A 55,083-nucleotide genomic window follows, 5' to 3' on the forward strand; every position below is an offset into this window, starting at 1 on the left:
CCCGCCGACGACAGCCCGTTCGCCAACCGCATCTTCGACCCGGGCGCGGTCGACGACTTCTACACCGCGCCGCCGCAGACCAAGCAGCTGCTGCTGGACTACCACCGCAGCACCAACTACTCGGTCGTCGACCTCGACCTCATCAACGACCTCTACCGGCGCGTCTACCAGGAGAAGGTGCTCGGCCAGGAGCGGCTGCGCATCCTCAACGCGAGCCGGCTGACCGGTGTGCGCGCCGACGGCGACCGGGTCCACGTCGAGGTGTCCTCGCTGCTCACGGGAGAGCTGACGGCGCTGGACGCGGACATCCTGGTGTGCGCCACCGGCTACCGCCAGGCCGATCCGTCGGGCCTGCTCGGCGACCTCGCCGGGCACCTGCGCCGCGACGGCGACGGCCGGCTGGTGGCCGGGCGCGACTACCGGCTGTCCGCCGGGTCCGATCTGGCCTGCGGCGTATACCTGCAGGGCGGCACGGAGCACTCGCACGGCATCACGTCGTCGCTGCTGTCGGCGACCGCCGTGCGGGCGGGGGAGATCCTGCAGTCCGTTCTCGACCACCGCGACGGTCCCGCGGCGACGCTCACCGCCGAGGTGCCGGCGCTGATCACCCGCCCGCGGGCGGCCGTGGCGCAACCGGCCGTCCTGGGCGGGGCACTGTGATGATCTGTGCGTAGCACTTCCGTGGCGCTGGGTGTGGCCTGACCGGACAGTGCGGGTCTATGCTTCCGCTGCATCACCACGACGGTCAATGGAGGCGTCAGTGTCGCAGGGCGGCGGTCCGGGTGCGGGTGGCGAGGAGGTCGCGCCTCCGGGCGTCGACACGAGCACACCGCACTCGGCACGGATGTACGACTGGTGGCTGGGCGGCAAGGACAACTTCGCCGCGGACCGGGCCATGGGTGACGCGTTCATCCAGGCGATCCCCACCATCAAGACGATGGCCAAGGAGAACCGGAAGTTCCTCGGCCGCGCGGTGAAGCACCTGGTCGCCGATGCGGGCATCCGGCAGTTCCTGGACATCGGCACCGGCATCCCGACCCGGCCCAACCTGCACGAGGACGCGCAGGCCATCGCGGCGGAGACCCGCGTGGTCTACGTGGACAACGACCCGATCGTGCTGGCCCACGCGCGGGCGCTGCTGGTCAGCTCGGAAGAGGGCCGCAGCGAGTACATCCACGCCGACCTGCGCAAGCCGCAGGAGATCCTGGCCGACCCGGCGCTGCTGAGCACGCTCGACCTGAGCAAGCCGGTGGCGCTGATGATGGTCGCGGTGCTGATGCTGCTCAAGGACGACGAGGACCCGTGGGGCCACACCCGCGAGCTGATGGACGCGCTGCCCTCGGGCAGCTACCTCACCATCACCCACCCCGGCCGGGAGTTCGACGAGGAGGCGATGGAGGTCATCCGCTCCTCGGCCGAGCGCGGCGGCATGACGGTCATCCCGCGGACGAAGGTGGACGTGGCCCGGTTCTTCGAGGGCTGGGACCTGGTCGAGCCGGGTGTCGTGCCGGTGATGGCCTGGCAACCCGAGACCGAGCCCGCCGACCCGAACGCCGCGTTCTACTGGGCGGGCATGGCCCGCAAACGCTGAGGTAAGACCCGCCGCGGGGCGGGAGCGGACAACTCGCACCGTTGTCCGCTCCCGCCCCGCGGTGACCTGAGGAGGGTCAGACGTAGCTCAGCGCGTCGATCGACAGGTCGATGAGGTCGCGCCGGGCCACGTAGCGTGCGGTCCTGATCTCGACCTCCGTGCCGCGGGCGGTCGAGGAGCGGCAGATGACGGTCGCGGCGTGGCTGCTGGCGTCGTAGACGATGGCGGCGCGCCACTGGCCGTCGCGGTACACCCAGACCCGGTCGTGGGGCTCGTACGCGTCGGTGGGTACGACGTCCGCCACGGATCGCTGCTCGGGGTGTGTCTTCGGTGGTGCCATGGATCGGGTGTCCTCCTGTGGGGCCGGAACATTCCGACGTGGCTCGTGCCGTGTGTGTCGGCGACTCCCCACGTCCGTGGACTAGGCCGCCTTCGGTCACACCGCGTAGCGCGACGCGCCCGGGAGGTAGCCGCATCCCGAGAAGGCTGAGCCTGCCGGTCCGGGAGGGGGTCCGTGCCGTCTGCCCAGGTGGAGGGGGTAGCGCCAGCCGTTCGGGTGGCAAACGGTAGCGCTTCCATTGACTGTGTTCGCTTAGCCGACCCCATGATGCACGGCTATCCTGTGCAAAAGCAAGCGCTGATGCACGTGCAGACGATCGTGTCGCTGCACGGGTGAACGGCGTTCTCTCTCTGGGGGCGGAGGATCGCGATGACGCACATCCACGGCGGGGCACCGGAGCTCGCCGCGATCGCGTGGCGCAAGAGCGTGCGCAGTGGAGCTGACGGGAACTGTGTCGAGATCGGCCGGCTGCCCGGGGGGTCGGGTTTCGCGCTACGCCATTCGCGGGACCCCATGGGGCCGGTGCTGCTCTACACGAGGGCGGAGATGAACGCGTTTCTGCTGGGTGTCTACGACGGCGACTTCGACGATCTACTTTCTTGACCGTTGATTCTCGACAGTGCGCCCGCGCTTTGCGACAGTATGCGCAGGAGATCACGCGGGCGGGCAGGCGGAGGGCGCACGTATGGCGGCAGACCCGGAGAGTGGGTCGGGCGGCGGTCCTACCGTGCTGCGCATGCTGCTCGGAGCACAGCTGCGGCGGTTGCGGGAGTCCCGCGGCATCAGCCGGGAGGACGCGGGCTGGCAGATCCGGGCCTCGGAGTCGAAGATCAGCCGGATGGAGCTGGGCCGGGTCGGTTTCAAGGAGCGTGACGTAGCCGACCTGCTCACCTACTACGGGGTGACCGACGAGGCCGAGCGGGAGGCGATGGCCGCCCTGGCCCGGCAGGCCAACGAGCCGGGCTGGTGGCACCAGTACGGCGACGTCTACCCGGCGTGGTTCCAGTCCTATCTGGGGCTGGAGTCCGCCGCACAGATCATCCGGACCTACGAGGTGCAGTTCGTGCCCGGCCTGCTGCAGACCGCCGAGTACGCGCGCGCCGTCATCATGCTCGGCCACGGCGGCAAGCCGGAGCCCGAGGTGAGCCGGCGGGTCGAGCTGCGGATGACCCGCCAGCAGATCCTGTACCGGCAGAACCCGCCGCGCCTGTGGGCCGTGGTCGACGAGGCGGCGCTGCGCCGGCCGGTGGGCGGGCGCTCGGTGATGCGCGGGCAGATCGAGGCGCTGCTGAAGGCGGCGAAGCTGCCGACGGTCACCCTGCAGGTGATGACGTTCGCCAAGGGCGGCCATGCCTTCAGCAGCGGCGCGTTCTCGCTGCTGCGCTTTCCCGACCACGACCTGCCCGACGTGGTCTACCTGCAGCAGCTGACCAGCGCGCTCTATCTCGACAAACGCGAGGACGTCGAGCAGTACGTCGCCGTGATGGAGCAGCTGTGCGTCGACGCCTCGCCGCCGCAGGACACCCCCGCGATCCTGGAGGGCATCCTGCGCGACCTCGACTAGCCGGGGCGGCTACTCGGCGGGCGGTTCGATGGGCAGCACCACCCGGAAGCGGGTGTCGCCGGGGGAGGACTCGACCCGGATGTCGCCGTGGTGCTTGTTGACCACGATCCGGTACGAGATGTCCAGGCCCAGGCCGGTGCCCTCGCCGACCGGCTTGGTGGTGAAGAACGGCTCGAAGATGCGCGGCCGGATCGCCGGGTCGATGCCGGTGCCGGTGTCGCCGATCTCCACGAACACGCAGTTGTTGTCTCGGCCGGTGCGGATGGTCAGCGTGCCCGAGCCGTGCATCGCGCCGAGCGCGTTGTCGATCAGGTTGGTCCACACCTGGTTCAGCTCGGCGGCGTACGCGGGGATCTTCGGCAGGGTCCGGTCCAGCTCCTTGACCACGGTGAGGTCCTTGGTGACCTTGCCGGCGAACATGGCCAGCGTCGCCTTGACCAGCTCGTTGACGTCGACCTCCTGGTACGGCGCGCGGTCCAGCTGCGAGTACTGCTTGGCGGCGGCGACCAGGCCGGAGATGCGGGTGACCGAGTCGTCGATCTCGCCCATCAGCAGCTCGGTCTCCAGGGTGTAGGTCAGCCAGCGCACCGCGGACTCGAAGTTCTCCGCGCCGACCGTGTCGGACACCTGTTCCAGCCACTCCTGGTCGACGCCGCCCGCGACCAGGGTCGGGGCGATGTCCCACGCGCCGGTGATGTCGCGCTCCTCCAGCCAGTCGGCGAGCGCGTCCTCGGCGTCGGCCGTCTGCACCGGGGTGAGCTGGGCCGCGCCGTCGATCCGCTTGACCGCCTCCTCCTGCAGGTCGACGAGCTGGCGCAGCCGGGTGCCGTCGAGCCGCCCGTCGGCGATCAGCGACAGCTTGTGCCGCATCCCGGCGACGCGCTGGCGCAGCACGGACGTGGCCCGCACCGCCGCGGCGGCCGGGTTGTTCAGCTCGTGGGTGAGCCCGGCCGACAGCGAGCCCAGGGCCAGCAGGCGTTCGCGCTCGCCGACCAGGGTCTGCATGCTGCGCATGCCGAAGAACAGGCCTTCGAGCAGGTGCATCGCCATCGGGAACCACTCGCGCATGACGGTGCCGAAGTCGTCGGCGGGCAGCACGAAGAACTCGGTGTCGGTGACCGCGAGCAGGGAGTGCACGTACTTCTGCGGGACCCGGTCGCCGAGGTAGGCCTGGGTGGCTCCGGCGTACACGCCGCGCTGGTCGGTGCGGCTGACCTCGATGCTGTCGCCGTGCACCTGGCGGCTGAGCGCGACGGTGCCCGACAGCAGCACGTAGAAGCAGCTGGCCTCGTCGCCCTCGGCGAAGACGGGACCGGCGGGGATGCATTCGATGCGGCCGTGTTCGGCCAGCCAGGCGAGCTGGTCGTCGCTGAGCGATTCGAACAGGAACAGCTCGCGTAGCAGCGCGGGGGTGAGTTCGATGGTCACTGCCCCTCCAGATAACGGTGTACGAGTGAGATGGCCATGGCGCCCTCGCCGACGGCGGAGGCGACGCGTTTGACCGAGTCGGATCGCACGTCACCGGCGGCGAACACGCCCGGCACGCTGGCTTCCAGGTGGTAGGGGTCGCGGTCCAGGCGCCACCCGGTCGGGCGCTTGCCGCCGCTGAGCAGGTCCGGCCCGGTCAGCACGAAGCCGTGCTCGTCGCGGGCCAGCACGCCGTCCAGCCAGTCGGTGCCCGGCTCCGCGCCGATGAAGATGAACAGCCAGGACGCGTCGACCCGGGTCTCTTCGCCGGTGCGGGTGTCGACCAGGGTGAGGTGCTCCAGGTGGTCGTCGCCACCACCTTCTTTGACCTGGGTGTACGGGTGCACGGTGATGTTCTCGATCGCCTCGATCTGGTCGATCAGGTACCGCGACATGGACCGGCGCAGGTCCTCGCCGCGGATCAGCATGTGCACGCGGCTGGCGTACCGGGAGAAGTAGACGGCGGCCTGGCCGGCCGAGTTGGCCCCGCCGACGATGTAGACGTCCTGGTCCTGGCAGCCGGGCGCCTCGGTGGCGGCCGAGCCGTAGTACACGCCGCGGCCGGTCAGGTCGGCGCAGCCGGGCACGTCGAGCATCCGGTACGACACGCCGGTGGCCAGGACCACGGCGTGCGCGGCGATGCGGCTGCCGTCGGCGAAGTGCACGACCCGGGCCGAGCCGCAGGTCTCCAGCAAGGTGACCTCGCGGGCCGAGAGCAGCTCGGCGCCGAACTTCAGCGCCTGGCGGCGGGCCCGCTCGGTGAGCTGCGCGCCGGACACGCCGTCGGGGAAGCCGAGGTAGTTCTCGATGCGGCTGCTCTGCCCGGCCTGCCCGCCGGTGGCCCGGCGCTCGACGAGCACGGTGCGCAGGCCCTCGGAGGCGGCGTACACCGCCGAGCCGAGTCCGGCGGGACCGGCCCCGACGACGATCACGTCGTAGAAGTCGGCGGCCGGGGTGGTGGTCAAGCCGATGTTGCCGGCCAGTTCCGCCTCGTTGGGCTGGACCAGGGTCTTGCCCTCGGCGGTCACCACGAGCGGCACGTCGTCGGCGGTCAGCCCGGCCGCGGCCAGCAGGCGCGCGCCTTCGGGGTCGTCGGCGACGTACCAGCGGAACGGGACCAGGTTGCGGGCGAGGAAATCGCGGATCTTGTAGGAGTGCGCGGACCAGCGGTGGCCCACCACGCGCAGCTCGGCGGTGGCCGCGTCCGGGGTCGCCAGCCAGGACTGCAGCAGGTCGTCCACGACGGGGTAGAGGTGCTCCTCCGGCGGGTTCCACGGCTTGAGCAGGTAGTGGTCCAGGTCGACCAGGTTGATCGCGTTGATCGCCGCGTCGGTGTCGGCGTACGCGGTCAGCAGCACCCGCCGCGCCCGCGGGTAGAGGTCCATCGCCGATTCCAGGAACTCGATGCCGTTCATCTGCGGCATCCGGTAGTCGGCCAGCAGCACGGCGACCTGCTGCCCGCGCAGCTTCAGCTCGCGCAGCGCGTCGAGGGCCTCGCTGCCCGAACTCGCCCGCACCACCCGGTAGTTCTCGCCGTAATGCCGGCGCAGGTCACGCGCCACCGCGCGGGAGACGTTGGGGTCGTCGTCCACGGTCAGGATCGCCGGAGTGCTCATGTCACCTATCAAAACACCTTCGCGGGCGCTTTCCATGGCATCGTGATCACAAGCGCATCACCGGTCACGCCTGTAACTTTCATGTCGCGGCGAGCCGGTCGAGATTCGCGGCGAGCTGTCCGCCGGACGTGGCGAGCAGTTCGGCGTTCTCCTTCTCCGGGTAGCCGCGCACGGCCGTCTCGGCGATCAGGATCAGCCACAGGTAGATCCGGTACAGGGTGAGGCGGGTCTGCTCGTCGGCGGTCAGCGGCCGGCCGAGGAAGCCGTCGATCGCGGCCGCGGCCTGGTCCTCGGGGATCCACGTCGCCAGCGAGACCAGTTCGGCGATCGGGTCGCCGTAGAAGGCCCGCTCGCCGTCGATGACGGCCTCGACCCGCCAGCCGTCGCCGTCGGCCAGCACGAACACGTTGCCGTCCCACAGGTCGAAGTGGACCAGCGCGGGCACGGTCACCGCGTCGAGCAGCGGGGCGTGGCGGGCGACCAGCCCGCGGATCTCGGCGGCGGGCCGGGGCAGCGGCCGCTCGGTGGCCGTCGCGTCGGCCAGGATGTCGTCGACGAAGCACAGGAACGACTCTCGCCAGGACGCCGAGCGGGTGCGCCCGTCGCGGCGCGGGTAGCCGAAGCGCTCACCGGTGACGGCGGTGCCGGCCGCGGCGATACGGCCCAGCTCGTGGCGCACCGCGAGCACGTGCTCGGCGGACATGGTCTGCTTGGCCTGCTCGAAGGAGACGCCGCGAAGCCGTTCCATGACCATGACGCCGCTGTCGGCGTCGGCGTGCCACATCCGCGGCAGCGGCACGCCCGCCGCGGCGGCCCGTTCGAAGAACTCGATCTCGGTGAACATCAGGTCGACCTCGTAGGTCAGCGTCGTGACGCCCTTGTCCGGCGCGACCTTCAGCACCACCTCGCGGCCGTCGGCCAGGCGCACGGCGTGGGCGGCGTTGAAGAAGCCGTCGGTGAACTCCTCGTGCTGCTCGACGAGGACATGCTCGCCCAGGGCCCGCCGGATCAGGCGGGCGATGTCGGCTTCGGACAGCACGGGCTTGGTGAGGCTGCGCATGGCCCGATCATGGTGGGAGAGCGCTTCCAGAAGCAAGGCCGTCGGGGACGGTGGCGGCAGGGATTGACGCAAACTGTTGCGTCCGGGTTACCGGAGCCTTACGCTCCAACACAAATGGGAGCGCTCCCGTTCATTGTCATCGATGTCCGGTTCCATGCTGGACGGTCGTCGGCAGGGACGGAGCCCGGTCACCCGCCGAGGCGGGCCGTCCGCGCCCCCCGGTGCCCGCCGGGGGGAAGCGGGTTTGCCCGGTCACGGCTGGGAGCGCTCCCGACCTGCGGCGGCCACCGATCATCGCCGCACCACCGCTTCCGGAAGGTACTCATGGCACTCACTCCGAAGGCGGGGATACGCAGACGACTGCGCATCCCCCTCGCACTGGCCACGATGGCCACCATGCTGGCGGCCGGCGCGGCCGTGCTCGCCCCGACGACCGCCGCCGCCGCGGTGCCGGAGAAGGACTGGCTGCACGTCCAGGGCAACAAGGTCGTCGACGAGGCCGGCAACGAGGTGTGGCTGACCGGCGTCAACTGGTTCGGCTTCAACGCCTCCGAGCGGGTCTTCCACGGCCTGTGGTCGGGCAACATCACCACCATCACCAAGGGCATGGCCGACCGCGGCATCAACCTGGTCCGCGTGCCGATCTCCACCCAGCTGCTGCTGGAGTGGAAGAACGGCCAGACGGTCGCCGCGCCCAACGTGAACACGTACGCCAACCCCGAGCTGGCCGGCAAGAACAACCTGCAGATCTGGGACTACTGGCTGCAGCTGTGCGAGCAGTACGGCATCAAGGTCATGCTCGACGTGCACAGCGCGGAGGCGGACAACTCCGGTCACATCCACCCGGTGTGGTGGAAGGGCACGATCACGGTCGAGCAGTTCTACCAGGCGTGGGAGTGGGTGACCAACCGGTACAAGAACAACGACACCATCATCGCGATGGACATCAAGAACGAGCCGCACGGCACCCCCAACTCCCCGCCGCGGGCCAAGTGGGACAACAGCACCGACCAGGACAACTTCAAGTACACCTGCGAGACCGCGGGCAAGCGCATCCTGGCGATCAACCCCAACGTGCTGATCCTGTGCGAGGGCATCGAGGTCTACCCGCGTCCCGGTGAGACCTGGAGCTCCCCGAACACCGACCCGGACCTGTCGCCGAACTACTTCTACAACTGGTGGGGCGGCAACCTGCGCGGCGTGCGCGACTACCCGATCAACCTCGGGGCCAACCAGGACCAGCTGATGTACTCCCCGCACGACTACGGACCGCTGGTCTACGAGCAGCCGTGGTTCCAGGGCACGTTCGACAAGGCGTCGCTGACCAACGACGTGTGGCGGCCGAACTGGTTCTACATCCACGAGGACGGCATCGCGCCGCTGCTGATCGGCGAGTGGGGCGGCCGGCTCGGCCAGGACGCCCGCCAGGACAAGTGGATGACCGCGCTGCGCGACCTGATCGTGCAGTACCGCCTGCACCAGACGTTCTGGGTGCTCAACCCGAACTCCGGTGACACCGGCGGCCTGCTGCTCGACGACTGGGCCACCTGGGACACCGCCAAGTACAACCTGCTCAAGCCGGCGCTGTGGCAGCACCAGGGCAAGTTCGTCAGCCTCGACCACCAGGTCCGGCTCGGCGGCGCGACCAGCACCACCGGCTACCACCTCGCCGACGTGTACGGCGGCGGGGGCACCGGCGGCGACACCATCGCCCCGTCCGCGCCGGGCAACCCGAGCGTCACCGGCGTCACCAGCAGCTCGGTGTCGCTGACCTGGGGCGCGGCCACCGACAACGTCGGCGTGACGGCGTACGAGGTCTACCGCGCCGGGACCAAGGTCGCCACGGTCTCCGGGCTGACCTACACCGACACGGGGCTGTCCGCGTCGACGGCGTACCAGTACACGGTGCGGGCCAGGGACGCCGCGGGCAACGTGTCGGCGGCCTCGGCCGCGGTCACCGGCACCACGTCCGGGGGCGGCGGAGGCGGCAGCGGCTGCACGGCCACCCTGCTGGTGACCGGCTCCTGGCAGGGCGGCATGCAGGCGGAGGTGACCGTCAAGAACACCAGCACCATGACGTCGGCCGCCTGGTCCGTCGTGCTGAACATCCCCGGCACGCTGACCATCGCCAACCTGTGGAACGGCAACCGGACCGGCAGCACCGTCACCAACGCGCCGCACAACGGCACGCTGGCCCCGTCGGCGAGCACGTCCTTCGGGTTCGTGGCCAACGGCACCGGCACGGTCACCGTGACCAGCTGCGCCCTCGCTGTTCCGTGATCACCACCGGCCGGCGGCGGGCCCCTCCCCGCCGCCGGCCGGACCGCTCGTCGAGGCGGGCCGAGACCGCTGCCCGGCGGCCCGGCCCGCACCTGCCCGATGCGGCCCGGTCGAAGGCCTCGCGCCGCGACAAGGGCCGACCGGGCCACCCGGCCTGCGGGACGCGCTGTCCTCCCCGGCGCGTCCCGCAGGCGCCGACCGTCCAGCCGATCACTGGAGTCACCCATGAAACGTCCCCTGTCCCGGCGGCTGCGCCTGGTGCTCGCCGCCGCGGCCGCCGCCGTCCTGCTTCCGCTGCCCGCCGCGCCCGCGGCGGCCGACTTCGACACCAGCCCCGTCCGGGTCAACCAGATCGGCTACCTCACCGGCGCTGACAAGATCGCCACGGTGGTCACCACCGGCAGCGCGCGTGCCTGGCAGGTGCGGCAGGCTTCCGGCGGCGCGACCGTCGCCTCCGGCACCACCACCGTGTACGGCAGCGACCGCGCCTCCGGCGACACCGTGCAGCAGGCCGACTTCAGTGCCCTGAGCACGCCCGGCGACTACGTGCTGTGGGTCGACGGCGTCGGCACCAGCGTGCCGTTCACGATCTCGGCGTCCTCGCTCTACCCGGCGCTGGGCCGCGAGGCGATGCAGTACTTCTACTTCCACCGCATGGGCGCGGCCGTCGACGGCCAGTTCCTGCAGAACAGTGGGCACGCCCACGCGGCACTGCACTCCGGCGACGAGTCGGTGCCCTGCTACAACGGCTGGTGCGGCAGCCAGCGGCTGAACGTGCGCTACTCCTGGGCCGACGCCGGCGACTTCGGCATCTACGCGGTCAACCACGCGGTGTCGGCGTGGACGCTGCTCAACCTGCTGGAGCGGGAGCCGGCCGCGTACGGCGACGGGTCGCTGCCGATCCCGGAGCGCACCAACGGCCGCCCGGACATCCTGGACGAGGTCGAGTTCGGCTCGCGCTGGATGGCGGGCCTGCTGCCGTCGACCGGGCTGGCCTCGCACAAGGTGCACAACCACGCCTGGAGCGCGTTCCCGGTGACCTCGGTCGACCAGGAGAACGGGCTGGCCCGTTCCGCGATGGGGCCGTCGACGAACGCGACGTACGCGGTGGCGCGGACCAACGCGCAGCTCGCCCGGGTGCTGGCCCCGTACGACGCGACCCGGGCGGCGACGCTGTGGGGCATCGCGAAGGACGCCTGGACCAGGGCCGAGGCGCAGCCTAACGTCGACTACAACACGACCGCCGACGCCGAGGGCGGCGGCGACTACGGCGACACGAAGAACAGCGACGACCGGTACGCGGCCGCCGCCGAGCTGTACCTCACCGCGCTCAAGCGCAGCGACTCGGCCGTGTCCGGCTACCGCACGGCGGTCACCGGTTCGCCGCACTACCGGGAGATGGGGCAGTTCGACTGGGCCGAGGTCGCCGCGACCGGGACGCTGTCGCTGGTCAGCGTGGCCAACGACCTGCCCGCCGCGGACCTGGCCACGATGCGCGGCAACGTGCGCTCCTTCGCGGACCAGATCGTCACGACGCTGCGGGGCGAGGGCTATCCGTCGCTGATCGGCGGCGCGTCGGCGTATCCGTGGGGCTCGAACTCGTTCATCGCGAACCGGATGCTGGTGCTCGGCGTGGCCTACGACGACTCGGGCAGCCTGGGCTACCTCAAGGCGATGAACCGGGCCATGGACTACCTGATGGGCAACAACGCGATGCGCCTGTCGTACGTCACCGGCTACGGCGAGTACGCCGAGACCGACCTGCACGACCGCTGGGCGTGGGGCAAGTACCCGGGGCTCGCGTACCCGAAGGGCTGGCTGGCCGGCGGGCCGAACAACGAGCTGATCAACGATCCGGCCACGCCCACCGGCCGCCCGGCGGCCAAGTCATACGCGGGCAAGAACACCGCGCCCGACGCGTGGGGCTCCAAGGAGAACACGATCAACTGGAACGCCCCGCTGGTCTGGGTCGCCACCCACCTCGACCGCAACACCGCCGACCTGACCGGCGGCACGCCCCCGGTGGACGTCACGCCGCCGACCGTGCCGGGCAACCCGAGAGTCACCGGCACCTCGGCCACATCGATCTCGCTGGCCTGGGACGCGTCCACCGACAACGTCGGCGTCGTCGGCTACGACGTCTACCGCGGCACGGTCAAGGTGGGCACGCCGACCGGCACGTCCTACACCGACACCGGCCTGACCCCGTCGACGGCGTACACGTACACGGTGCGGGCGCGCGACGCGGGCGGCTATGTCTCGGCCGCCTCGACGGCGGTGACGGGGACGACCCAGGCCGGCGACGTCGTGCCGCCCGCAACACCGGCGAACCTGCGGGTCACCGCGACCGGCAGCGACACGGTCACCATCACCTGGGACGCGGTGCCGACGGCGGTGAGCTACGCGGTGCGGCGCGGCAGCGTGCAGGTCGCCGTGGTGACCGGGACGTCGTACACCGACACCGGGCTGAGCCCGAGCACGGCGTACACGTACACCGTGCAGGCCCGCAACGCCGCCGGTGACGCCTCGACGTGGTCCGGTCCGATCACCGCGACCACGTCCGCGCCGCCTGCCGGGGGCGGGCTGACCGTGCGGTACAAGAACAACGACGGCTCGCCGACCGACAACTCGATCCGGTTCGGGCTGCAGGTCGTCAACAGCGGAACGTCCTCGCTCGGGCTGACCACGGTCACCGCCCGCTACTACCTGACCCGCGACGGGTCAGCGGGTGTGACCGTGTACTGCGACTGGGCCCAGCTCGGCTGCGCGAACGTGCGTTTCACCGTGGTGAGCCTGGCCACCCCGGTGAGCGGGGCGGACACCTACGTCGAGGTCGCGTTCACCGGCGGCACGCTCGCCGCGGGCGCGTCGACCGGGGAGATCCAGTTGCGCCTGCACAAGGCCGACTGGAGCCCGTTCAACGAGGTCGGCGACTACAGCCGGGGCACCAACACGGCGTTCGCGGACGCGTCCACCATCCCCGGATACACCGGCGGCGTGCTCTCCTGGGGCACCCCGCCGGCGTGACCGGTCCGCCCGGGGCTCCCCCCGCCAGGGGAGCCCCGGGCACCTGCGTTCGCCGGTCCGTGCGATGCGCTGACCTGCATCTTTCTGGTGAATCACCGGTGCGGCCTGTTCGTTTTCCGGTCACAAACCCGCACAATGGACACGTTGCTGCCGGCCCATCCGGGGCGGGCACGTGCCCTCGGGAGTGTTCATGCGGCTCCGAGCCCGCCGTACCGGCGCAGTCCTCACTGTCCTCGCCGCCGCGACCGCGGCCCTCGCTCCGGTCGGCGCGCCCGCGGCCGTGCTGTCCGCGGTCAACGCGGTCGTGGTGTGGAACCAGCACACCGAGGACACGATCCGCAACGCCGGCCCCTTCGTGCCGCACGTCGCCCTGATCAACCGCGCCATGGTGCACGGTGCCGTCTACGACGCGGTCAACGGCATCACCCGCACCCATCGGCCGTACCTGGTGCAGGTCGAAGCCCAGCCGGGCGACTCGGTGGACGCCGCCGCGGCCACCGCCGCGTTCCGTATGCTGACCCACCTGTTCCCGGCCCAGTCCGCCGCACTGCAGACCAAGTACGACGCCGCGCTCGCGGCCGTGCCCGACGGGCCCGCCAAGCTGGGCGGCATCACCGACGGCGAGCAGGCCGCGACCGCGATGATCACGGCGCGCACCGGCGACGGGCGCGGCGGCCCGGCCGACGTGGTCATCGGCACCGAGCCGGGGCAGTGGCGGCCCACGCCGCCCGCCTTCGCCATCGACCCCGCGCCGTGGGCGGGCAACGTGAAGCCGTTCCTGGTCCCCGACGTCGCGGCGCTGCGCTCGGATGGCCCCAACGCGCTCACCAGCGCGGACTACGCGGAGGACTTCAACGAGGTCAAGGCGGTCGGCTCGCGGACCAGCACCACGCGCACCGCCGACCAGACCGACGCCGCCCGCTGGTGGGCCGCGGTGCCGCAGGAGGCGATGCTGCGCGCGCTGGCCACCGGCCACAACCTGTCCGCCGACGACAGCGCCCGCCTGTTCGCGCAGGTCGGCATGTCCACCGCGGACGCCGTCATCGCCTGCCACAACGACAAGGCGCACTGGAAGTCCTGGCGGCCGGTCACCGCGATCCACGAGGCCGCGAACGACGGCAACCCGGCCACCGACCCTGACCCGTCCTGGGTTCCGCTGCTGGACACCCCGCCGTGGTACGAGCACTCGTCCGGGCACTCCTGCAACATCTCCGCCTGGTCCTACGCGCTGACCGACTTCTTCGGCACCGACCAGGTCGCCTTCTCCGGCTTCAACGCGGTCACCGGCACCACCCGCACCTTCGCCCGGTTCTCCGAAGCCCGCAAGGAGATCATCGACGCCCGGGTGTGGGCGGGCATCCACTTCCGCACCGCCGACCACCACGGTGCGGTCATCGGTAAGAAGGTCGCCTTCTACGGGGCGAAGCATTACTTCCAGCCGGTGTTCTGAGCAGCGGCGTCACTCACGGGGCCGGTTCTCCGCCGGCCCCATCGCCGCGGCCAGGTGGCGCGCGGTGTCGATCAGCGGCACGTGGCTGAACGCCTGCGGGAAGTTGCCCACCTGGCGGAGCGCGTCGGTGTCGTACTCCTCGGCCAGCAGCCCCACGTCGTTGCGCAGGGCGAGCAGCCGTTCGAACACCTCGCGGGCCTCGTCCACCCGCCCCATCAGGGCGTAGTTCTGGGCCAGCCAGAACGTGCAGGCCAGGAACGCGCCCTCGCCCGGGGGCAGGCCGTCCACCGCCGACCCGGGGTGCTGGGTGTAGCGCTGCACGAAGCCGTCGCGCATCAGCTCCCGCTCGATCGCGGCGACCGTGCCGCGCACCCGCTCGTCGGTCGCGGGCAGGAAGCCGACCAGCGGCATCATCAGCAGCGACGCGTCCAGCTCGGCGGAGCCGTAGAACTGGGTGAACGTCTTGCGGCGCGGGTCGTAGCCCTGGTCGAGGATGTCGGCCCGGATCCGCCGGCACAGGTCGCGCCAGTGCTCGACCGGGCCGGTCTGGCCGAACTGCTCGGCGGCCTTGACCGCCCGGTCCGCGGCGACCCAGGCCATCAGCTTGGAGTGGGTGAACTGCCGTGCGCCGCCGCGGACCTCCCAGATGCCGTCGTCGGGCCGGGTCCAGTTCTCCGACACGAAGCTCATCAGCGCGCGCTCCAGGTCCCAGGTGTGCTGGTCGTACTCCAACCCCGCCTTGCGCGCCTGGTGCAGCGCGTCCATGACCTCGCCGTATACGTCGAGCTGGAACTGCTCGGAGGCGGCGTTGCCGATGCGGACCGGGCTGCCGCAGTAGCCGGGCAGCCAGTCCGCGATGCGCTCGGTGAGCAGGCGCTCGCCCGCCACGCCGTACATGATCTGCAGCTGGGACGGGTCGCCCGCGATCGCCCGCAGCAGCCAGGCCCGCCAGGCGCGCGCCTCGTCGACGAACCCGGCGTACATCAGCGACTGCAGGGTGATGGTGGCGTCGCGCAGCCAGCAGTAGCGGTAGTCCCAGTTGCGCACCCCGCCCAGCTCCTCGGGCAGCGAGGTGGTCGCCGCGGCGACGATGCCGCCGGTCGGGCCGTAGGTGAGGCCCTTCAGGGTGAGTAGAGAGCGAATCACGGCTTCGCGCCACGGCCCGTCGTAGGTGCAGCCCGCGATCCACTCCTCCCAGTACGAGACGGTGCCTTCCAAGGCCACGATCGGGTCGACCGGGTGTGGGGTGGGCAGGTGTGACTCGCGCCAGGTCAGCACGAACGGCACGTGGAAGCCCGCGCCGACGCTGAAGTCGGCGACCGTGGCGAGATTCTCCCCGTGCAGCGCGACCGGGGTGCGCAGCCACACCGCGTCCGGCCCGGCGATGGCCACCGTGTCGGCGTCCATGCGGCGCACCCAGGGCACGACGTGCCCGTAGTCGAAGCGCAGCCGCAGGTCCATGCGCATCGGCACCCGGCCGTGCACGCCTTCGACGATGCGCACCACGTCGGCGGCCTCGCCGCGCGGCGGCATGAAGTCGACCAGCCGTACGGTGCCCTCGTCGGTGTCGAACTCGGTCTCCAGCACGAGCGTGTCCCCGCGGTAGCGCCGCCGCACCGCGCGCACCGGGGTCGCCGGGGCGATCTGCCAGCGGCCGTGTTCGGGGGTGCCGAGCAGCGCCGCGAAGATCGCGCCGGAGTCGAAGCGGGGCAGGCAGAGCCAGTCGATCGACCCGTCGTTGCCGACGAGCGCCGCCGTCTGGGTGTCGCCGATGACCGCGTAGTCCTCGATGCGCAGGGGCATGGCAACGACGGTACCCCGGTGGCGGCGGCCGAAACCGCGGCGCGCTCCGGTGGGTGATCGCGACCGGGCCGTCGGTCAGCGGCCCGGTGTCAGCAGGACCACCCGGGAGTCCACGTTGAGCACATGCCCGCCGCCCAGTGTGGACAGCGGGTCGGGCCAGTGCACGTGGCCGCAGACCGTCAGCGGCGGCGCGGCCCGGCGCACCCGCTCGCCGAGCACGGCGTTGCCGCGCTGGTCCGGCCGCGCCCCGGCCGGGCCTTCGTGCAGTACGAGCAGGTCGGGTGCTGTGGCGAGGGCGCGGTCGAGGCGGGCGAGCTGGTCGCGTTCGGCGCGCCGGCCCGGCCGGGCGGGGTCGCCGGTGATGCCGCTCACCCCGGCGAAGCGCACGCCCGCGTGCACGACCGCGTCGCCGTCGAGCGGCACCGGGGTCGGGTCGAGACCGGCCAGATCGGACGGCGTGAGCACGTCGTGGTTGCCGAGGACCCCGGTGACGAGGCGGCATCCGGCGGCGGCGAAGGCGAGCCAGACGTCGGCGACGTCACCGCTCGCGCCGCGTACGTCGGCGGTCGGCGCGGAGTAGAGGTCACCGGCGAGCACCACGGCGAGCCGGTCCGGCGGCGGCACCAGGCCCTGCTCGGCCCAGCCGGCCAGATGGTCGGCGAGCGCGACTCCGAGCAGCACGGATGCGCCTTGGAGCGGCGACGGAGCGACGCCCTGCAGGTCACCGGCGACGAGAACGGCCTCGCAGTCGTCGGGCACCCGGGTCACGGCCAGCCGCTGCACGGGCAGCCGCGCCGACTCGGTGCCGCCGCCCGACCGGGCCTGCCGGTAGGCCAGACCTGTCACGGTCGTCAGCTCGTCTTCGGTCACCCGCATCGGCTGACCGTAGCGGGTGCAGGCTCGGGGGCACATCTGCTGGAACGGTTACATCTATTTTGATGTGGCCACATCAAAATAGATGTAACCGCCGCACGCGGGTGTTGTCGTCGCAGTGAACGGTCCGTTTTTGCCGGAGTCGGCGGCGTCGGGTGGTCGCCCGCGCCGCGGGAACTGCGGCAGCGCAGACGGCTGCGCGGCGGCCGGCGGCACGGCGCGGTGTGCGCTCGCGCGCCGCGTGAGAGACTGCGGCGCGTGACCATCACCTCGGCCGTCGTCTCGTTCGCCCTCGTCGCCGGAGTGCTCACGATCATCCCCGGGGTGGACACGGCGCTGGTGCTGCGCGTCGCGGTCGCCCGGGGACGCGGGCACGCGTACGCCACTGCCGCCGGCATCTGCACCGGCGCGCTGGTCTGGGGCGCCGCCGCGGCCGCCGGAGTCTCCGCCCTCCTGCTGGCCAGCACCACCGCGTACGCCGTCATGCGCGTGGCAGGCGGGATCTACCTGGTCGTCATCGGCGCCCTCATGCTGCGTGACGCCTGGCGCTTCCGCCGCACCGGAACCGCCGAGCCGACCCCCGCCGCCGTGCCGCCCCCCGCGACCGGCTCGGCCTGGCGCGCCTTCGGCACCGGCGCCCTGACCAACCTCCTCAACCCCAAGGTCGGCCTCTTCTACGTCGCGATGCTCCCGCAGTTCCTGCCCGACGACGTCGCCGCCCTCCCCATGGGGCTCCTCCTGGCCCTGGTCCACGACCTCGAAGCCATGCTCTGGTTCGCCCTGCTCATCGGCGGCATCGACCTGGCCCGCCGCTGGTGGACCGGCGACACCGCCACCCCCGCCCGCCTCCGCCGCCTCACCGACGCCCTAGCCGGCACCCTCCTCATCTCCCTAGGCCTCCGCCTAACCGCCGACCGCTGAAAGGAAGGGCACCTTCTTAACACCGGATGCGGCGCGGGCTGCCGCTTCGTGGCGGTGGCCGCAGGGGTGAGAATGGAACGGTGTTGAAGGCATCGTCGCTGGTTCGCCCTGCGCTGATCGTGCTGCTAATCATCGCGGTGTTGGTGACGGCGCTGTGGCTGCTGCAGCGACGGCTGATCTTCTTGCCGGACACCGCGCACCCCGGCCCGGCCGACCGGACGATTTCCGGCGCGCAGGACGTCACCCTGCACACCGCCGACGGGTTGGCGCTGACCGCCTGGCTGGTGCCGCCGACCGGCCCGGACCGCGACCTGACCGTGCTCGTCGCCGGCGGCAACGCGGGCAACCGTGCCGACCGGGCCCCGGTCGCGCGGGCGCTGTCCGCGCGCGGGTTCACCGTGCTGCTCATGGACTACCGCGGGTACGGCGGCAACCCCGGCAGCCCCAGCGAGACCGGCCTGGCACAGGACGTCCGCGCGGCGTACCGCCACCTCGTGGACGAGACGAAGAAACGCCCGGATCAGATCATCTACTTCGGAGAGAGCCTGGGCTGCGCCGCCGTCACCGGTCTGGCCGCCGAGCACCCGCCCGCCGGGCTGCTGCTGCGCTCGCCGTTCACGGACCTGGCGGCGACCGCCGCCGAGCACTACCCGTTCCTGCCGGTACGCCTCATGCTGCGCGACCGGTTCCCGGTGGCCGAGCAGATCGCGGACATCGCCGTGCCGACCGCCGTGGTCTACGGCACCGAGGACTCGATCGTGCCCGCGGAGCAGAGCCTCGCGGTCGCGAAGGCCGCGGCCGGCGCGGTCGAGATCACGCCGGTCGAGGGGGCGGACCACAACGACGCGGTGCTGTTCGAGGGGCACGAACTGATGGCCGCCGTCGATCGCCTCGCCGACCGGATCGACGGCGCTTCCTGACCGACGCATCAGGCCCGCGGCGAGGTGCGCGGGCCGGATATGTTTCGGGGTCGATGCCTGCGGTTGGCGAGGGAGCGGTCATGGCATGGTGGCGCAAGCGGGACATCACCGAACGGGCGTTCGTGATGTACGTCAAGGACAAGGACGACTACCAGCCGTACTACGCGGCCACCTGCGAATGCGGCTGGTGCGGGGAGGCCCGCCCGGACGAGCCGGGGGCCAGGGAGGCCGCCTTCGCCGACGTGCACGCTCACGCCGCGGTCCACGCGGAGATCTTCCCCATCGAGGTGCTGCCGGACGTGGAGTATCCCCTCGACGGGCCGTGACACGGCGACCGCGACGGCGTGCTGAGCGGCGAGCGCGCTCGACTTCTGCTTAAGTGGGCGCGGGAGGCACGCCATGAGTGACGATCACCGCCACGGCTCGAACGGCCACGGCCACGCGGAGCACGGTCCCGGCGAGCACGGCGCGCACCCGCACGAACACGACCATCAGCACGACCACGAGGGCCACGACCACGAGGGCCACGATCACGACGGCCACGACCACGGTCACGATCATGCGAGCGTGGGCCTGCTCTCCCGGCTGAAGCACCAGCTCGGCCACCTCTTCAGCCCGCACTCGCACGACGCGGCGGACAAGGTGGACTCCGCGATGGAGTCCTCCCGCGAGGGCCTGCGCGCCCTGTGGATCTCACTGGTGGTGCTCGGCCTCACCGCCCTGCTGCAGGCCGTCGTCGTGTACTTCTCCCACTCGGTCGCCCTGCTCGGCGACACCCTGCACAACGTGGCCGACGCGCTGACCGCGGTGCCGCTGGGCGTGGCGTTCGTGCTGGGCCGCCGCCGCCCGACCCGCTCGTACACGTACGGCTTCGGCCGGGCCGAGGATCTCGCCGGCATCTTCATCGTGCTGACCATCGCGGCGTCGGCGGCGCTGGCCGGATACGAGGCGTTGCGCCGGCTGCTCGACCCGCAGGAGGTGCGCCACCTGCCCTACGTCGCCGCGGCGGCGCTGATCGGGTTCGCGGGCAACGAACTGGTGGCCCGCTACCGCATCGTCGTCGGGCGGCGCATCGGCTCGGCGGCGCTCGTCGCGGACGGGCTGCACGCGCGTACCGACGGCTTCACCTCACTCGCCGTGCTGCTCGGCGCGGGCGGTGCCGCGCTGGGGTGGTGGTGGGCGGACCCGGTGGTGGGCCTGCTCATCACGGTGGCGATCCTGCTGGTGCTCAAGGACGCCGCACGCGAGGTGTACCGGCGGCTGATGGACGCGGTCGACCCGAGACTCGTCGACGCCGTCGAGCAGACGCTGCGCGGCACCCCGGGCGTGGTCGACGTGGGCGAGGTGCGGCTGCGCTGGATCGGGCACCGGCTGCGGGCCGAGTGCGCGGTGGCCGTCGACGCCCAGCTGACGGTGAGCCGGGCGCACGCGATCGCGGTCGACGCCGAGCACCGGCTGCTGCACGCGGTGCCGAAACTGACGGCCGCCATGGTGCACGCCGATCCGGCCGGGACGCACGCCGACCCGCACGCGGTGCTGAACCACCACCGTGATCCCGAGGTTGGCGGGGCGCGCGACCGGGTATAGCCGCTGGCGAGGCGATGGTCGCCAGAAGGAGGCTGACATGGGTATCGGCGCGAGCCTTTTCCTGATCGCGCTGGGCGCGATCCTCACATTCGCCCTGGACGTGAGCATCAGTGGGCTGGACCTGGACGTGGTCGGCTGGATCCTGATGGTCGTCGGCGCGCTCGGGATGGTGCTGACCCTCACCATCTGGAGCAGCCGCCGCCGCAGCGTCGTGACCAGTGCGCCCACGGAGCGCCGGGTCATCGAGGAGACCCGCGACACCGTGCCCCCCGGCACGGTCTGACCGTCTTCCGCGAAGGCGGGACCCGTCCGGGTCCCGCCTTCGCGGCTTCAGCCTCGGCCGCCCGGGGCGCGGTCGTCGAAGGCGGCGGACCGGGGCCATCCCCTTCACCTCGCAACGCGCCTTCGACGACGTCGTCGCAAGCATCTACCTGGGTATCGGACGGCCGGACCTGGGCGGGTTCCTCGCCGACCTGGCCGCGGCGAAGGACTTCGGCGAGTACCGCCGGGTCGTCGAGGACGCGGTCGGGCCCAGTGACCTGATGCGGTTCCTGGAACTCGACGAGGGCGCGGCTCTGGCCGTCAACCCGGACATCACGGAGTTCCGCCTGGTACGAATCGTCGCGGGCAACCCGCTGACGATGAGCGAGATGGCCCGGTACGTGCCCGACGCGGCGACCGCCGGCTGAACAGGCCGAAGCCGCACCCCCGAGATGGGGTGCGGCTTCGGCCGAGGCCAACGGCCTGTCACTGCCAGCGGAACAGCCGGATCGCGAGAGCCCCCGTGACCAGGGTGTACCCGGCGGCCACGGCCAGGTGCAGGGGCTGCGGCCAGGCGCCGTTCCAGGCGGCCTGCATCGCCTGCGACGCCGCGCCCAGCGGGGTGAAGTCGGCGACCCGCTGCGCGCCGTCGGGCATCATGTCGCCCGGGGTCCACACCCCGGCGAAGAACAGCATCGGAAAGTACACGAGGGTGCCGATGCCGGCCGAGGCGCGGGCGTTGGGCGTCACCGCGGCGATGAACAGCGCCACGCCGGTCATCGCGCCGGCGCCGAGCAGGTAGGCGACCAGCAGGGCCGGCCAGTTCTCCGGCCCGCGGCTGCCGAACGCCACCGCGGCGGTCAGCATCATCAGCGCCGAACCCGCGACCAGGGCCGCGACGTTCACGCCGAGCTGCGCGCCGATCAGCGCCGACGGCTTCACCGGCGTGGTGGCCAGCCGCTTGAGCACGCCCCGCTCGCGGTACTGGGCGAGCACGCTGAGCAGGGAGGTCATCGTCACCGTGCCGATGGCCAGGGCCAGCACGATGGGCAGGTACAGGTTGATGGGGCGCTCGCCGCCGAAGTCGGGCGACGGTTCGCTGAACGCGGGGATGGCGTTGCCGAGCACGATCACGAGCACGGCCGGGAAGGCCAGCGCGAAGAACGCGCTCACCGGCTCCCGCAGGAACAGCCGGGCCTCGGCGCCGGTCAGTCGGGTCAGGGCGGACATGGGTGCTCCTGTTCAGTTGTCGCGGTCGGTGCCGGTCAGGGCGAGGAACGCGTCCTCGAGGTTGGCGCGGTAGCCGTCGACGTCGCCGACACCCGCGATCAGCGCGGCCGGGGTGTCCAGCGCGACGATCTTCCCGCCGTCGAGCACGGCGAGCCGGTCGCAGAGCCGCTCGGCCTCGTCCATGAAGTGGGTGACCAGCAGCACGGTCACGCCGCGGTCGCGGATCTGGCGGATCAGCTTCCACGTCTCGCGCCGGGCCCGCGGGTCCAGGCCGGTGGTGAGCTCGTCCAGGATCGCCAGGCGCGGGTTGCCGATCAGCGCGAGCGCGATCGACAGGCGCTGCTTCTGGCCGCCGGACAGCTTCGCGTACGGCACCCGGACCTGCTCGGTCAGCCCGACCGCGGCCAGCAGCTCGCGCCAGTCGGCGGGGTCGCGATAGAAGGAGGCGTACAGCTGCATGGCCTCGCCGACGCGCAGCCGGTCCTGCAGCTGGCTCTCCTGCAGTTGCACCCCGATGATCCGGCGCAGCTCCTCCCGGTCGGTCCGGGTGTCCAGACCGAACACGCCGATGCTGCCCGCGTCGGGGGTACGCAGGCCGGAGATGCACTCGACGGTGGTGGTCTTGCCGGCGCCGTTCTCGCCGAGGATGCCGAAGATCTCGCCTTCGGCGACGGTGAAGGAGACGCCGTCGACGACCGTGCGGTCGCCGTACCGCTTGGTGAGCCCGTTGACTTCGATGACTGTCATGCCGATAGACGGTAGAGACGCGATGCGAGCGCCGGTATGCGGCTGCGCGCCGAGCGGGGGTGTAGGAAACCCCACCCCGGCCGGGGGCCCACGCGCAGTGCCGTGACCCGCGCCGATCGGCGACGATGTGTCGCATGTTCCGGTCGTACGCCCTCGCCCCGCTGCGCTGCGTCGCCCTCGCGCTGCTCGCGGTCTTCGGATTCGTCGCCTCGCTGCCGCTGATGATGGCGATCGGCGCGGTCGTCACCTACCCGGCCGTGCTGCAGCTGGTCCGCCGGCTGACCGCGCTGTCGCGCCGGCTGGCCGGCTCCTGGAGCGGGGTGGTGATCGACCCGCCATACCGCGCGGGCCCGGTGCCCACGCCGCCGCGCCGCCCCGACGGCTGGTACGAGCACGACGGCCAGCTGTTCAAGACCCGCCACTATCCGGCCTTCTTCCTGCGCATGCAGTGGCTGAGCGACGACCCGGCGACGGCCCGGGACTGGATGTGGCTGGTGCTGCTCGCACCCGTCGGTGCCTTGGTCGCGCTGCTCGCCCCGGGCCTGCTCGTGGCCGGTGTGCTCCTTGTCGCGGGCATGACCGGTCCCGGCCGCCGGGTGCTGGCCGATGCGGGACTGACCGACCTGGTGGCCGGTTTCGGCCTGCCGATGCCCGGCTGGGCCGTGCTCGCGGCCGGTTTCACCGCGATCGCCGTCGGGGTGCTCGCCGGGCCGACCCTGCTGCGGGCGCACGGCCGCTGGGCCCGGCAGTGGCTCGGCGACCCGGGTCTGACCTGGTGGAAGTCGTCCGGGATCGGGGACTGGCTGCGCCGCGGCGGGCACGACACGTGGAAGGCGGCGCTGCTGCTCGGGCTGTCGCTGACCGGGTTCGCGGTGTTCGCGCTGACGCTGCTGTTGACCATGCTCAGCGGCGGGTTCGGCATCGCCTGGCTGGCGTACGCGATCCGGCCGATGCTCAACCACTACCGGCGGCTGTGCGTGCAGTGGGGCGGCGGCGAGCCCATGCCGGACCCGTACCGGCAGCGTGAGCCCGTGCCCGAGCCCGGACCCGACGGCCGCTACCGCGTCGGGCGCACCCTCTACGCCACCCGCGACGGCGCCCGCCGCGCCGGCTTCTTCCCGTGGATCCTCGGCGACCCGGCCACCTGGCGCGACCTGGCCTGGATGGCCACCGCGCCGGTGGCGGCGCTGGTCGCCGTGATCCCCGGCGTGCTGATCGGCGCGGGTTACTTCGGGCTGTTCTGGCAGGCGCTGTTCTGGCCGCTGTGGGGCGTGCCGCTCGGCCTCGTCACCGGCCTGTGGATCAGCCCCTGGTACGTCTGGCAGCTGTTCACCCTGGGCGTGCCCGCCGCCGACGTGCTGCCGGGCTGGACGTCCATCCCGATCGGCCTGGCTCTCGGGCTGCTCGGCGTGGTGCTGGCCCGCCCGGTGCTGCGGCTGATCACCGGCTGGGCGCGGCTGCTGCTCGCGCCGAGCCGGTCCGCCCGGCTCACCCAGCGCGTCGAGCATCTCGCCCAGACCCGCGCCGAGGCCGTCGACGCGCAGAGCGCCGAGCTGCGCCGCATCGAACGCGACCTGCACGACGGCGCGCAGGCCCGGCTCGTCGCCGTCGGGCTGAGCCTGGGCACGGTCGAGCAGCTGATGGACCGCGACCCGGCCGCCGCCCGCGCGCTGCTGGCCCAGGCCCGGGAGACCTCCGCCGCGGCCCTGGCCGAGCTGCGTGACCTGGTCCGCGGCATCCACCCGCCGGTGCTCGCCGAGCGCGGCCTCGCCGACGCCGTACGCGCCCTCGCGCTGGACTCCGCACTGCCCGTGGAGGTGCGCGCCGACCTGGCCGGGCAGCCGCCCGCGCCGGTCGCCACCGCCGCGTACTTCGCGGTCGCCGAGGCGCTGACCAACGCCGCCCGGCACGCGCAGGCCGGCCGGGTCGGCGTGGACATCCGGCACACCGGCGGCCTGCTGCGGGTCACCGTCACCGACGACGGGCGCGGCGGGGCCGCACCGTCCCACGGCGGCGGGCTGCACGGGCTGCGCCGGCGACTCGCTACATTCGACGGAACCCTCGCCCTGCACAGCCCGCAGGGCGGCCCCACCGTGCTGACCCTGGAGATACCGTGCGCGTTGTCCTCGCCGAGGACCTCTACCTCCTGAGGGAAGGGCTGGTCCGCCTGCTGGAGGCGCACGACTGCACCGTCGTCGCCGCCGTGGAGACCGGCCCCGACCTGCTCGACGCTCTGCTCAGGCACCGGCCTGACGTGGCCGTGGTCGACGTTCGGCTGCCGCCGACGAACACCGACGAAGGGCTGCAGGCGGCGCTGACGGCGCGTCGGCAGGTGCCAGGGCTGCCGGTGCTGGTGCTGTCGCAGCACGTCGAGCAGCTGTACGCGCGCGAGCTGCTGGCCGATGGGACCGGCGGGATCGGATACCTGCTCAAGGACCGGGTGTTCAACGCCGACCAGTTCCTCGACGCGGTGCGCCGGGTCGCCGGGGGCGGCACCGCGATGGACCCGGAGGTCATCGCGAAGCTGCTCCAGCAGCCCGCGCGCAACGTGCCGCTGGCCCGGCTGACCCCGCGCGAGCGGGAGGTGCTGGAGCTGATGGCCGAGGGGCGCTCCAACGCGGCGATCGGGCAGCGGCTGTTCCTGTCGGAGAGCGCGGTCGGCAAGCATACGGCCAGCATCTTCGGCAAACTCGACCTCGCCCCGTCCGATGACGACAACCGGCGCGTCCTGGCGGTCCTCGCCTACCTCAACGGCGCGACCTGAGCCCGTCACGGCCCGCGCGCTCAAGATCGCTCGACTTGCCAGGCAGGTGGGCGTAAGTGGCCTCAAGATACGCACAGGCGCCCGGCAGGTCGAGCGGTCTTGGGGTCACGCGCCGCAGTCGGCGCACCACGCGGTGCTGGTGGGAGCGTTGTGGTCGAGGCGGCACAGGCCGTGTGCGCCGTCCTCGGCTAGGACGACGCGCCGGCCGAGGAACAGCAACGTGGCCGACGACACCGCGAGAGCGGCTACCGCCAGGACGAGGTACGTGCTCATCGGCTCACGGTGGCGGCACCGGGTGAAGCAGCCGGGGACGGGTCCTGAACGGGGGCCGACCGGTGCCCGAATGCTCGGCAGCCACAACGCCGCAGCTCGCGGCCGGGCTGCGTCAAGAAGGGCACCTTCTTATACGCGTAGCGATAAGAAGGTGCCCTTCCTTTGCCCAAAGGGTCAGGCGTCGTCCCAGCGGAAGAGGGCGGCGGCGACGGCGGACAGGACGAGGGTGAAGGCGAGCAGGATGCCGATGTCGGGCAGGGTGACGGCGATGCTCTCGCCGCGGACCATGACGTCCTGCATCGAGGAGACGAGGTGTTTGAGCGGGAGGAATTCCGAGATCTGCCGGAGCCACGCCGGCGCGCCGTCGAGGGGGAAGAACGCGCCGGACAGGAACGCCATCGGCAGGGTGATGAGGTTGGCGATGGCGCTGGCCGCCTCGGGGGTCTTCGAAGCCGCGCCGGCGACCAGGCCGATGGACAGGAAGGCCAGCGTTCCGGCGATCATGATGGGGATGAACGCCCACCACTGGTCGGACAGCTGCAGGCCGAAGTAGGGCAGCAGGGCGACGCCGATGAAGATGGCCGACTGGACCAGGGCGATGGCGATGCTCACCGACACCCGCGCGCCGATGATCGAGGCGACCGGCACAGGGGACAGCCGCAGGCGGCGCAGGATCTTCTTCTGCCGCCAGGTGACCAGCGTGAGCGCCGCGCCGAACGTCGCGCCGGTGGCGATCGCCCAGCCCAGCAGGCCGGGGGTCATGTACTGGATCGCCTTGAGGGACTGGTCCTCGACCGGCTGGGCGCGCAGTGTGGTCGCCGGGGTGGTGACGCCCGCGGCGGCGAGGTTCGCCTGCTGGACCAGCGACTCCAGGATGCCCTGCACGGTGGCGGCCTTGACCGCGTCCGCGGCCGAGTAATGCACGATCAGCTCCCCGCCGACCTGCTCGATCGCGGCTGCCTTGTCGCCCTTGCGCACCTCCTCCAGCGCGGCGGCGCGGTCGGCCGTACGGGTCACCGCGAGCACCCGGTCCAGCCCCGCGGCGGCCTCGGCGGGCAGCTGGTCGACGACCGGCACCGAACCGATCTGCAGGATGTCGGTCTTCGACGCGCCCGCGTCCTTGAACAGGCCGCCGAACAGCACCAGGAACATCAGCGGGAACAGGATGGTGAAGAACATGGCGGTGCGGTCGCGGAAGAAGCCGCGGGCCATCGCCGTGGAGAGGCTGACGAAGCCGGTCATGCCCGGTACTCCCGTCCGGTCAGGTGCAGGAAGACGTCTTCGAGGGTGGCGCCGCGCACCGACAGGCCGCGCAGCGCGTCCCGCTCGGCCAGGGCCGACAGCACGGGCGCGGGGGTACGCGTCGCGATGGTCAGCGACACCCCGTCGTCGGTCACGTCGAGCCCGTCGGCGAGTCCCCGGGCCGCGTCGGCGGTGATCACGCCGCTCTCGATCGCGATCCGGGTCGGCGCGTCCAGGTCACGCACCAGCGTCGCGGGCGGCCCGGACTCCAGGATGCGGCCGTGGTCCATGATGGCGACCCGGTCGCACAGCGACTCCGCCTCGTCGAGGTAGTGCGTCGTCAGCACCACGGTGCGGCCCTGCGCGCTGATGTCGCGCAGCACGTCCCACAGGTTGCGGCGGGCCTGCGGATCCAGGCCGGACGTCGGCTCGTCGAGGAACACCAGGTCCGGCCCGTGGGCCAGGGCGCACGCGATGGACAGCCGCTGCTGCTGGCCGCCGGACAGGTCCTCGTTGCGCTTGTCGGCCATGTCCTCCAGGCCGACCACGCCGAGCCACTCGTCGGCCTTGCGCGCCGTCACGCCGTACAGCGAGGCGAAGGTGCGGATCTGCTCGCGGGCGGTCAGCCGCTCGAAGAACGCGCTGGCCTGCAGCTGCACGCCGATGCGGGGAAGCAGCCGCGGGTTGCGCGGCCACGGGCTCTCGCCGAACAGGGCGACGCTGCCCGAGTCGGGCTGGCGCAACCCCTCCATCATCTCCAGGGTGGTGGTCTTCCCCGCGCCGTTGGGCCCGAGGATGCCGAAGAACTCCCCGGCCTGCACGTCGAAGGAGACGCCGTCGACGGCGCGCAGCTCGCCGTAGGCCTTGCGCAGCTCCTCGACCTTGATCGTCGGTGACATGACCTGCACCGTACCCCTCACTCGCCAGGTGACTCGGTCGTGGTTGGACGTACGGCGGCCGGTTCTCGTACGCCGAACAGGAAGCGGGTCGGCCGGGTGCGCCGGACCAGCAGCTCGTACGCGGCGACGGTCAGCGCCAGCGCGATCGTCACCAGCGTCAGGTATTTGACGACGATCGGGGACTGCCACGACACGACGTGGTACGCGACCGCCACCACGATCGGCTGGTGCAGCACGTAGATCGGCAGCGCGCCGAGCGCCAGGTACAGGTAGACGCGGCGGCCGAGTCCCGATGCCGGGTTCGGCTGCCGCCGGGCGCGCCGGTCGAGCAGGCCGAGGATGGCGACCACGAAACACCAGCCGGTCATGCCGTAGAGCGCCCGCATCAGCATGGCCAGGCCGGACGGGTCGGTCAGCGGGTCGCCGCCGCTCTCGCTGACGACGAAGAACAGCGGCATGCCGACGGCCATCAGCACCACCGCCGCAACGGCGGCGAGCATCGCGTCGCGGCGCATCGCGTCGCGGAACCGGTCGTCGCCGGCGAGCGCGACGCCGTACAGGAAGAACAGCAGGTAGGCCCAGCGGCTCCAACCCGCGTAGCTCTCCTCCATGCCGTCCAGCGCGCTGATCACCGCCAGCGGCAGCGCGGGCAGCAGCAGCACGAGCCCGCGCCGTCCGGTCATCTCGGCCAGCCGGTCGCGTTGCCGCCGCCGTGGGTAGCGCGGCAGCAGCCGGGCCGCGGCCGCCAGTAGCAGCGCCCAGGCCAGCAGCATCACCACGAACCACAGGTGTCCGGTCTCGAACTGCTCCCCCTGCACCACGAACGGGAACTCGCCCGCGTCGAACCGCACGTCGAAGAAGCGCGGCAGAAAGCGCCAGTACGACTCGTGGTAGCCGGGGTCGGCGGCCTTCAACCGCAGCCACGGCGGCACCGGCAGCAGCACCACGAGCGCGAACAGCAGCGGCACGCCCAGCCGCAGCAGCCGCTCGGCGGCGAAACCGCCCGGACCGCGCCGGCGCAGCGAGTGGCGCGCCCCGAACCCCGCGATGAGGAACAGGATCGGCATGGCCCAGACCACGGCCAGCCCGGACAGGACCGTGGTGACCTCGGTCGTGTCGGCGTTCTTGATGTAGTAGTCGTCGCGCTCGTCGAACACCAGCGACGAGTGGAAGAAGATCAGCCCGACGACCACCAGCGTGCGTATCGCGTCCAGCTCCGGCCGCCGCGCGGCTGCCCTCGCCGAGGCCGTGCTGACCTGCTCCTCGCTCATGCCCGCTCCCTCCGCGCCCAGCCGCGTCCAGGTGGTTGACGCGCGAGGGGCGGCGGGAGGTGGGCGGGGGACTCAGTCCACTTTCGACAGGTCGAGCGCGGGCTGCCGCTGGAGTGCGGGCGGGGACTCGTGGCCGGTGCGAAAGCCGGTGACGGCAGGGACAGGTACAGGCCCAGCGGCATCCCCGCGACCCGGCAGGCCTCGGCCAGCTCGCCCACCACGTCGCCGCGGCCGCCGCGCCAGGGCGACGAGGTGACGGAGTACGCCGTGGTGTCGGTCTGCCACAGACAGAAGCCGTCGTGGTGCTTGGCCGTGAGCACGAGGTACTTCGCGCCCGCCTGCTGTGCGACGTCCACCCACCGGCCCGCGTCGAGGTCGGACGGGTCGAACGTGGCCGGGTCGAGGGTGCCGTCGCTCCACTCCTTGCCGTGGAACGTGTTGAGCCCGAAGTGCAGGAACAGGCCGAAGGGATGGTAAACGGTTTCATCGCCGGATCCTATAGGGTTCGGCCGCTCCGTGATTCGATGCCCTGACCTACCGTGGGCACATGCCGGACTTCGTGGCGATCCTGCTGACCGTGCTCGCCTGTGTGGGGGTGGTGCTCGGCGGTGAGGCGGTGCTCGCGGTGATCCGGAGGATCCGCAGGCGACGGATGCACCCGGCCCGCCGGGCGGTGCAGGACGCCGCCCGGCTCAGCCGACGCATGGGCAAGCCCGGCAGGTCGGGAACCGGTGACGGCGCCGGCTGGTGGACGAACTCCGCCAACAGCCACCTGCAGGACTGAGGGCCGGATCGGCGCGCCGGGAACGCGGCTCCCTGCGGCGGGCTCCGTGAAACGATGATCCGGTGCTGATCGTGAGCCTGTGCGGGGCGCTGGCGGCGGCCGTGTGCTTCGGGTTGTCGTCGGTCATGCAGGCCGTCGGCATGCGCAAGGCGGGGCCGGTCAGCGAGCTGGAGCCGAAGTCCCTGGTGCGCGCCTGGCTGACCCTGCCGTTCCTCGCCGGGGTCGGCCTGGACCTGCTGGGATTCGGGTTCGAACTGGTCGCGCTGCGGCACCTGCCGCTGTTCCTGGTGCAGGCCGCGATCGCGTCCGCGCTGGCGGTGACCGCGATCGCGGCGGCCGTGGTGATGAAGGAGCGGCTCGGCCGGGTCGAGAAAGGCGCGGTCGCCGCCGTCTGCGTCGGACTGGCCCTGCTGGGCGTGTCGGCCGGCCCCGAGGGCGCGAACCGCGCGCACACCGACTTCTACGCCGCGCTGGCCGCGTGCCTGGTGGGGCTCGCCGTGCTGGGTGCGGGTGCGGGACGGCTGCGCGGGCGGTGGCGCACCATGGTCCTCGGGCTGTGCGCGGGCCTGTGCTTCGGGGTGCTGGCGCTGGCCGCGCGCACGCTGCCGGAACTGGACCCGGCAGGGATGGTGCGGGAGCCGGCCACGTACCTGGTCGCGGCGTCCAGCCTCATCGCGCTGGTGCTGTGGACGATGGCGCTGTCGGGCGGCTCGGTCACCACCGCCACGGCGGCGATGGTGATCGGCGAGACGGTGCTGCCCGCCGTCGTCGGCGTCGTGGTGCTGGGCGACGAGGCGCGGCCCGGCTGGGTGCCGGTCGCGGTCGGCGGCTTCCTGCTGGCCGTCGGCGGCGCGCTGGCCCTGGCCCGGTTCGGAGAGCTGTCCGGGCAGCCGTCCACGCCCGCGTCCGTGCCCGGGGTACGCGAGCCCGACGCCGTCTGACCCGACCCGTCCGGAAAGTGTCCGTGCCAGATGCGGGCGAGGTCAGTGCGGTTGCAGCGTGTACCGGATCTTTTCGGCGGGGCGTGCGCCGAGGCGCTCGTAGAAGCGCTGGGCGTCGGTGTTCCAGACCGGGGTCTGCCACTGGATCTCGTCGCCCTGGGCCGCCTCGATGACGGCGTCGATCAGCTGCCTGCCCAGGCCGCGGCCGCGGTGCCGGTCGTCGAGGTAGAGGCAGTCGAGGTGGGTGTAGTGGCGGCCGGTCCAGGTGGCGAAGTCGCGGGTCCAGGTGGCGTAGCCGACCAGCGTGCCGGCGGCGTCGGCGACCAGGCAGCGCAGCCGCGGCGGATCGGCGAACAGCGCCGGTGCGAGCCGTTCGGCGAGGTCAGGCGGTGGCGGGGCGGCGCGCTCGTACGCGGCGTGGTCGGCGATCAGGGCGAGCAGTGCGGCCAGGTCGTCCGGTCGGACGGGGCGTACGGCGGTCATCTGTCGATCTTTTCCCACGAAGTGGGACGCCGGCCAGAGGGGTGACCGCCATATCTCATCAGGATTTCGCCCGCGTTACGCCAGGCAGGTGACGCTCTGTACGTCAGAGGAATGCCAAAAGTCATCTGCACGTGCATCCGGCGCTTGCGCCTGCACAGGATGGTCTGCATGATGGGAGGCGCAACGACATACGTTTGCATTGTGGCACTTGCATCTGTGGCCCGGTTGGTGTGGCGACACGGCACCGGGCGGACGGCGCGGACTCCACCGTTCCGGCCGGCTCCACCCCCCATCCGCGAGCAACGTTCGCCGCAGTGAGGCACGAATGCCAGCTCCCAGGATCAACCCCGCCCGGCGCTCTTCCGCCGAGATCGCGGCCACCGACTCGTACCAGTCCGGAGACCGGGTCTGGGTCTATCGCGAGCGGAAATGGCAGGCAGGGATCATCTCCGACGTCACCTCGGACAAGGCCGTGGTCATCTGCGGCGGCGACTCCGGCGTCATGGAGGAGACCGTGACCGCACCCCACCTCGTGGTCCGTGACGACGTGTACCTCTACATCGACACGGTGACCTACGTGTGAGGTGCCGCAAGACCGAGCCGGCTCTCGCGTAGCCTCGGGGGCCGGACCGGGCCAGGCGGGTGGCGCCGACGATGCCGGCGCCACCCGCCCCGGCTTTCTCAGCCCCGGCGGGACCGCCGGCGGCGCTGCCACTTCTCGCGGAACTCCAGCGGCACGAAGACCAGCGTGGTGAGCACCGCGGCGACGACCGCCCACAGCGCGACCTGGCTCGGGCTCATGTGGGACACGCCCATGTTGGACGTCCACACCGGGTTCAGGCCCAGCGGCGGGAAGCCCTCCCAGAACAGCACCCACAGCAGCGGCACCAGGCCCATCGCGATGCCGTACGCGGTGAAGTGGCCGGCCTGCGAGAACAGCACGCCCATCACCACCGCCGCGATCATGTAGATCAGCACCGCGGTGCGCTGGCCGCCGTCCGAGGGGATGCGGTCGATCAGGTAGTTCCAGATGTCCACGATGGTGTCCAGCACGGGCTGCCAGTACACCGCGATCAGCACCAGGGACACCACGATCACGATCGCGATGCCCAGGCCCTTGAGAATCTTGAATGCGCCGGCTTCTGCCTGCGTCACAGCGTTCCTCCCTCACCGATTACGTCACGCCGGCGCTCCCGTGACCCGGGGCCCCTGCGGCCGCCAAAGTCCAGTTCAGACGGGATCCGGCCGAGGTGGACGTACGGTGCTGCGAGGGTCGCAAAGCGCCGGTCCGGTGGTGCTGAGGGGCATGTCGCGGACAGAGCCGTGCGAGCGGCGCGCCGATCATCCCACCACGGTGTGTCGACGGCGAGAGCTGTCCGACCGGTTCCCGCTGCCGCAACGGCCGACCTGCGAGAAGATCTTCCGACGGGTTCACGACAGCGGGCCCGTCAGGCGGCGAGCGCCTCCGCGAGGAAGCGGTGCGCGGCGGCGTTCGCCGGGCCGGTGACCGACAGCGGCATCATGTTGAAGCTGTGCCCGGCACCCGGAACCACCTGGAGTTCCACCGGTGACCGGGCGGCGAGCAGGCGGGCGTACAGGAACAGGGTGTCGTCGAGCAGCGGGTCCTCGGTGCCGACGGTGAGCAGGGCCGGTGGCAGCCCGGTGAGGTTCGCGTAGAGCGGGGAGGCGGCCGGGTCGAGGCGGTCGGCGGGATCGGGGACGTACTGCTCGGCGTACCAGCGCATGCGGGCCGTGGTGAGCACGCCGCCGCGGGCGTCGTCCCAGTTCCGGGCGCTCGGGGTGAGGGTGAGGTCGTAGACGCCGTAGCACAGGTTCAGGGCGCGCGGGGTCACCGCGGCCGGGCGGTCGCGCAGCCGCAGGGCCACCGCCAGCGCGAGGTTGGCCCCCGACGACTCGCCGCCGATGGTCGCCGCGGCGACGCCGAAATCCCGCCCCGCGTGCTCGAGCAGGTGCCGGGCGGCCGCCTCGCAGTCGTCCAGCAGGCCGGGGAAGTGCCGCTCGGGAGCCAGCGGATAGTCGAGGCTGACCACGGTCTGACCCGTGCCGTGCAGCAGCTCCTCCAGGTAGGAGTCCTGCTCGTCGGCCGCGCCGACGGCCCAGCCGCCGCCGTGGACGTGCAGGTAGAGGCCGGTCGGCGCGGACGCGTCGAACACCCTGGCCCGCATGGACCCGTCCGGCAGCGGCACGGTGATCTCGCGGGCCAGGGGTGAGCGGGGCAGCACCCCGCCGGGCGAGATCCCGGCCAGCCGCTCCCGGGCCTGGACCCGGTACGCCTGCGCGCTGCTCGGCGGCCAGCCCATCGCCCGTACGAGCGCGCCCAGAGCGGCATTCGACTCCACGACGTCGGGCGGGTACTCCGTCTGCGCGAACGTCGTCCCGTCCAGTCCTGTGCCAATCTCCACCCCTCTAAATGTGCCGGGGAGCAGGTGTCGCCGACGCGGGTTTCGTCGATCCGGCCTGGCATGGTCAGGGGTGCCGGGTACGGTCCCCGGCGTGACGAGAAGGCGGACAGGTGCCGGGCGTTCCCGCGGCGACGTGGCGGCCATGCCGCTGCCGGGCGACTGCGGCTATGGCGCGTGCCAGGTGGTGCGGGTCGACGGACTTCTAGGTTCACGGCGTGGAGCAGCGCTTGCGCGCATTCCGCCGCTCCGCTGATCGATAATGGGGTGGGGGACATGCCATGGGCGAGCAGGCGATGGTCGTGGTCGGCGTCGACGGGTCGGCCTCGGCGCTGGCGGCGGTACGCGAGGCCGTCCGGGAGGCGGCCTGGCGCGGCTGCGGCCTACGCATCGTGCACGCCTTCATCTGGCCGCTCATGCACGTCGACGTCGGGGCGTCGGAGGCCGTGCCGGAGGGCGGGCTGCGCCACGACGCCGAACGTGTCCTCGCCGAGGCGACCGCGGCCGCGAAGGCCGCGAACGGCCGCGTCGAGGTGACCTCCGACCTGGTAACCGGCGGGCCCGCGGGCGTACTGCTGGCCGCCGCGCGCGCCGCGCAGCTGCTGGTGCTCGGCGACCGGGGCCTGGGCGGGTTCACCGGGCTGCTGCTCGGCTCGGTCGCGGTGGAGGTGACGGCCCACTGCGCCACTCCGGTGCTGGTGGTGCGGGGCGAGGCGCGGGCCGGTCCGGTCGTGCTCGGGGTCGACGGCTCGCCCGGGTCGGCGGCCGCCGTGCGGCAGGCGTTCGGCGAGGCGCGGCAGCGGGACGCGGAGCTGCTCGCGGTGCGGGTATGGCACGACGCCGCGACCGCGCTGGCGTACTCGATCCCGGCGCTCTACGACCCGCTCGCCGCGCGGGCGGCTGAGCAGCAGGAGCTTGACACGGCGATCGAGGCCATGCGCAAGCAGCGCCCCGATGTCCGGGTCCGTACGGAAGTGGTGCCCGGCCGCACCGGCCGGGAGCTGGTGCGGCTGAGCGAGCAGGCGCAGCTGGTGGTGGTCGGCGCCCGGGGGCGTGGCGGTTTCCAGGGGCTGCTGCTGGGTTCGGTCAGCCAGCAGTTGCTGCACCACGCGGCATGCCCGGTGCTGGTGGTGCGGCACACCCCGGTCGAGGAGCCTGCGGGCGGCTGAGGACAGGTCGGGAGCTGGTCATGGACGGGCGGGTGACACAGAGCGGGCCGGAGCGGGCGGGGCTGGCGTGGCGGCAGATCAGCGAGGTGATGAGCGCGCCGCCGTACTGCGTGCGGACGTCGACGACGCTGGGCGACGCGCTCGCGGTGATGGTTCGCGAAGGGCTGCGGCACCTGGTCGTCACCGACGAGGGCGGCCGGTGCGTGGGCGTGCTCGCGGACCGGGCGGTCGTCGCGGCCTGGGCCGCCGAGCCGGCCACGTTGTCGTACCGGCGGATCTCTTCGGTGCTGGACCGCACGCCCGCGGTGGTGGCCGCCGAGGCGGCGGTGGTGGACGCGGCGCGGCTGATGCGTACGGCCTGCGTGGACGCGGTGGCCGTGGTCGACACCCGCGGCATGGCGGTCGGGGTGGTGACCGGCAGCGACCTCGTCGCCCTGCTCGCCAGGTGAACGAGCGGGGAGACGGCTCCAGCCGCCTCCCCGCCGTGATCACGCCAGCGTCAGGCTGGCGCGCCTGCGCTCACGGTCGATCTCCAGGATGCGAACCGTGACGCTCGCGCCGACCTGCGGCTCGGTCTGGCCGTGCAGCAGACCGTGGGCGTCATCGGCGATCTCGACGAAAGCGCCGAAAGGAACGACCTTGACGACCTGGCCTACCAGGACGTCACCGGCGTTGAGTTCTTCGAAGCGGGACATGCGATCACCTCCTTCCTCGGCAGGCTCCGCTTGGCGGGCGACGACGAAGGAGGGCGGGCCACGGGCCCGCCGGGCGATCACGGCTCAGCCGGATGCCTCATCTGATCACGGCACTGGGCCGACCCGGCAGTCACAGCGCCCGACCTTAGCGGCGGTTCCGTCCCCTGGCAACCGCGGTGCCCGGTTTCCCCGGCGGGTGAACACGCCGCAAATAAACTTGCAGCCACTGCAAGTTTGCGGTTTGATCTGCCCGTGACTCCGCTCGACCAGGACGCCCCGCTCGGCCGGCGTGACCTCCGCAAGCAGCAGACCCGCGCCGCGCTGACCGGCGCGGCCCTGCGGCTGTGCTCGGCGCGCGGCTTCGACCACGTCACCGTGGACGACATCAGTGCCGAGGCGGGGGTATCCTCGCGCACCTTCTTCAATTACTTCGCCTCCAAGGAGGACGCCGTGCTCGGCGACCACCTGGTCGAGGTCGACGCGATGCGGGCCCGGCTGGCCGTGCTGCTGCCCACCATGAGCGTGCTGGAGGCGGTGCGCCGCGCCGTGCTGCTGGTCGTCGCCGCCATGGAGGCCGATCGCGACCACTGGTTCCTGCGTATGGAGATCATCCAGCGCAGCCCGCAACTGCTGCCGCGGCTGGTGCTCAGCAACGCCGAGGCCGAACGGGCCACCACCGAGCAGATCGCCGCGCACCTCGGGGTCGATCCCGTGCGGCACGGCTACCCGGCGCTCGTGGTGGCCACGACCAGCGCCGCCTTCCGCGTCGCCGCCACCCGCTGGATGGCCGCGGCCGGCGGCCTGTCCCTGGGCGCGCTGGTCGACGAGGCGTTCACGGCCCTGGCCGCCGGCCTGCCCGATCCGGACTGACCCGTACCGCGCCCGACGGCGCCCCCATCCCCCGGGTGATCCTCACCCGGTTGCCGCACCACGTGAGGAAGAAAATGACCACGACCGACATGCCGGCCCAGACGGCCGGACCGGAGCCCGACACGGTCCCGATGACCCGCCGCGAGGTGATGCAGGCGCTGTCCGGGCTGATGCTGGGCATGTTCGTGTCCATCCTGGCGGGGACGGTCGTGGCCAACGCGCTGCCGCGCATCATCGCCGCCCTCGACGGCAGCCAGTCCGTCTACACCTGGATCGTCACCACCGAGCTGCTGGCGATGACCGCCACCGTCCCGCTCTGGGGCAAGGCCGCCGACCTGTACAGCAAGAAGCTGCTCATCCAGCTGTCGCTCGGCCTGTTCGTGGTCGGCTCGCTCATCGCGGGCTTCACCCCGAACGTCGAGATCCTGCTCGTCAGCCGCGTCGTGCAGGGTGTCGGCGCGGGCGGCATGACCGCGCTGGCCATGATCGTGATGGCGGCGATGATCCCGCCCCGCGAGATGGGCCGCTACTCGGGCATCTTCGGCGCGGTGTTCGGCATCGGCACCATCGCCGGACCGCTCATCGGCGGCGTGCTGGTGGACACCTCGTGGCTGGGCTGGCGCTGGACGTTCTTCATCGGCGTCCCGTTCACCCTGCTCGCCATCTACCTGCTGCAGCGCACCCTGCACCTGCCGGCGACCCCGCCCGGCAAGGTGAAGATCGACTACTGGGGCGCGTTCCTGATCACCGCGGGCGTCTCGACGCTGCTGATCTGGTCGACCCTGGCCGGCCAGAAGTTCGCCTGGGCCTCGGGCTGGACCGCGCTGCTGGTCACCGGCGGCCTGGTGCTGCTGGCGCTGGCCGTGTGGGTCGAGTCGCGGGCCGCGGAGCCGATCATCCCGCTCGGCATCTTCCGCAGCCGCACCGTCACCCTGACCACGATCGCCAGCGTGCTGGTCGGTCTGGCGCTGATGGGCGGCGCGGTGTTCCTGTCGCAGTATTTCCAGATCTCGCTGGGCAAGTCGCCGACGGTGGCCGGCCTGATGAGCCTGCCGATGATCTTCGGCCTGCTGGTCTCGTCGACCGTCGCGGGCGGTCTGATCACCAAGTTCGGCAAGTGGAAGATCTACCTGGTCGTCGGCGCGGTGGTGATGACGGCCGGCATGCTGCTGCTGGGCACCATCGACCACACGACCAGCGTGCCGCTGGTGTCGGTGTACATGGCCGTCCTCGGCATCGGTGTCGGCTTGCTCATGCAGAACCTGGTGCTGGCCGCGCAGAACGACGTGCCCGCCCACGACCTGGGCGTCACCACCTCGGTGCTCACCTTCTTCCGCAGCATGGGCAGCGCGGTCGGTGTCAGCGCGCTCGGCGCGGTGATGACCGCCCGGATCTCCGACCTGCGCGAGGAGCGGTTCGGGCCCGCCCCGGCCGGCAGCAGTTCCAGCCAGGTGCCCGACCTGGCCTCGCTGCCGCCGGAGATCAAGGCGATCGTCGCCGAGATCTACGGCCTGGCCACCGCGGACCTGTTCCTGGTCGGCGCGCCGATCGCGGCGCTGGCGTTCGTCGTGGTGCTGTTCATCAAGGAGAAGCCGCTGAGCACGCTGAGCGGCGCGGACCGGCTCGCCATGGAGTCGGTGGCCGCCGACGGCGCCGAGGCCGACGCGGAGCCGGCCGCCAAGCCGGACGCCGTCCGGGTGGACTGACAACCCGCCGGTGATGGGCGTCCGCGCGGCAGCACGGACGCCCTTTCCGCATCCGCCGCGCGTACGATTGATCTTCTTGATCGGGGGCGAGCCATGCAGCCGATGACGCCGATGTACCGCGACGAAGAGGACCTGCGCCACGACGCGCGGGCGGCCTGCGTGCGGGCGTGCAACCTGTGCGCGGAGGCGTGCAACGCGTGCGCCGACGCCTGCCTGGGCGATCCCGAGGTGGCGCAGTTGGTGATCTGCATCCGGACGAATCTGGACTGCGCCGACATGTGCGCCACCGCGGCCGAGATCCTCGACCGGTTCCGGGGCTATCACCCCGAACTGGCCCGCACCGTGATCGAGGCGTGTGCGACCGTGTGCGACGTCTGCGCGCAGGAGAGCCGCAGCCACGCCGACCGGCACCGGCACTGCGCGATCGCCGCGGACGCGTGCGAGACCGCCCGGGATGCCTGCCGGCAGATGCTGGCGGAGCCGGCCTTCGCCTGAGAACGTGTCCTGCGTCGCATCCGTGCCCCGAATTGTCACGTCCGGACCCGGCTGTCGTGTCGTTCCTGCGGCGGCGACCGACGGTTGCCGTGACAATGGACCACGGAGGGGTACGACTGATGTCTCAGCGGATGAATCTGGGCGAACTGGCACCCGAAGGCTACCGGGCGGTGCTGGGCCTGGAGAAGTACCTGGCCAAGAGCCTGCACGCCCGGTTGCTGGACCTGGTGAAGCTGCGCGCGTCGTTGCTGAACGGCTGCGCGTACTGCATCGACCTGCACGGCACGGACCTGGTCAAGCAGGGGGCCGACCTCCGCGAGGTGCTGGCCGTCGGCGCGTGGTGGGAGTTCCCGGGCTTCGATGCCCGCGAGCGCGCCGCGCTGGCGCTCACCGACGCGGTGACCAAGCTGGGTGAGCGCGGCGTCTCCGACGAGGTCTGGGACACCGCGCGGGCGGCGTTCACCGACAAGGAGGTCGCCGACCTGATCCTGGCCATCGGCACCATCAACCTGTGGAACCGCATCGGCGTGACCACACGGCTGCATCCGGAGGTGTGATGACGGCACATGTCGAACTGCGTCCGGCGGACGCGGCGGTCTTCGAGCAGCACCGGGCGGTGCTGCTCGGAGTCGCGTACCGGATGCTGGGCAGCTGGTGGGACGCCGAGGACGTGCTGCAGGACGCCTGGCTGCGCTGGCACGGCGCGGACCGGGCGGCGATCGCGGATCCGCGGGGCTGGCTGGTCACGGTGACCACCCGGCTCGCCCTCGACCAGCTGCGCTCGGCCCGCCACCGGCGGGAGACCTACCCGGGCACCTGGCTGCCCGAGCCGATTCCGGTCGGCACGCAGGTCGGCGACCCGGCCGAGACCGCCCAGCAGCGCGACACGCTGTCCCTGGCCGCGATGCGGCTGCTGGAGCGGCTCACGCCGCCCGAACGCGGGGTCTACCTGCTCCGGGAGACGTTCGAGCTGCCGTACGCGGAGATCGCGGACACCCTCGGGCTGACCGAGACCAACGCCCGCCAGCTGCACCGCCGGGCGGTCGAGCGGATCGGCGACGACCGGCAGCGCTTCTCGGTGAACGACACCCGGCACCGGGCGCTCGTCGACCTTTTCCTGTCGGCCGCCGCCACCGGTGACCGGGCCGGCCTGCAGGCGATGCTGGCCGAGGAGGTCACGCTGTGGAGCGACGGGGGCGGCAAGGCCCGCGCCGCCGTCAACCCGGTGGTCGGCGCGTCGCGGGTGGCGCGGTTCCTGGCCGGGGTCAGCGCCAAGGCCGGCGACGTCGAGTGGTGGCTCGTCGAGGTCAACGGCGGTCCGGCCGCGCTGCTGCGGCTGGGCACGCGGTGGTCGCTGATGAGCTGGGAGACCGACCATGGCCGGCTTGCCGGCATCCAGCTGCTGGCCAATCCCGACAAGCTGCGCGCGGTGGGCCTGTTCGCCGACGACCGGACCCCGCCGGCGGCGGCCCGCACCGCCTGGGCGCGGCTCTGATCGCTCGGGCGGATGGTGAGGCGGCACAGCCTAGGCGCGTTTCGCCCGGTCAGGTCGCGGGGACCTGATCGGCCAGGGCTGGTTCGGTCGGCGTGCGCGCGGCCGGGACCGGGCTCGTACGCAGCGGCAGGCCGTGGTGGCGGCGGGCCAGCACCCACACCGCGGGGATGAGCGCCACCAGCACGGCGGTGGTGACGCCGACGGCCACGGTGCTCGCGCCGAGCAGCTTCAGGCCGCTCGCGGTCAGCACGACGGTCAGCGCGGCGCGGATCAGGCCGCCCGGCGCACGCGAGGACACCGCCGCGCCCAGCAGCACCCCCGGCACCGCCCCGACGACCAGGGCGACGGTCAGCGCCAGCTGGAAGTCCCCGAACAGCAGGTGCGCGAGGGCGGCCGCGCCGACCAGTGGCACCGCCTGCACCAGGTCCGTGCCGACGAGCTGCTGCGGCCGCAGCGCCGGGTAGAGCGCCATGAGCGCGATGACGATCAGCGAGCCCGAGCCGACCGAGGTCACCCCGACGACGAGCCCACCCACTGCTCCGACCAGCACGGTCGGAATTATGCGTACGCGAACGCGCGCCAGGGCGCCCTCGACGACCTCCCGCAGCGACGGGTCGGCGGCCGCGCGCGCCTGGTCACGCAGCCCGAACCAGGCCTTGACGACCAGGCCGGCGGCGGCCACCAGCAGCGCCGCGCCCAGCAGCGACTGGATGACGTGGGACATGCCCTCGCCGTCGACCGCCTTGGCGACGAACACCCCGGCGAACGCGGCCGGGATGCTGCCCACGCACAGCCACAGCACCAGGCGCTTGTCGACGGTGCCGCGCCGCATGTGGACCGCGCCGCCGAACGGCTTCATGATCGCGCCGGCGACCAGATCGCTGGACACCGCGCTCAGCGGGGGCACCCCGAACACGAGCACCAGCAACGGGGTCATCAGCGCGCCGCCGCCCATGCCGGTGAGCCCGACGACGACACCCACGCCGAACCCGGCGATCGCCACCCAGAGATCCATGCGGTGACCCTATCGGCGCGACGTCACCGGCGCGTGTCGGCGTCCCAGCCGGCGAAATGTCCCGAACCTGACCACCGTCTTCATTAACTCGCAGTTCACCGCGCATGCCGAGCCGCGATATCCGGCACTGTGGGACGCCCGAGCGTCAGAAATGAGACCGTCGGGCCCCGCCCCGCCGGACGTTCGTGCGACCCACCGCCTGGACGAAAAGCCCCTCGCGAAGGAAGGGCACCTTCACATCGGAATACGTTGTAGAAGGTGCCCTTCCCATCACTCGACGAGCGCTACCTGCGCAGACGCGGCGAGATCAGGCGGCGGCTGCGGCCACGGCCGCGGCGGTGTCTTCGGTGACCAGGTCGAAGTTGATGAAGGCAGCCGCGCGTGAACCACCGGCCGCGGCATGGATGACCTGCGCGGCGAGGTCGGTCACGTTGCCCGCGACCCACACGCCGGGCACCTCGGTCAGGCCGGTCGGGTCCGCGGCGACGTACGCGCCGAACGGGTGCTCGGTCAGCGTGACACCCAGCGACTCCAGCACCGCGGCGCGCGGCGTCATGCGCGCGGACACCACCAGCGCCTCGCACGGCACGACCGTGCCGTCGGCCAGCCGCGCCCCGGTGAGCCGGTCGCCGGTCACTTCCAGCCCGGCCACCTCGCCGTCGACGAGCCGCACGCCCCGGGCGGCCAGCTGGGTCAACTCCGTCTCGGTCGGCTCCGGGCCGGTGTGGCGCAGCAGCGTCACGTCCGGGGTCCACTGCCGGTAGAGCAGCGCCTGCTGGGCGGCGTGCGCGCCGGTCGCGAGCACCGCGACGGCCTGGTCGCGGACCTCCCAGCCGTGGCAGTACGGGCACTGCAGCACGTCGCGGCCCCAGCGTTCCCGCAGACCGGGGACCGGCGGCAGCTCGTCGACAACGCCGGTGGCCACGAGCAGCCGACGTGCCCGGATCACCCGTCCGCCGGCCAGGGTCACGGCGAAACCACCGTCCTCGCGTACCGCCGAGACCACGTGGCCGGTGACGATCTCGCCGCCGTAGCCGCGTACCTCCTCCCGGCCGATCTTCAGCAGCTCGCCCGGCGGCAGCCCGTCGCGGGACAGGAACGCGTGCATCGCCGCGGCCGGGGCGTTGCGTGGCTCGCCCCCGTCGATCACCAGCACCGAGCGCCGCGCCCGCGCCAAGGTCAGCGCGCCGTTCAATCCGGCGGCGCCGCCGCCGACGACCACCACGTCGTACGCCTCAAAGGTCATCTCGACCACCTCCGCGACCACCGTGCGCGCGCCACCCACAGTTCGGCAATTTCTGTTGCCGTTTCGGCAAGTCGTCAGACGGGGTGGCGGGCCTGGAACGCCAGGCGGGAGTCGGCGTCGCGGGCCAGCCGTTCCAGCAGGTCGTCCAGGCGCAGGAACGCCTGCCAGGGCTGCTCGCCGCTCACCGCGCACAGCCGGGCGGTGATCTCGTCCTCCAGCGCGGTGACGCGTTTGCCCTTCCAGACCTTGTCGGCGAGCACGACCAGCAGTTCCTCGGTGCTGAGCCCGGCGTACGCCACGGACCCGTGGTCACGGGCGAACCGGGCCAGGCGCGGCTCGACCCCGTTCGCCACCAGCAGTTCGTAGCCCGCGGGCTCGTGGGCGCAACCTGGTCCGGACAGTTCGGACGGGAACGTGACCTTGCCGATGTCGTGCGTGGCCGCGCCGAACAGCACCTCGTCGGCGGCGACGGCCAGCCCGGGGTACGTTTCGGCGAGCGCGTCGAGCAGGCGGGCGGCGACGTCGTGCACCGCGCGCAGGTGCGCGCCCAGGCGCGGCGGCGCGTCGAGTTCGGTGAGCAACGCGGCGACGGCGTCGGGCAGCGCGCGCAGGTGGGGTTCGGTCGATTCGGTCAGGGCGCGGTGGAGCGCGGCGGCACGCATCCGGCCGACGTTAGCGCGCGGAGCCGCGCCCCACCGGCCCTCGTCCGACGGCACCTGCTGCACCGCAGCTCAGCCCGTGCCGCCCGTTAACAAGGTGCCCTTGCGCTACGCGGGGCGATGTGAAGGTGCCCTTCCTTCAGCGGTGGCGGAGGCCGTCCATGAGGAGGTCGAGGAGGCGGGCTGCCTGGTCGGCCTGGGCGGGGTCGGGGGTGGCCAGGGAGATGCCGCCGAGGCCGGCCAGGACGTCTTCGGGGCGGACGTCGGTGCGGACGGAGCCGGCGTCGGCGGCCGCGGTCAGGAGTGTGGTGACGGCTTCGATGAGGCGGTCGCGGCTCTGGGCGAACGGGTTGCCGCCGGAGGCGATGACGGCGCGCAGGGCGTCGGCCATGCCCCGCTTGGTGGTCATGTACTCGACGAACAGGTCCATCCAGGCGCGCACCGCCCGGTCCGGCGGCATGGTCTCCAGCAGCGCGGGGGCGGCGTCGCACAGCCGCGCCAGCTCCTTGCGGTAGGCCGCTTCGACCAGCGCCTCGCGGGTGGGGAAGTGCCGGTAGAGGGTGCCGATGCCGACGCCTGCCTGCTTGGCTACGGCGTCGAGGGAGACCTGCGGACCGTCGTGTGCGAACGCCTGCGCGGCGACCTCCAGGAGGCGCTCGCGGTTGCGCTGCGCGTCGGCGCGCAGGGGTCGGTTCACGGCCCCTCCTTCCGGTGGTGACGCAGCTCATTGTGCGCATCGGCGTTCCTGTTGCAAAACGGAGGATGCTCCGGTTAGCGTGGAGCGGGTAACGGAGGGTCCTCCGGTTGTTGACTGTACCGGAGAGCCCGACCCGGCATCGTCGATCAGGACGGAAAGATCATGAGCACACGTATCACCACCCCGTTCTCCGCCACCTCCACCGCGGCGGAGGTCGTGCGGGGCGTCGACCTCACCGGCCGGCGGGCCGTGGTCACCGGCGGCGCCTCCGGCATCGGCGTGGAGACCGCCCGCGCCCTGGCCGGAGCGGGCGCGGAGGTGACCCTGGCGGTACGCGACACCGCCGCCGGCGAGCGCACCGCCGCCGACATCACCGCCACCACCGGCAACAAGGAGATCCACGTCGCCCGGCTCGACCTGGCCGACCAGGACTCCGTCGCCGCGTTCACCGCGGGCTGGGACGGCCCGCTGCACATCCTCGTCAACAACGCCGGCATCATGGCATCGCCGCTGATGCGCACCCCGCAGGGCTGGGAGATGCAGTTCGCCACCAACCACCTCGGACACTTCGCCCTGGCCCGCGGCCTGCACGGCGCGCTCGCCGCGGCCGGCGACGCCCGGGTGGTCTCGGTCAGCTCCTCGGCGCACCTGCGCTCGCCCGTGGTGTTCGACGACATCCACTTCACCGAGCGCGAGTACGAGCCCTGGGCCGCGTACGGGCAGTCGAAGACCGCGAACGTGCTGTTCGCCGTCGAGGCGACCCGCCGCTGGGCCGCCGACGGCATCACCGTCAACGCGCTGATGCCCGGTGCGATCCAGACCAACCTGCAGCGGTACGTCTCCGAGGAGGAGCTGAACCGGCTGCGGGCGCAGATGGGCGGCGGCGACTTCCAGTGGAAGACCACCGAGCAGGGCGCGGCGACCTCGGTCCTGCTGGCGGCCTCGCCGCTGCTGGACGGGGTCGGCGGACGCTACTTCGAGGACTGCGCCGAGGCCGAGCCGACCGTCGCGGGCAGCCGGCGCGGTGTGGCGGCGTACGCGCTGGACCCGGCCGCGGCGCGGCGGCTGTGGGAGGTCACCGAGCAGACCCTGGCGGCGTGACCGCGGGCGGCCCGCCCCGCTCCCGGGTGGGGCGGGCCGCGATCAAGGAGCGGTAGCCGCGATGCGCGGCGAGATCGACTTCACCGCGGCACTCCTTTGACACAGGTCGCTCGGACTGCCGGTGCCGTTGCGGGGGCCGCGGGCCGTGCGGGTCACTGGGCCAGGAAGTCGGCGATCGCGGTGGTGAAAGCCTGGGGAGCGTCGCGGCGTACGCTGTGGCCGGCGCCCGTGACCCGCAGCGCGTCGAAGTCACCGCCGGCGGCGTCCGCGCAGTCCTCGGCATCGGACTCCGACAGCAGGCCGCCGCGGGCCACCTCGCCGTAGAGCAGCAGCGTCGGGCAGGCCACCCCGGCCAGCGACTGCAGCAGCGACGGGCCCGGCTCGTACGGCAGGTCGTAGAAGCGCGCGTCGAACTCGCCCTTGCTGACCGCCCACGGCTCGTACTCGGCGTCGGGCCAGCCCGGATTGTCGGCGCGGCCCTTGGCGATCCGCGCGTCCAGGTCGAGCGCCTGCAGCTCGGCCAGCCAGGACGGCATGCCGTCGGCGGCCAGGGTGTGGTGCGGGCCGGGCGGGTCCTCCAGCACCAGCGCCCGGACCAGGTCCGGCCGGGCGGCGGCCAGGGCGGCGGCGGCCAGCGCGCCCATCGAGTGCCCGATCACGACGACCGGCGGCAACTTCAGCGCGTCGAGCACCAGCGCCGCGTCCGCGGCGTTCGCGGCGGTGCCGGTGGGCTCCTCGGGTAGCTCCGACGAGCCGTGGCCGCGCGCGTCCAGCGTGATCGCGCCGGTGTGCGCGGTCAGGGCCGGCAGCACCGGATCCCAGCACGCGCCCGAGTCGGAGAAGCCGTGCAGGAGCAGCAGACCCGGCTCGCCGCCGTGGCGCTCCCAGGCGAGGTGAGCGGTGCGCACCGGGGACCTCCCAAGAAGATGATCTGGCCGACCATACACCGGAGGATCGGCGACCGTGGCGCAGCGCGCGGGAGGCGGGGCCGACGTGCGGCGGAGGCGTGGCTCCGCCGCACGTCGGCAGGGTGTTACGAGGCGGTGCAGGAGAACGTGGTCGGCAGGGCGGTGTTGCCGTCGGGGCGGCTCGCCTGGAAGCCCCACGAGGCGGTCTGCCCCGGCGCGAGCGCGCCGTTCCAGTTCTGGTTGGTCTGGGTCACGTTCTGGCCGCTGACCACGGCGGCCTGCGGCCAGGAGCCGGTGTGCGCGTGGCCGGACGGCAGCGTCGCGGTGGACGACCAGCCGTTGATCGAGGCCGACCCGGTGTTGGTGACCGTCACCTGCATGACGTAGCCGTTGTTCCACTGGCTCTGCACCGACGCGGTGGTGGTGCAGCCGGACCCGCCGCCGCCACCGGTGGTGGTGACGTTGACGATGCCCGAGTAGCCGGAGGTGCCGGCCGAGTTCGACGCCCGCACGCGGTACCGGTACGTGGTGTTCGCGGCGAGCCCGGAGTCGGTGAACGACGTCGAGCCGGTCGTGCCGATCTGGCTGAAGCTGGTGCTGCTCGCGCCGGCGGCCCGCTCCACCAGGTAGCTGCTGACCGTGCCAGACGACGCCGACCAGCTCAGCGATGCGCCACTGGACGTCACACCGGACGCGGTCGGGGTGCCCGGCGTGCCGGGGACCTGCGTGCCGCCGCCGGTGGTGGTGACGTTGACGGTGCCGGAGTAGCCGGACGTGCCCGCCGAGTTGCTCGCCCGCACGCGGTACCGGTACGTGGTGTTGGCGGCCAGGCCCGAATCCGTGAACGACGGCGAGGACGACGTGCCGACCTGGCTGAAGCTGGTGCTGCTCGCGCCGGTCGCCCGCTCGATCAGGTAGCTGTTCACCGTGCCGGACGAGGCCGACCAGCTCAAGGACGCGCTGCTGGAGCCCACGTTCGACGCGGCCGGGGTGCCGGGAGTGCCGGGCGGCTGGGTGCCGCCGCCGGTGGTGACGCCCGCCGAGAACGAGTTCACGGTCAGGCCCACGCCGCCGATCCACGGCTCGAATCCGGCCTGGACGCTGGTCAGGTACCAGTTGTTGTTGCCGTACTGCGAGCCGCGGGTGAACGTGTCGCGGACGAAGTCCATCACGTCGAAGCTCAGCGAGTTGATGACCGAGCCGGTGAACAGGTAGGACACGACGTTGTTGGCGCCGTTGCTGCCGGTCCAGACGGCCCAGCTGCGCCCGGCGATGCTCGCGGTGCCGGTCTGGGAACCGATGGGCTGGATGCTGCCCTGCCGGTTGAACCAGATCATGATCTCGGTGTCCTGGACGCCGGAGACGTTGGTGTCGGCGTTGAGCCAGATGTCGTACGAGGCGTTGTAGGTGCCGCTGCCGGGGTACGAGTAGCTGATGCTGCTGTTGGCGGTGCCGATGGTGCTGAGCTGCTTGGGCAGCGGGGAGCTCGGGCTGCAGTTGTTGTAGTGGCAGCCCAGGAAGATGGACGGGTAGGACACCGGCGCACCCGAGGTGCTGCCGACGCCGTCCTGCTGGGTGATGCTGAACCCGTTGCTGGTGGTGTTGATGCACTGGGTGGCGCTGGTGCCCCACCGGTTGTTCTGGATCACGTAGCTGCCGGCGACCACGGTGCCGTACTGCTCGCAGATGGTGGCGGCCTGGGCGGGCTGCGCCGCGAGAAGGCTCACGGCGGTGGCGGCGACGGTCAGCGCGATGGCCGAGGCGATCGTCGTCAGGCGATGCTTTCTGCTCGTCGTGGCGTGCATGTCACTCCTTGGGCAGGGGAGGAGAGATCGGGATGTGCCAGGACTGGGAGCGCTTCCACCGGACACCATAGGCCATCGTCGAACTGCCTGTAAACAAAACCATTGACGGTAATCAGTTTCATGGAAGTTACACGCGCGCCAAGGTTTCGTTACCTTTCGGACCGCTGCGGGCCATGCGTGCACCGGATGGGAGGATGCGGGTTCGAGTCTGGGGAGGGGTACCACCGTGGGAGATCTGCAGCGGCTGCGCGAGGTCGCGGCACAGGTGTACGGCTGGACGGCGCTGCGCCCGGCGCAGGAGGAGGCGATGGCCCACGTGACCGCGGGCCGCGACACGATCGTGGTGTCGCCGACCGGCTCCGGCAAGTCCGCCATCTACCAGGTCCCGGCGCTGGTCGTCGGCGGCCCGACGATCGTGGTGTCGCCGCTCATCGCGCTGCAGCGCGACCAGGTCAAGAACCTCGTCGACCGCGGCGCGCCGGACGCGCACGTGGTCAACTCCGCGCGCAGCGCCCGCGACAACGCGGCCGCCTTCGACGCGATCCAGGCCGGTGACGCCGAGTTCCTGTTCCTCGCGCCCGAGCAGCTGGCCAAGGACGAGGTCGTGCAGCAGCTGCTGGAGGCCAAGCCGTCGCTGTTCGTGGTGGACGAGGCGCACTGCGTCTCCTCCTGGGGCCACGACTTCCGGCCCGACTACCTGCGCCTCGGCGAGGTCATCGAGCGCCTGGGCCACCCGACCGTGCTCGCGCTGACCGCCACCGCCTCGCCGCCGGTGCGCGCCGACATCGTCGAGCGGCTGCGCATGCGCGACGCGGTGCAGCTGGTCAAGGGCTTCGACCGGCCCAACATCCGGCTGGAGGTGTCCCGCGAGATCACCGAGCGGGAGAAGCGCCGCGAGATCATCGAGCGGATCATCGCGCTGGACCCGCCGGGCCTGCTCTACGTGCAGACCCGCGGCGAGACCGAGGAGTACGCGGCCGCGCTGCGCGAGGCGGGCGAGGAGGCGTACGCGTACCACGCGGGTCTCAGCTCTTCCGAGCGCTCGGCGGTGCACGACGCGTTCCTCGCCTCCGACCGGGTCGTGGTCGTCGCGACGTCGGCGTTCGGCATGGGCATCGACAAGCCGAACGTGCGTTTCGTGGTGCACGCCGCGCCCGCCGAGTCGCTGGACTCGTACTACCAGCAGATCGGCCGGGCCGGCCGCGACGCCGACCCGGCGACCGCGGTGCTCTACTTCCGGCCCGAGGACCTGCGCCTGCCGCGTTTCTTCTCCTCCGGCACCGTCGACGAGGAGCTGCTCACCCGCGTCGGCGCGGGTGTGCTCGCCGCCGACGGCCCGGTGCGCATCGACGACCTGGTGGAGGAGCTGGACGTCACCCGCGCCCGGGTCACCCGCTCGATCAACCTGCTGCAGGAGGCCGGGGCCGTGCTGACCACCGGCGAGGGTGTGCGGTGGACCGGCGGCGAGCTGGCCGACGCGGTCACGGCGGCTGCGGTCGAGGCGGCGCAGATGCGCACCATCGAGCTGACCCGGGTCGAGATGATGCGGGGGTACGCCGAGACCGACGACTGCCGCCGCCAGTTCCTGCTCGGCTACTTCGGCGAGGACCTGGTCGACACCTGCGGCAACTGCGACACTTGCGCCGCGGGCACCGCCGACGCGCAGTCCGACGTGGACACCGGGTTCCCGGTGCAGTCGCGGGTGACCCACGAGCAGTGGGGTCCGGGCGTGGTCATGCGCGAGGAGAACGACCGCATCACGGTGCTGTTCGACGAGGTCGGCTACCGCACCCTGTCGCTGAAGGCGGTCCGCGCCCGCAACCTGCTCACCCCGGCCTGACCCGCGATCCGGTGCTGCCGGCGCCTCGCACGAGTCGAGGGGCCGGCAGCCGGGCCGTCAGGCCTTCACCACGACCGTGCTGGTGATCTTGTCGGCAAAGGTCTGCTTTTTGGCGTCCCACAGCGGGAAGAACCAGCCGACGTAGAACACGATCGTGTCGGCCGCGTGCGCCACATCGCGCAGGAACGCCTGCAGCGCTCCGATCGGCGAGAGGCCGCGCTCGTACACCAGCTTGATGCCGAACAGGCGACGGCCGAGCGACTGCCCCGACCTGCCGCCGAAGTACCAGCGGTTGATTCCGTGCGCCGCGATCACCAGCCACGGGGCGAGCTTGGCCAAGCCGCCGTCGGGGAGGCCGCTGAACCGGACCAGCAGGAGTGCGGCACCCACCACCGCCAGATCGACGAGAAACGCGGCCGCGCGGGCGGGCCATCCGGCAAAGGACATGTCGAGCTCCTGTCTTGAGATCAAGTCCCGGCATCAGATCATGTCTGTGCGACGCTGTGGGGGCGGGGACGAGCCGAGCACCTGCGCCGCGAGTGCCGTGCAGATCGGACCGGGCGAGCTTCGCAACATCTACGAGAATCAGAGACCACTGCTGGGAGGCGAGTTTGGCGTCGGGCACCCGCACGGCTCCACCGACCATTTCGGAGTGGTGATGGCCCGTTCCCTCGCTGGGCGTGGGCGGTTGACGGCTGCCCTCGCCGTCACGGCGGCCGCTCGCCGGGCGCGGCCGGCGAGCCTCGGGGCTGAGGCCCGCCGGCCGCGGGCTCAGCTCGCGCAGATCGCGAACGCCCGCACCTTCCAGTTGCCGCTGAAGCCGTTGTCGTCCTCGGTCGCGCTCGCCGTCACCGAGGTGCTCGACACGGCGTGCACGGCAGTCAGCCGCACCTGGCCCTCGCCGCCCAGGATCTCTGCGCCGACCCCGTGCACCTTGCGCCCCGCGGAGCAGGTGACCGTCACCGACTGCGTGCTGCTGGAGCTGTACGCGCTGTCGTCGAGCAGCCGCTCGTAACCCGCCGGCTGGTCCGCGCAGATCGCCCGCGCCTGCACCTGCCAGTCTCCGGCGAAGCCGGTGCCGTCCTCCGCGCCGGTGACCGTGACGCTGCCGGTGTCGATCCGCAGGTCTTCCAGGATCAGCTCGCTGACCGACGCGCCGCTGACCGCGCCGCCCACGCCGAGGGCGACCTTGCCGAGCGGGCAGCTGACCAGGTGCGACTTGCTGGTCGGCGACGACCAGGCGGAGCTGCCGGCGATCACCTGGTAGCCGGCCGGAGCGGGGGCGCACAGCACGGTGGTGGACAGCGACCAGCGCAGCCCGGTGCCGCTCTCGTCCTCGCGCCCGGTCACCGACCAGGTGGTGTTCTCGGACACGGGCAGCATGAAGTCCATGCCGATGTGGCCCGTCGCGCCGGACACGCCGCCGCCGCCGCCGAGCGCGACGGTGCCCGCGGGGCAGGTCTTGTTCTGCGTCTTGGCGAGGCTGTCGCTCGGGCCGGTGGCGGTCTGGCGGGTCAGCCCGGTGACCGCCGCCGCCGGTGCCGCCGGGGCGAGCTGGCTCACCGCGAGGGCGCTCAGCGCCATACCGGCGGCCAGCGCCGCGCGGGTCAGCCGGTGGTGGGTCGCTCGTGCCTGCATCGAAGTCTCCTGTATCGGTAGGGAGACCCCAACGTATGAACGTGAGCCGGATTCGTTTGTGGACTTCTCCACACAGCGCTGGTGGCGATGGTTACAGCGACGGCTTTCCGACCTGCGCAAAGTCGTCGATCCGACGGATCGGCGGCTGCGATGCGGCATGTCACTTCTGCGCGGCGCGCAGCTGCAGTCCATGGCCGCCGGGGCCGGTGAGGGTCAGCCGGTCGGCGGTGACCTCCCAGGCCACGTCGCCCTTGAGCGTCTCCAGCACGGCCCGTTCGAGCCGGTTGACCTCGTCGGCGCAGGCCATTCTCGTGGTGAAGAGGTCACCGAAGGCGATGGTCTTCTCGGCGAGCACGGCGGGACCGCCGAGGGTGTTGCAGCCGGTGTTGCCCTGCACCTTGCCGTCGGCGAATTCGAGCCAGGCGGTCGCCCCGTTCGGGACCGAGCTGGCGCTCTGCCCGTCGAGCACGGTGTCGACCTGCCAGCGGACACCGCTCAGCGGCCGGTCCGGCTCGGCGGACTCCTGGTCCAGCATGGCGACCTCCATGGTGTCGGTGCGCAGGGTCAGCTTGTCGCCGGACAGCTCCCAGCGCGGCCCGGCCTGGAGGAAGCCGGAGACCAGCTCGTCCTGCTCGTGCAGTTTCGGGTCGCAGCCCATGTCGGTCATGCTCACGTCGCCGGTCATCCGCAGGCGGCCGCCGGACAGGTCGGCGTCGCCGCCCATGCTGTTGCAGCCGGCGGTGGCCCCGACATGGCCCTTGCCGTCCAGCGTGAGCCGGATGCGAGTGCCCTTGAACAGCTCGTAGGGTTTGCCGTCCTTGACGACGGCGGTGGACAGGAAGGTCCGCCCGGCCAGGACGGCGCCGTCGTCGGGCGGGCCGTCCGCACCGGCGTCGAGGGGCTGCGCGCACGCGGCGAGCAGCAGAACAGTCAGCAGCGGCACTACGCGCACGGTTTTCACGTTACCTTCGACCGCCGGGCGGCCCCTGCGGTTCCGTACGGCGGCCAGGACGCCCGGACCGCAGCAACGGCCGAACGTCCTGGCAGCTCGCAGGTGGTGCAGTGTTAGGAAGGGCACCTTGCACTACCTATGGCGATAAGAAGGTGCCCTTCCTTTCTCAGGCGCGGCAGGGGGTGCCGGTGGGATGGGTGGGGGTGCCGGTGACGCCGGCCTTGGCCTCGCCGATGACGAGGTCGGTGAGGAGGGTGTCGAGGACGAGGGCCTGCTGGGTGACGCCGGTGGCCGTGGTGGTGGTGCTGTTGAGTTTCAGGCTGCCGACGACCAGCGGGATGGTGAGCGGGCCGCTGCCGACCGTCACCGTCGCGCCGTTGACCTTCAGGTTGGTGATGGTGGACGAGCCGGTGAACTGCGGGACGAGGCCGCCGGGGCCGGTCGCGCAGGTGGCCGAGGCGGTCGCGTTGATGTAGCCGACCTCGATGGTGACCAGGCCCGCGACGGTGATCTTCGTGGAGCCGGCGGCCGAGGTGGACACGGCCTTGTCGCCGGCGGCGGGTGCGGTGCTCAGGTTGTTCGGGGTCAGGTCGGTGTTGGCGGACAGGCCGGTGGTCTTCACGGTGACCAGGCCGGCGTTGAAGGTGTTGTCGGGGCCGGCCGCGGTGGCGTCCACGCACGGCGAGTTGGCCGGGTTGGCCTGGGCGGCGAGCTGGCCGGCCAGGTTCAGGGCGGTCGCGGAGCAGGTGAAGACGCCGTCGCGGTCGTTGTCCACGATGGTCGCCTCACCGGACGGGTCGGTCAGGCCCGCGCCGCTGGGCGAGCTGAGGCCCAGCTTGAAGGTCTCGTTCAGCTCGTCGACGGCGTCGTCGGCGATCGGCACGGTGACCGTCTTCAGGGTCTCGTTCGGTGAGAAGTTGAGCACGCCGCTCTTGGCGGTGAAGTCGGCCGCCCCGGCGCTGCCGGCCGTGGTCGCGTAGCTGACGCTCACCGGGAACGGGGCGGGCACGGACAGGGTGACGGTGAAGTCGACCGTGCCGGCGCCCTCGTTGACCTGCACGTCGTACACACTCAGGCCCGGCACGTGCACGGTCAGGGTCTGCACGTAGCCGCGGCTGGTCCCGTCGATGAGGAAGTCGACCTCGCAGTGGTACGTGCCCGGGGCCGCGCCGCCGTCCACCTCGACGGTCTCACTGAACGCCGCGTCGTCGCCGCTGGTGACGGTCCGCGACGCGGGGGACAGTGCCAGCGACAGCGCGCCGTCGCAGTCCACGCTGTGGGTCACCGTCACCTCGATGGCCTGGATGCCCGCCAGGATCGCGTCGGCGACCTGGTCGGCGGGCACGTTGTCCAAGAACACACCGCCGGTGGCGTCGGTGACGGCCTGGATCTGGCCGTTCTGGTTGAGGCCGCCCGCGCCGACGTTGACCGCGACCACCCGTACGTGGGCGGCCTGGAGCGCGGAGATGACCTGGGCGCGGGTGTGGCCCAGGCTCGGCTCGTGCGACGGCGCGTCGCCGAAGATGACGACGATGCGGGTGCCGTCGGGGCGGAACGTGACCGCGCCGGTGGCGAGTTCGTACAGGGCGTTGAGGCCGTCCTCGGGCAGGTCTCCGCCGCCGCCGATGCTCCACGCGTTGATGCCCGCCTGCGCCAGGGCCTGGTCGGCGGTGAGCCCCTGGTTCACGGCGAACGGCGGGGTGTCGTTGACGTCCTTGTAGTTGGCGGCGGCGAACTGTGCGCCGGGCTGCGCCCCGCTGACGGCGGCGAGGATGTCGGCGGCGTTGGTCTTCACGTTGTCGATGGCGCTGTACATGCTGCCGGTGGTGTCGGCGAGGAACACGATGTCGGGCTTCGGCGGCACCGTGGGGGTGTGCACCACCTTGCTGATCGTGGCGGTGCCGCCGGGCGGCAGGGTGCGGGTCACGGCGGACGGCTCGACGCCGGGTTCGGCGGCGTGCGCCGGCGGCGTCGGCTGGGAGAGCAGACCCCACGCCGCCAGGGCGGCCACCGCCAGAGCGTTCACGCCCCACCGGTGGGTAGCCTTCCGCCTGTGCAGGTGCAACATCTGGCACATCCTTTCGGGCAGCCTGCCGCCTCCGGCGGTTGCCGGAGCGGGCGGCTGCTGGGTGTGCCTAGAGTCAAAGCGATGAATCTCCACCCCATCAACGCTTGACTATCCGGTACGGGCCGACTAAGTGACTGCCCGTGTGAGCGTGACCGCAGCGCGTGACGGCGGTCGATCGCTCCGTTCGGCGTAACCTGATCGGACTACGCTGGGCCCGGCCCCGGTGACGTGAGGTGAATGACTGCCGGGTGCACGTGTGACGGCTATTCGATAGCGGGGAGTGCCGATGGGACGCGGGCCGCTGATGATCGCGGTGGCGCAGCCGCCGACCGTGGCGTACGACATCGCCGCCAACGCGGTCGAGCACGCCGCCGCCGTACGGGCCGCGCAGGCCCGGGTGGTCGTGTTCCCGGAACTGTCGCTGACCGGCTACCAGCTCGACGCGCCCGCGATCACGCCCGGCGACCCGCGCCTGGCCCCGCTCGCCCAGGCCTGCGCCGAGACCGGCACGCTGGCGCTGGCCGGCGCGCCGGTGTGGGACACGGCCGGGCACGCGTACATCGCGACGCTGGCCGTGGACGGCGACGGGGCCCGGGTCGCGTACCGCAAGGTGCACATCCACGAGTCGGAGGAGCGGTTCAGCCCCGGCGACGGACCGGCCGTCGTCGAGGTCGACGGGTGGCGGCTGGGCCTGGCGATCTGCCGCGACACCAGGTTCGCCGAGCACGACGCCGCGACCGCCGAGCTGGGCATGCACGTGTACGTCGCCTCGGTGCTCGACCACGCCCGCGACGCGCACGTGCCCGCCGAACGCGCCCGCCGCGTCGCCGCCGACCGGGGAGTCTGGGTCGCCACGGCGAGCTTCGCGGGCTCCACCGGCGGCGGCTTCGACCATGCCGCGGGCGGCTCG

The 55,083-nt window shown here is 72.0% G+C and carries 55 protein-coding genes (2 of these 55 running past the window's edge); 28 read left to right on the forward strand and 27 right to left on the reverse strand.

What is annotated here, in order from left to right; all coding sequences use genetic code 11:
• A protein-coding gene (locus ACFQO7_RS03795) for a lysine N(6)-hydroxylase/L-ornithine N(5)-oxygenase family protein (protein ID WP_376805058.1) crosses the window boundary here: on the forward strand, window positions 1–660 show its 3' portion. 705 nt of this gene lie to the left of the window's left edge; only the last 660 of its 1,365 coding nucleotides appear in the window; its start codon lies off the left edge, out of view; the stop codon is at window positions 658–660.
• A gap of 88 nt (window positions 661–748) precedes the next feature.
• Window positions 749–1,591 (forward strand): SAM-dependent methyltransferase, encoded by an 843-nt coding sequence (locus ACFQO7_RS03800; RefSeq protein ID WP_376805059.1) that lies wholly within the window; start codon window positions 749–751, stop codon window positions 1,589–1,591.
• 76 nt (window positions 1,592–1,667) lie between these two features.
• On the opposite strand, the gene ACFQO7_RS03805 is transcribed toward ACFQO7_RS03800, so the two are convergent.
• Entirely contained in the window at window positions 1,668–1,895 is a 228-nt protein-coding gene (locus ACFQO7_RS03805) for a hypothetical protein (protein ID WP_376805060.1), read from the reverse strand.
• Between the two features lie 405 nt (window positions 1,896–2,300).
• Here ACFQO7_RS03805 and ACFQO7_RS03810 point away from each other — a divergent pair, with 405 nt between their 5' ends.
• Both ACFQO7_RS03810 and ACFQO7_RS03815 read left to right on the forward strand, forming a co-directional pair.
• Window positions 2,301–2,534 (forward strand): DUF397 domain-containing protein, encoded by a 234-nt coding sequence (locus ACFQO7_RS03810; RefSeq protein ID WP_376805061.1) that lies wholly within the window; start codon window positions 2,301–2,303, stop codon window positions 2,532–2,534.
• 82 nt (window positions 2,535–2,616) lie between these two features.
• Window positions 2,617–3,495, forward strand: coding sequence for a helix-turn-helix domain-containing protein (locus ACFQO7_RS03815; protein ID WP_376805062.1), 879 nt, complete (start codon window positions 2,617–2,619; stop codon window positions 3,493–3,495).
• A 9-nt stretch (window positions 3,496–3,504) separates the two neighbouring features.
• Here the strand turns inward: ACFQO7_RS03815 and ACFQO7_RS03820 are convergent, their stop codons facing one another.
• The 3 genes from ACFQO7_RS03820 to ACFQO7_RS03830 all read right to left on the reverse strand — a co-directional run bounded on the left by ACFQO7_RS03820 (window position 3,505) and on the right by ACFQO7_RS03830 (window position 7,638).
• On the reverse strand, window positions 3,505–4,923 hold the full coding sequence (locus ACFQO7_RS03820) for an ATP-binding protein (protein WP_376805063.1): 1,419 nt from the start codon (window positions 4,921–4,923) through the stop codon (window positions 3,505–3,507).
• Window positions 4,920–6,578 carry an NAD(P)/FAD-dependent oxidoreductase gene (locus ACFQO7_RS03825; RefSeq protein ID WP_376805064.1) on the reverse strand — a complete coding sequence of 553 codons (1,659 nt, stop codon included), beginning with the start codon at window positions 6,576–6,578 and terminating at the stop codon, window positions 4,920–4,922. Before ACFQO7_RS03825 ends, ACFQO7_RS03820 begins: the two co-directional genes overlap by 4 nt.
• Window positions 6,579–6,657: 79 nt before the next feature.
• Window positions 6,658–7,638 carry a phosphotransferase family protein gene (locus ACFQO7_RS03830; RefSeq protein WP_376805065.1) on the reverse strand — a complete coding sequence of 327 codons (981 nt, stop codon included), beginning with the start codon at window positions 7,636–7,638 and terminating at the stop codon, window positions 6,658–6,660.
• A gap of 387 nt (window positions 7,639–8,025) precedes the next feature.
• Here ACFQO7_RS03830 and ACFQO7_RS03835 point away from each other — a divergent pair, with 387 nt between their 5' ends.
• The 3 genes from ACFQO7_RS03835 (at window position 8,026) to ACFQO7_RS03845 (ending at window position 14,395) form a co-directional block, all read left to right on the forward strand.
• The gene (locus tag ACFQO7_RS03835) at window positions 8,026–9,918 is read left to right on the forward strand and encodes a cellulase family glycosylhydrolase (protein ID WP_376805318.1); all 1,893 of its coding nucleotides are present in this window, start codon (window positions 8,026–8,028) and stop codon (window positions 9,916–9,918) included.
• 225 nt (window positions 9,919–10,143) lie between these two features.
• The gene (locus ACFQO7_RS03840; RefSeq protein ID WP_376805066.1) at window positions 10,144–12,945 is read left to right on the forward strand and encodes a glycoside hydrolase family 9 protein; all 2,802 of its coding nucleotides are present in this window, start codon (window positions 10,144–10,146) and stop codon (window positions 12,943–12,945) included.
• A 190-nt stretch (window positions 12,946–13,135) separates the two neighbouring features.
• A complete protein-coding gene (locus ACFQO7_RS03845) occupies window positions 13,136–14,395 on the forward strand; it encodes a vanadium-dependent haloperoxidase (protein ID WP_376805067.1) in 1,260 nt (419 codons plus the stop codon).
• Between the two features lie 9 nt (window positions 14,396–14,404).
• On the opposite strand, the gene ACFQO7_RS03850 is transcribed toward ACFQO7_RS03845, so the two are convergent.
• Both ACFQO7_RS03850 and ACFQO7_RS03855 read right to left on the reverse strand, forming a co-directional pair.
• Window positions 14,405–16,198: a glycoside hydrolase family 15 protein gene (locus tag ACFQO7_RS03850; RefSeq protein ID WP_376805068.1), complete on the reverse strand. Its 1,794-nt coding sequence runs from the start codon at window positions 16,196–16,198 to the stop codon at window positions 14,405–14,407.
• A 75-nt stretch (window positions 16,199–16,273) separates the two neighbouring features.
• Window positions 16,274–17,074, reverse strand: coding sequence for a metallophosphoesterase family protein (locus ACFQO7_RS03855; RefSeq protein WP_376805069.1), 801 nt, complete (start codon window positions 17,072–17,074; stop codon window positions 16,274–16,276).
• Window positions 17,075–17,329: 255 nt separating this feature from the next.
• Here ACFQO7_RS03855 and ACFQO7_RS03860 point away from each other — a divergent pair, with 255 nt between their 5' ends.
• From ACFQO7_RS03860 to ACFQO7_RS03885, 6 genes are all read left to right on the forward strand, one after another.
• On the forward strand, window positions 17,330–17,992 hold the full coding sequence (locus ACFQO7_RS03860) for a LysE family translocator (protein WP_376805070.1): 663 nt from the start codon (window positions 17,330–17,332) through the stop codon (window positions 17,990–17,992).
• Between the two features lie 80 nt (window positions 17,993–18,072).
• Window positions 18,073–18,912 (forward strand): alpha/beta hydrolase, encoded by an 840-nt coding sequence (locus ACFQO7_RS03865; RefSeq protein ID WP_376805071.1) that lies wholly within the window; start codon window positions 18,073–18,075, stop codon window positions 18,910–18,912.
• A gap of 80 nt (window positions 18,913–18,992) precedes the next feature.
• Window positions 18,993–19,238 (forward strand): hypothetical protein, encoded by a 246-nt coding sequence (locus ACFQO7_RS03870; RefSeq protein ID WP_376805072.1) that lies wholly within the window; start codon window positions 18,993–18,995, stop codon window positions 19,236–19,238.
• Between the two features lie 73 nt (window positions 19,239–19,311).
• Window positions 19,312–20,499 (forward strand): cation diffusion facilitator family transporter, encoded by a 1,188-nt coding sequence (locus tag ACFQO7_RS03875; RefSeq protein ID WP_376805073.1) that lies wholly within the window; start codon window positions 19,312–19,314, stop codon window positions 20,497–20,499.
• Window positions 20,500–20,536: 37 nt separating this feature from the next.
• On the forward strand, window positions 20,537–20,782 hold the full coding sequence (locus ACFQO7_RS03880; RefSeq protein ID WP_376805074.1) for a DUF6458 family protein: 246 nt from the start codon (window positions 20,537–20,539) through the stop codon (window positions 20,780–20,782).
• Between the two features lie 259 nt (window positions 20,783–21,041).
• Window positions 21,042–21,188, forward strand: coding sequence for a hypothetical protein (locus ACFQO7_RS03885; protein WP_376805075.1), 147 nt, complete (start codon window positions 21,042–21,044; stop codon window positions 21,186–21,188).
• A gap of 58 nt (window positions 21,189–21,246) precedes the next feature.
• Here ACFQO7_RS03885 and ACFQO7_RS03890 read toward each other — a convergent pair whose 3' ends face one another.
• On the reverse strand, window positions 21,247–21,990 hold the full coding sequence (locus tag ACFQO7_RS03890) for an ABC transporter permease (RefSeq protein WP_376805076.1): 744 nt from the start codon (window positions 21,988–21,990) through the stop codon (window positions 21,247–21,249).
• 12 nt (window positions 21,991–22,002) lie between these two features.
• Complete coding sequence (locus ACFQO7_RS03895; protein WP_376805077.1) at window positions 22,003–22,737, reverse strand: ABC transporter ATP-binding protein; 735 nt, start codon at window positions 22,735–22,737, stop codon at window positions 22,003–22,005.
• Window positions 22,738–22,871: 134 nt separating this feature from the next.
• Here ACFQO7_RS03895 and ACFQO7_RS03900 point away from each other — a divergent pair, with 134 nt between their 5' ends.
• Together ACFQO7_RS03900 and ACFQO7_RS03905 are read left to right on the forward strand one after the other, a co-directional pair.
• Window positions 22,872–24,887, forward strand: a complete 2,016-nt coding sequence (locus tag ACFQO7_RS03900; protein WP_376805078.1) for a sensor histidine kinase — start codon at window positions 22,872–22,874, stop codon at window positions 24,885–24,887.
• Entirely contained in the window at window positions 24,851–25,501 is a 651-nt protein-coding gene (locus ACFQO7_RS03905) for a response regulator transcription factor (protein WP_376805079.1), read from the forward strand. Before ACFQO7_RS03900 ends, ACFQO7_RS03905 begins: the two co-directional genes overlap by 37 nt.
• 105 nt (window positions 25,502–25,606) lie before the next feature.
• On the opposite strand, the gene ACFQO7_RS03910 is transcribed toward ACFQO7_RS03905, so the two are convergent.
• The 5 genes from ACFQO7_RS03910 to ACFQO7_RS03930 all read right to left on the reverse strand — a co-directional run bounded on the left by ACFQO7_RS03910 (window position 25,607) and on the right by ACFQO7_RS03930 (window position 29,707).
• On the reverse strand, window positions 25,607–25,774 hold the full coding sequence (locus ACFQO7_RS03910; RefSeq protein ID WP_376805080.1) for a hypothetical protein: 168 nt from the start codon (window positions 25,772–25,774) through the stop codon (window positions 25,607–25,609).
• Between the two features lie 174 nt (window positions 25,775–25,948).
• Window positions 25,949–27,016 carry an ABC transporter permease gene (locus ACFQO7_RS03915; protein ID WP_376805081.1) on the reverse strand — a complete coding sequence of 356 codons (1,068 nt, stop codon included), beginning with the start codon at window positions 27,014–27,016 and terminating at the stop codon, window positions 25,949–25,951.
• Window positions 27,013–27,915, reverse strand: a complete 903-nt coding sequence (locus ACFQO7_RS03920; protein WP_376805082.1) for an ABC transporter ATP-binding protein — start codon at window positions 27,913–27,915, stop codon at window positions 27,013–27,015. Before ACFQO7_RS03920 ends, ACFQO7_RS03915 begins: the two co-directional genes overlap by 4 nt.
• A gap of 17 nt (window positions 27,916–27,932) precedes the next feature.
• Entirely contained in the window at window positions 27,933–29,186 is a 1,254-nt protein-coding gene (locus ACFQO7_RS03925; protein ID WP_376805083.1) for an acyltransferase family protein, read from the reverse strand.
• On the reverse strand, window positions 29,183–29,707 hold the full coding sequence (locus tag ACFQO7_RS03930; protein ID WP_376805319.1) for an alpha-L-fucosidase: 525 nt from the start codon (window positions 29,705–29,707) through the stop codon (window positions 29,183–29,185). Before ACFQO7_RS03930 ends, ACFQO7_RS03925 begins: the two co-directional genes overlap by 4 nt.
• Before the next feature lie 26 nt (window positions 29,708–29,733).
• On the opposite strand from ACFQO7_RS03930, the gene ACFQO7_RS03935 reads away from it, so the two are divergent.
• Both ACFQO7_RS03935 and ACFQO7_RS03940 read left to right on the forward strand, forming a co-directional pair.
• Window positions 29,734–29,970, forward strand: a complete 237-nt coding sequence (locus ACFQO7_RS03935; protein WP_376805084.1) for a hypothetical protein — start codon at window positions 29,734–29,736, stop codon at window positions 29,968–29,970.
• Window positions 29,971–30,032: 62 nt separating this feature from the next.
• A complete protein-coding gene (locus ACFQO7_RS03940; RefSeq protein WP_376805085.1) occupies window positions 30,033–30,911 on the forward strand; it encodes a hypothetical protein in 879 nt (292 codons plus the stop codon).
• Window positions 30,912–30,953: 42 nt separating this feature from the next.
• Here ACFQO7_RS03940 and ACFQO7_RS03945 read toward each other — a convergent pair whose 3' ends face one another.
• The gene (locus ACFQO7_RS03945) at window positions 30,954–31,394 is read right to left on the reverse strand and encodes a GNAT family N-acetyltransferase (protein ID WP_376805086.1); all 441 of its coding nucleotides are present in this window, start codon (window positions 31,392–31,394) and stop codon (window positions 30,954–30,956) included.
• 325 nt (window positions 31,395–31,719) lie between these two features.
• Here ACFQO7_RS03945 and ACFQO7_RS03950 point away from each other — a divergent pair, with 325 nt between their 5' ends.
• Entirely contained in the window at window positions 31,720–31,977 is a 258-nt protein-coding gene (locus tag ACFQO7_RS03950) for a hypothetical protein (protein ID WP_376805087.1), read from the forward strand.
• 98 nt (window positions 31,978–32,075) lie between these two features.
• Here the strand turns inward: ACFQO7_RS03950 and ACFQO7_RS03955 are convergent, their stop codons facing one another.
• A complete protein-coding gene (locus tag ACFQO7_RS03955; protein ID WP_203698176.1) occupies window positions 32,076–32,549 on the reverse strand; it encodes a hypothetical protein in 474 nt (157 codons plus the stop codon).
• A gap of 293 nt (window positions 32,550–32,842) precedes the next feature.
• Complete coding sequence (locus ACFQO7_RS03960; protein WP_376805088.1) at window positions 32,843–33,817, reverse strand: alpha/beta hydrolase; 975 nt, start codon at window positions 33,815–33,817, stop codon at window positions 32,843–32,845.
• A gap of 278 nt (window positions 33,818–34,095) precedes the next feature.
• Between ACFQO7_RS03960 and ACFQO7_RS03965 the strand changes: the two genes are divergently transcribed.
• Both ACFQO7_RS03965 and ACFQO7_RS03970 read left to right on the forward strand, forming a co-directional pair.
• Window positions 34,096–34,983 carry a universal stress protein gene (locus ACFQO7_RS03965; protein WP_376805089.1) on the forward strand — a complete coding sequence of 296 codons (888 nt, stop codon included), beginning with the start codon at window positions 34,096–34,098 and terminating at the stop codon, window positions 34,981–34,983.
• A gap of 20 nt (window positions 34,984–35,003) precedes the next feature.
• Window positions 35,004–35,432 carry a CBS domain-containing protein gene (locus ACFQO7_RS03970; protein WP_376805090.1) on the forward strand — a complete coding sequence of 143 codons (429 nt, stop codon included), beginning with the start codon at window positions 35,004–35,006 and terminating at the stop codon, window positions 35,430–35,432.
• 39 nt (window positions 35,433–35,471) lie between these two features.
• On the opposite strand, the gene ACFQO7_RS03975 is transcribed toward ACFQO7_RS03970, so the two are convergent.
• Window positions 35,472–35,678, reverse strand: coding sequence for a S1 RNA-binding domain-containing protein (locus ACFQO7_RS03975; RefSeq protein WP_376805091.1), 207 nt, complete (start codon window positions 35,676–35,678; stop codon window positions 35,472–35,474).
• A gap of 252 nt (window positions 35,679–35,930) precedes the next feature.
• On the opposite strand from ACFQO7_RS03975, the gene ACFQO7_RS03980 reads away from it, so the two are divergent.
• From ACFQO7_RS03980 to sigJ, 5 genes are all read left to right on the forward strand, one after another.
• Window positions 35,931–36,548 (forward strand): TetR family transcriptional regulator, encoded by a 618-nt coding sequence (locus tag ACFQO7_RS03980; RefSeq protein ID WP_376805092.1) that lies wholly within the window; start codon window positions 35,931–35,933, stop codon window positions 36,546–36,548.
• Window positions 36,549–36,622: 74 nt separating this feature from the next.
• Entirely contained in the window at window positions 36,623–38,254 is a 1,632-nt protein-coding gene (locus tag ACFQO7_RS03985; RefSeq protein ID WP_376805093.1) for an MDR family MFS transporter, read from the forward strand.
• A gap of 93 nt (window positions 38,255–38,347) precedes the next feature.
• Window positions 38,348–38,749 (forward strand): four-helix bundle copper-binding protein, encoded by a 402-nt coding sequence (locus tag ACFQO7_RS03990; RefSeq protein ID WP_376805094.1) that lies wholly within the window; start codon window positions 38,348–38,350, stop codon window positions 38,747–38,749.
• A gap of 119 nt (window positions 38,750–38,868) precedes the next feature.
• Complete coding sequence (locus ACFQO7_RS03995; protein ID WP_376805095.1) at window positions 38,869–39,306, forward strand: carboxymuconolactone decarboxylase family protein; 438 nt, start codon at window positions 38,869–38,871, stop codon at window positions 39,304–39,306.
• A complete protein-coding gene (gene sigJ / locus ACFQO7_RS04000) occupies window positions 39,306–40,244 on the forward strand; it encodes an RNA polymerase sigma factor SigJ (RefSeq protein WP_376805096.1) in 939 nt (312 codons plus the stop codon). Before ACFQO7_RS03995 ends, sigJ begins: the two co-directional genes overlap by 1 nt.
• Window positions 40,245–40,293: 49 nt before the next feature.
• Here sigJ and ACFQO7_RS04005 read toward each other — a convergent pair whose 3' ends face one another.
• From ACFQO7_RS04005 to ACFQO7_RS04020, 4 genes are all read right to left on the reverse strand, one after another.
• A complete protein-coding gene (locus ACFQO7_RS04005; protein WP_376805097.1) occupies window positions 40,294–41,259 on the reverse strand; it encodes a sulfite exporter TauE/SafE family protein in 966 nt (321 codons plus the stop codon).
• A 307-nt stretch (window positions 41,260–41,566) separates the two neighbouring features.
• Window positions 41,567–42,514: an NAD(P)/FAD-dependent oxidoreductase gene (locus tag ACFQO7_RS04010; RefSeq protein ID WP_376805320.1), complete on the reverse strand. Its 948-nt coding sequence runs from the start codon at window positions 42,512–42,514 to the stop codon at window positions 41,567–41,569.
• Between the two features lie 65 nt (window positions 42,515–42,579).
• The gene (locus tag ACFQO7_RS04015) at window positions 42,580–43,167 is read right to left on the reverse strand and encodes an HD domain-containing protein (RefSeq protein ID WP_376805098.1); all 588 of its coding nucleotides are present in this window, start codon (window positions 43,165–43,167) and stop codon (window positions 42,580–42,582) included.
• A gap of 136 nt (window positions 43,168–43,303) precedes the next feature.
• Window positions 43,304–43,861: a TetR/AcrR family transcriptional regulator gene (locus tag ACFQO7_RS04020; RefSeq protein ID WP_376805099.1), complete on the reverse strand. Its 558-nt coding sequence runs from the start codon at window positions 43,859–43,861 to the stop codon at window positions 43,304–43,306.
• Between the two features lie 162 nt (window positions 43,862–44,023).
• Between ACFQO7_RS04020 and ACFQO7_RS04025 the strand changes: the two genes are divergently transcribed.
• Window positions 44,024–44,962 (forward strand): SDR family NAD(P)-dependent oxidoreductase, encoded by a 939-nt coding sequence (locus ACFQO7_RS04025; protein ID WP_376805100.1) that lies wholly within the window; start codon window positions 44,024–44,026, stop codon window positions 44,960–44,962.
• 152 nt (window positions 44,963–45,114) lie between these two features.
• Here ACFQO7_RS04025 and ACFQO7_RS04030 read toward each other — a convergent pair whose 3' ends face one another.
• Complete coding sequence (locus tag ACFQO7_RS04030) at window positions 45,115–45,870, reverse strand: alpha/beta fold hydrolase (protein WP_376805101.1); 756 nt, start codon at window positions 45,868–45,870, stop codon at window positions 45,115–45,117.
• Window positions 45,871–45,995: 125 nt separating this feature from the next.
• The gene (locus ACFQO7_RS04035) at window positions 45,996–47,675 is read right to left on the reverse strand and encodes a GH12 family glycosyl hydrolase domain-containing protein (protein WP_376805102.1); all 1,680 of its coding nucleotides are present in this window, start codon (window positions 47,673–47,675) and stop codon (window positions 45,996–45,998) included.
• A 226-nt stretch (window positions 47,676–47,901) separates the two neighbouring features.
• On the opposite strand from ACFQO7_RS04035, the gene ACFQO7_RS04040 reads away from it, so the two are divergent.
• The gene (locus ACFQO7_RS04040; protein ID WP_376805103.1) at window positions 47,902–49,515 is read left to right on the forward strand and encodes a RecQ family ATP-dependent DNA helicase; all 1,614 of its coding nucleotides are present in this window, start codon (window positions 47,902–47,904) and stop codon (window positions 49,513–49,515) included.
• Window positions 49,516–49,572: 57 nt separating this feature from the next.
• Here ACFQO7_RS04040 and ACFQO7_RS04045 read toward each other — a convergent pair whose 3' ends face one another.
• The 4 genes from ACFQO7_RS04045 to ACFQO7_RS04060 form a co-directional block, all read right to left on the reverse strand.
• A complete protein-coding gene (locus ACFQO7_RS04045) occupies window positions 49,573–49,962 on the reverse strand; it encodes an RDD family protein (RefSeq protein ID WP_376805104.1) in 390 nt (129 codons plus the stop codon).
• Window positions 49,963–50,286: 324 nt separating this feature from the next.
• Window positions 50,287–51,153 (reverse strand): hypothetical protein, encoded by an 867-nt coding sequence (locus ACFQO7_RS04050; protein WP_376805105.1) that lies wholly within the window; start codon window positions 51,151–51,153, stop codon window positions 50,287–50,289.
• Between the two features lie 160 nt (window positions 51,154–51,313).
• Window positions 51,314–52,105 (reverse strand): META domain-containing protein, encoded by a 792-nt coding sequence (locus ACFQO7_RS04055; protein WP_376805106.1) that lies wholly within the window; start codon window positions 52,103–52,105, stop codon window positions 51,314–51,316.
• Between the two features lie 166 nt (window positions 52,106–52,271).
• On the reverse strand, window positions 52,272–54,131 hold the full coding sequence (locus tag ACFQO7_RS04060) for a Calx-beta domain-containing protein (protein WP_376805107.1): 1,860 nt from the start codon (window positions 54,129–54,131) through the stop codon (window positions 52,272–52,274).
• Between the two features lie 328 nt (window positions 54,132–54,459).
• Here ACFQO7_RS04060 and ACFQO7_RS04065 point away from each other — a divergent pair, with 328 nt between their 5' ends.
• Window positions 54,460–55,083, forward strand: the 5' portion of a protein-coding gene (locus ACFQO7_RS04065) for a carbon-nitrogen hydrolase family protein (RefSeq protein WP_376805108.1). Its footprint extends 84 nt past the window's final position; only the first 624 of its 708 coding nucleotides appear in the window; it begins with the start codon at window positions 54,460–54,462; its stop codon lies beyond the right edge, outside the window.

Source organism: Catellatospora aurea, assembly GCF_042663325.1.
In the GTDB taxonomy this organism is placed as follows: Bacteria; Actinomycetota; Actinomycetes; order Mycobacteriales; family Micromonosporaceae; genus Catellatospora; species Catellatospora aurea.

Bases quoted from the DNA above. Each gene is read 5' to 3' on its own strand.
- ACFQO7_RS03880 (WP_376805074.1), top strand. From the start codon at position 20,537: ATGGGTATCGGCGCGAGCCTTTTCCTGATCGCGCTGGGCGCGATCCTC.
- ACFQO7_RS03985 (WP_376805093.1), top strand. From the start codon at position 36,623: ATGACCACGACCGACATGCCGGCCCAGACGGCCGGACCGGAGCCCGAC.
- ACFQO7_RS03815 (WP_376805062.1), top strand. From the start codon at position 2,617: ATGGCGGCAGACCCGGAGAGTGGGTCGGGCGGCGGTCCTACCGTGCTG.
- ACFQO7_RS03915 (WP_376805081.1), bottom strand. From the start codon at position 27,016: ATGACCGGCTTCGTCAGCCTCTCCACGGCGATGGCCCGCGGCTTCTTC.
- ACFQO7_RS03895 (WP_376805077.1), bottom strand. From the start codon at position 22,737: ATGACAGTCATCGAAGTCAACGGGCTCACCAAGCGGTACGGCGACCGC.
- ACFQO7_RS03855 (WP_376805069.1), bottom strand. From the start codon at position 17,074: ATGCGGGTGACCGAAGACGAGCTGACGACCGTGACAGGTCTGGCCTAC.
- ACFQO7_RS03885 (WP_376805075.1), top strand. From the start codon at position 21,042: ATGCGGTTCCTGGAACTCGACGAGGGCGCGGCTCTGGCCGTCAACCCG.
- ACFQO7_RS03995 (WP_376805095.1), top strand. From the start codon at position 38,869: ATGTCTCAGCGGATGAATCTGGGCGAACTGGCACCCGAAGGCTACCGG.
- ACFQO7_RS03800 (WP_376805059.1), top strand. From the start codon at position 749: ATGGAGGCGTCAGTGTCGCAGGGCGGCGGTCCGGGTGCGGGTGGCGAG.
- ACFQO7_RS03975 (WP_376805091.1), bottom strand. From the start codon at position 35,678: ATGTCCCGCTTCGAAGAACTCAACGCCGGTGACGTCCTGGTAGGCCAG.
- ACFQO7_RS04015 (WP_376805098.1), bottom strand. From the start codon at position 43,167: ATGCGTGCCGCCGCGCTCCACCGCGCCCTGACCGAATCGACCGAACCC.
- ACFQO7_RS03850 (WP_376805068.1), bottom strand. From the start codon at position 16,198: ATGCCCCTGCGCATCGAGGACTACGCGGTCATCGGCGACACCCAGACG.
- ACFQO7_RS03965 (WP_376805089.1), top strand. From the start codon at position 34,096: ATGGGCGAGCAGGCGATGGTCGTGGTCGGCGTCGACGGGTCGGCCTCG.
- ACFQO7_RS03835 (WP_376805318.1), top strand. From the start codon at position 8,026: ATGGCCACCATGCTGGCGGCCGGCGCGGCCGTGCTCGCCCCGACGACC.
- ACFQO7_RS03920 (WP_376805082.1), bottom strand. From the start codon at position 27,915: ATGTCACCGACGATCAAGGTCGAGGAGCTGCGCAAGGCCTACGGCGAG.
- ACFQO7_RS03870 (WP_376805072.1), top strand. From the start codon at position 18,993: ATGGCATGGTGGCGCAAGCGGGACATCACCGAACGGGCGTTCGTGATG.
- ACFQO7_RS03950 (WP_376805087.1), top strand. From the start codon at position 31,720: ATGCCAGCTCCCAGGATCAACCCCGCCCGGCGCTCTTCCGCCGAGATC.
- ACFQO7_RS03900 (WP_376805078.1), top strand. From the start codon at position 22,872: ATGTTCCGGTCGTACGCCCTCGCCCCGCTGCGCTGCGTCGCCCTCGCG.
- ACFQO7_RS03910 (WP_376805080.1), bottom strand. From the start codon at position 25,774: ATGAGCACGTACCTCGTCCTGGCGGTAGCCGCTCTCGCGGTGTCGTCG.
- ACFQO7_RS04045 (WP_376805104.1), bottom strand. From the start codon at position 49,962: ATGTCCTTTGCCGGATGGCCCGCCCGCGCGGCCGCGTTTCTCGTCGAT.
- ACFQO7_RS03845 (WP_376805067.1), top strand. From the start codon at position 13,136: ATGCGGCTCCGAGCCCGCCGTACCGGCGCAGTCCTCACTGTCCTCGCC.
- ACFQO7_RS03830 (WP_376805065.1), bottom strand. From the start codon at position 7,638: ATGCGCAGCCTCACCAAGCCCGTGCTGTCCGAAGCCGACATCGCCCGC.
- ACFQO7_RS03825 (WP_376805064.1), bottom strand. From the start codon at position 6,578: ATGAGCACTCCGGCGATCCTGACCGTGGACGACGACCCCAACGTCTCC.
- ACFQO7_RS04005 (WP_376805097.1), bottom strand. From the start codon at position 41,259: ATGGATCTCTGGGTGGCGATCGCCGGGTTCGGCGTGGGTGTCGTCGTC.
- ACFQO7_RS03875 (WP_376805073.1), top strand. From the start codon at position 19,312: ATGAGTGACGATCACCGCCACGGCTCGAACGGCCACGGCCACGCGGAG.
- ACFQO7_RS03970 (WP_376805090.1), top strand. From the start codon at position 35,004: ATGGACGGGCGGGTGACACAGAGCGGGCCGGAGCGGGCGGGGCTGGCG.
- ACFQO7_RS03990 (WP_376805094.1), top strand. From the start codon at position 38,348: ATGCAGCCGATGACGCCGATGTACCGCGACGAAGAGGACCTGCGCCAC.
- ACFQO7_RS04035 (WP_376805102.1), bottom strand. From the start codon at position 47,675: ATGCACGCCACGACGAGCAGAAAGCATCGCCTGACGACGATCGCCTCG.
- ACFQO7_RS03945 (WP_376805086.1), bottom strand. From the start codon at position 31,394: ATGACCGCCGTACGCCCCGTCCGACCGGACGACCTGGCCGCACTGCTC.
- ACFQO7_RS04050 (WP_376805105.1), bottom strand. From the start codon at position 51,153: ATGCAGGCACGAGCGACCCACCACCGGCTGACCCGCGCGGCGCTGGCC.
- sigJ (WP_376805096.1), top strand. From the start codon at position 39,306: ATGACGGCACATGTCGAACTGCGTCCGGCGGACGCGGCGGTCTTCGAG.
- ACFQO7_RS03840 (WP_376805066.1), top strand. From the start codon at position 10,144: ATGAAACGTCCCCTGTCCCGGCGGCTGCGCCTGGTGCTCGCCGCCGCG.
- ACFQO7_RS03925 (WP_376805083.1), bottom strand. From the start codon at position 29,186: ATGAGCGAGGAGCAGGTCAGCACGGCCTCGGCGAGGGCAGCCGCGCGG.
- ACFQO7_RS03810 (WP_376805061.1), top strand. From the start codon at position 2,301: ATGACGCACATCCACGGCGGGGCACCGGAGCTCGCCGCGATCGCGTGG.
- ACFQO7_RS03890 (WP_376805076.1), bottom strand. From the start codon at position 21,990: ATGTCCGCCCTGACCCGACTGACCGGCGCCGAGGCCCGGCTGTTCCTG.
- ACFQO7_RS03935 (WP_376805084.1), top strand. From the start codon at position 29,734: ATGCCGGACTTCGTGGCGATCCTGCTGACCGTGCTCGCCTGTGTGGGG.
- ACFQO7_RS04025 (WP_376805100.1), top strand. From the start codon at position 44,024: ATGAGCACACGTATCACCACCCCGTTCTCCGCCACCTCCACCGCGGCG.